Origin of the sequence: Escherichia sp. E1V33, assembly GCF_004211955.1 — a bacterium.
GTDB lineage: Bacteria > Pseudomonadota > Gammaproteobacteria > Enterobacterales > Enterobacteriaceae > Escherichia.
Genome location: NZ_RHJI01000010.1, coordinates 281,567 through 339,237, shown reverse-complemented (window position 1 = coordinate 339,237; position 57,671 = coordinate 281,567). Strand labels below are relative to the sequence as shown.

Below are 57,671 nucleotides of genomic sequence, written 5' to 3'. Positions count from 1 at the left end.
AAACCTTCGTTACCCGCAAAATCACCCGCGCAATCGCCAACATCGCCCAGGGGCTGGAGTCGTGCCTGTACCTCGGCAATATGGATTCCCTGCGTGACTGGGGCCATGCCAAAGACTACGTAAAAATGCAGTGGATGATGCTGCAACAGGAACAGCCAGAAGATTTCGTTATCGCGACCGGCGTTCAGTACTCCGTACGTCAGTTCGTGGAAATGGCGGCAGCACAGCTGGGCATCAAACTGCGCTTTGAAGGCACGGGCGTTGAAGAGAAGGGCATTGTGGTTTCCGTCACCGGGCATGACGCGCCGGGCGTTAAACCGGGTGATGTGATTATTGCTGTTGACCCGCGTTACTTCCGTCCGGCTGAAGTTGAAACGCTGCTCGGCGACCCGACCAAAGCGCACGAAAAACTGGGCTGGAAACCGGAAATCACCCTCAGAGAGATGGTGTCTGAAATGGTGGCTAATGACCTCGAAGCGGCGAAAAAACACTCTCTGCTGAAATCTCACGGCTACGACGTGGCGATCGCGCTGGAGTCATAAGCATGAGTAGACAACGCATTTTTATCGCTGGCCATCGCGGGATGGTCGGTTCTGCCATCAGGCGGCAGCTCGAACAGCGTGGTGATGTGGAACTGGTATTACGCACCCGCGACGAGCTGAACCTGCTGGACAGCCGCGCCGTGCATGATTTCTTTGCCAGCGAACGTATTGACCAGGTCTATCTGGCGGCGGCGAAAGTGGGCGGCATTGTTGCCAACAACACGTATCCGGCGGATTTCATCTATCAGAACATGATGATTGAGAGCAACATCATTCACGCCGCGCATCAGAACGACGTGAACAAACTGCTGTTTCTCGGATCGTCCTGTATCTACCCGAAACTGGCAAAACAGCCGATGGCAGAAAGCGAGTTATTGCAGGGCACGCTGGAGCCGACCAACGAGCCTTACGCCATTGCCAAAATCGCCGGGATCAAACTGTGCGAATCTTACAACCGCCAGTACGGACGCGATTACCGCTCAGTCATGCCGACCAACCTGTACGGGCCACACGACAACTTCCACCCGAGTAATTCGCATGTGATCCCTGCATTGCTGCGTCGCTTCCACGAGGCGACGGCACAGAATGCACCGGACGTGGTGGTATGGGGCAGCGGTACACCGATGCGTGAATTCCTGCACGTCGATGATATGGCGGCGGCGAGCATTCATGTCATGGAGCTGGCGCACGAAGTCTGGCTGGAGAACACCCAGCCGATGCTGTCGCACATTAACGTCGGTACGGGCATTGACTGCACTATCCGCGAGCTGGCGCAAACCATCGCCAAAGTGGTGGGTTACAAAGGTCGGGTGGTTTTTGATGCCAGTAAACCGGATGGTACGCCGCGCAAACTGCTGGATGTGACGCGCCTGCATCAGCTTGGCTGGTATCACGAAATCTCACTGGAAGCGGGGCTTGCCAGCACTTACCAGTGGTTCCTTGAGAATCAAGACCGCTTTCGGGGGTAATGATGTTTTTACGTCAGGAAGACTTTGCCACGGTAGTGCGCTCCACTCCGCTTGTCTCTCTCGACTTTATTGTCGAGAACAGTCGCGGCGAGTTTCTGCTTGGCAAAAGAACCAACCGCCCGGCGCAGGGTTACTGGTTTGTGCCGGGAGGGCGCGTGCAGAAAGACGAAACGCTGGAAGCCGCATTTGAGCGGCTGACGATGGCGGAACTGGGGCTGCGTCTGCCGATAACAGCAGGCCAGTTTTACGGTGTCTGGCAGCACTTTTATGACGATAACTTCTCCGGCACGGATTTCACCACTCACTATGTGGTGCTCGGTTTTCGCTTCAGAGTCGCGGAAGAAGAGCTGTTACTGCCGGATGAGCAGCATGACGATTACCGCTGGCTGACGCCGGACGCGCTGCTCGCCAGTGACAATGTTCACGCTAACAGCCGCGCCTATTTTCTCGCTGAGAAGCGTGCCGGGGTACCCGGATTATGAAAATACTGGTCTACGGCATTAACTACTCGCCGGAGTTAACCGGCATCGGCAAATACACTGGCGAGATGGTGGAATGGCTGGTGGCACAAGGTCATGAGGTGCGGGTCATTACCGCACCGCCTTACTACCCGCAGTGGCAGGTGGGCGAGAACTATTCCGCATGGTGGTACAAACGAGAAGAAGGGGCCGCCACGGTATGGCGCTGCCCGCTGTACGTGCCAAAACAGCCGAGCACCCTGAAACGCTTGTTGCATCTCGGCAGTTTTGCCGTCAGCAGTTTCTTTCCCCTGATGGCGCAACGTCGCTGGAAGCCGGATCGCATTATCGGCGTGGTGCCAACGCTGTTTTGCACGCCGGGAATGCGCCTGCTGGCGAAACTCTCTGGTGCGCGTACCGTGCTGCATATTCAGGATTACGAAGTGGACGCCATGCTGGGGCTGGGCCTTGCCGGAAAAGGCAAAGGCGGCAAAGTGGCACAGCTGGCAACGGCGTTCGAACGTAGCGGACTGCATAACGTCGATAACGTCTCCACGATTTCGCGCTCGATGATGAATAAAGCCATCGAAAAAGGCGTGGCGGCGGAAAGCGTCATCTTCTTCCCCAACTGGTCGGAAATTGCCCGTTTTCAGCATGTCGCAGAGGCCGATGTTGATGCTCTTCGTAACCAGCTTGGCCTGCCGGATAACAAAAAAATCATTCTTTACTCCGGCAATATTGGTGAAAAGCAGGGGCTGGAAAACGTTATTGAAGCTGCCGATCTCCTGCGCGATGAACCGCTGATTTTTGCCATTGTCGGGCAGGGCGGCGGCAAAGCGCGGCTGGAAAAAATGGCGCAGCAGCGTGGACTGCACAACATGCAATTCTTCCCGCTGCAATCGTATGACGCTTTACCCGCACTGCTGAAGATGGGCGATTGCCATCTGGTGGTGCAAAAACGCGGCGCGGCAGATGCCGTATTGCCGTCGAAATTGACCAATATTCTGGCGGTAGGCGGTAACGCGGTGATTACCGCAGAGGCCCACACAGAACTGGGGCAGCTTTGCGAAACCTTTCCGGGCATTGCGGTTTGCGTAGAACCGGAATCGGTCGAGGCGCTGGTGGCGGGGATTCGTCAGGCGCTCCTGCTGCCCAAACACAACACGGTGGCACGTGAATATGCCGAACGCACGCTCGATAAAGAGAACGTGTTACGTCAATTTATAAATGATATTCGGGGATAATTATGGCGCAGTCGAAACTCTATCCAGTCGTGATGGCAGGTGGCTCCGGTAGCCGCTTATGGCCGCTTTCCCGCGTACTTTACCCCAAGCAGTTTTTATGCCTGAAAGGCGATCTCACCATGCTGCAAACCACCATCTGTCGCCTGAACGGCGTGGAGTGCGAAAGCCCGGTGGTGATTTGCAATGAGCAGCACCGCTTTATTGTTGCGGAACAACTGCGTCAACTGAACAAACTCACTGAGAACATTATTCTCGAACCGGCAGGGCGTAACACAGCACCGGCCATTGCGCTGGCGGCGCTGGCGGCAAAACGTCATAGCCCGGAGAACGACCCATTAATGCTGGTGCTGGCGGCGGATCATGTGATTGCCGATGAAGACGCATTCCGCGCCGCCGTGCGTAATGCCATGCCGTATGCCGAAGCGGGCAAGCTGGTGACCTTCGGCATTGTGCCGGATCTACCTGAAACCGGATATGGCTATATTCGTCGCGGTGAAGTGTCGGCGGGTGAGCAGGATACGGTGGCCTTTGAAGTGGCGCAGTTTGTCGAAAAACCAAATCTGGAAACCGCGCAGGCCTATGTGGCAAGCGGCGAATATTACTGGAACAGCGGTATGTTCCTGTTCCGTGCCGGACGCTATCTCGAAGAACTGAAAAAATATCGCCCGGATATTCTCGATGCCTGTGAAAAAGCGATGAGCGCCGTCGATCCGGATCTCGATTTTATTCGCGTGGATGAAGAAGCGTTTCTGGCCTGCCCGGAAGAGTCGGTGGATTACGCGGTCATGGAACGTACGGCAGATGCTGTTGTGGTGCCGATGGATGCGGGCTGGAGCGATGTCGGTTCCTGGTCTTCATTATGGGAGATCAGCGCCCACACCGCCGAGGGCAACGTTTGCCACGGTGACGTGATTAATCACAAAACCGAAAACAGCTACGTGTACGCCGAATCTGGTCTGGTCACCACCGTCGGGGTGAAAGATTTGGTGGTAGTGCAGACCAAAGATGCAGTGCTGATTGCCGACCGCAATGCGGTGCAGGATGTGAAAAAAGTGGTCGAGCAGATCAAAGCCGATGGTCGCCATGAGCATCGGGTGCATCGCGAAGTGTATCGTCCGTGGGGCAAATATGACTCAATCGACGCAGGCGACCGCTACCAGGTGAAACGCATCACCGTGAAACCGGGCGAAGGCTTGTCGGTACAGATGCATCATCACCGCGCGGAACACTGGGTAGTGGTCGCGGGAACGGCAAAAGTCACTATTGACGGTGATATCAAACTGCTTGGTGAAAACGAGTCCATTTATATTCCGCTGGGGGCGACGCACTGCCTGGAAAACCCGGGGAAAATTCCGCTCGATTTAATTGAAGTGCGCTCCGGCTCTTATCTCGAAGAGGATGATGTGGTGCGTTTCGCGGATCGCTACGGACGGGTGTAAACGTCGCATCAGGCGCTGTTTGTCGGATGCGGCGTGAACGCCTTATCCGACCTACGGTTTGGTTTTGTAGGCCTGATAAGACGCGGCAGCGTCGCATCAGGCAATGAATGCCGAACCGCGATGTAAATAACGACAAAAACAAAATTGGCCGCTTCGGTCAGGGCCGACTATTGCCTGAAAAAGGGTAACGACATGAAAAAATTAACCTGCTTTAAAGCCTATGATATTCGTGGAAAATTAGGCGAAGAACTGAATGAAGATATTGCCTGGCGCATTGGTCGCGCCTATGGCGAATTTCTTAAACCGAAAACCATTGTGTTAGGCGGTGATATCCGCCTCACCAGTGAAACCTTAAAACTGGCGCTGGCAAAAGGTTTACAGGATGCGGGCGTCGACGTGCTGGATATTGGCATGTCCGGCACCGAAGAGATCTATTTCGCCACGTTCCATCTCGGCGTGGATGGCGGCATCGAAGTTACCGCCAGCCATAATCCGATGGATTACAATGGCATGAAGCTGGTGCGCGAGGGGGCTCGCCCGATCAGCGGTGATACCGGACTGCGCGACGTCCAGCGTCTGGCAGAAGCCAACGACTTTCCTCCCGTTGATGAAACCAAACGCGGTCGCTATCAGCAAATTACCCTGCGTGACGCTTACGTTGATCACCTGTTCGGTTATATCAACGTCAAAAGCCTCACGCCGCTCAAGCTGGTGATTAACTCCGGGAATGGCGCAGCGGGTCCGGTAGTTGACGCCATCGAAGCCCGCTTTAAAGCCCTCGGCGCACCCGTGGAATTGATCAAAGTGCACAACACGCCCGACGGCAATTTCCCCAACGGTATTCCTAACCCGCTGCTGCCGGAATGTCGCGACGACACCCGCAATGCGGTCATTAAACACGGCGCGGATATGGGCATTGCTTTTGATGGCGATTTTGACCGCTGTTTCCTGTTTGACGAAAAAGGGCAGTTTATCGAGGGCTACTACATTGTCGGCCTGCTGGCAGAAGCGTTCCTCGAAAAAAATCCCGGCGCGAAGATCATCCACGATCCACGTCTCTCCTGGAACACCGTTGATGTGGTGACTGCCGCAGGCGGCACCCCGGTAATGTCGAAAACCGGACACGCCTTTATTAAAGAACGGATGCGCAAGGAAGACGCCATCTACGGTGGCGAAATGAGCGCCCACCATTACTTCCGTGATTTTGCTTACTGCGACAGCGGCATGATCCCGTGGCTGCTGGTCGCCGAACTGGTGTGCCTGAAAGGAAAAACGCTGGGCGAACTGGTGCGCGACCGGATGGCGGCATTCCCGGCAAGCGGTGAGATCAACAGCAAACTGGCGCAACCCGTTGAGGCGATTAACCGCGTGGAACAGCATTTTAGCCGTGAGGCGCTGGCGGTGGATCGCACCGATGGCATCAGCATGACCTTTGCCGACTGGCGCTTTAATCTGCGCTCCTCCAACACCGAACCGGTGGTGCGGTTGAATGTGGAATCGCGCGGTGATGTACCGCTGATGGAAGCGCGAACGCGAACTCTGCTGACGTTGCTGAACGAGTAATGTCGGATCTTCCCTTACCCCACTGCGGGTAAGGGGCTAATAACAGGAACAACGATGACAAATCTAAAAAAGCGCGAGCGAGCGAAAACCAATGCATCGTTAATCTCTATGGTGCAACGCTTTTCAGATATCACCATCATGTTTGCCGGACTATGGCTGGTTTGCGAAGTCAGCGGACTGTCATTCCTCTACATGCACCTGTTGGTGGCGCTGATTACGCTGGTGGTGTTCCAGATGCTGGGCGGCATCACCGATTTTTATCGCTCATGGCGCGGTGTTCGGGCAGCGACAGAATTTGCCCTGTTGCTACAAAACTGGACCTTAAGCGTGATTTTCAGCGCCGGACTGGTGGCGTTCAACAATGATTTCGACACGCAACTGAAAATCTGGCTGGCGTGGTATGGGCTGACCAGCATCGGACTGGTGGTTTGCCGTTCGTGTATTCGCATTGGGGCGGGCTGGTTGCGTAATCATGGCTATAACAAGCGCATGGTCGCAGTGGCGGGGGATTTAGCCGCCGGACAAATGCTGATGGAGAGCTTCCGTAACCAGCCGTGGTTAGGGTTTGAAGTGGTGGGCGTTTACCACGACCCGAAACCGGGCGGCGTTTCTAACGACTGGGCGGGTAACCTGCAACAGCTGGTCGAGGATGCTAAAGCAGGCAAGATTCATAACGTCTATATCGCGATGCAAATGTGCGACGGCGCGCGAGTGAAAAAACTGGTCCATCAATTGGCGGACACCACCTGTTCGGTGCTGCTGATCCCCGATGTCTTTACCTTCAACATTCTCCATTCACGTCTTGAAGAGATGAACGGCGTTCCGGTGGTGCCGCTTTACGACACGCCGCTTTCCGGGGTTAACCGCCTGCTCAAACGTGCGGAAGACATTGTGCTGGCGACGCTTATTCTGCTGCTGATCTCCCCGGTGCTGTGCTGTATTGCGCTCGCGGTGAAACTGAGTTCACCGGGGCCGGTTATTTTCCGCCAGACGCGCTACGGCATGGACGGCAAACCGATCAAAGTGTGGAAGTTCCGTTCCATGAAAGTGATGGAGAACGACAAAGTGGTGACTCAGGCGACGCAGAACGATCCGCGCGTTACTAAAGTGGGGAACTTTCTGCGCCGCACCTCGCTGGATGAATTGCCGCAGTTTATCAATGTGCTGACCGGTGGGATGTCGATTGTCGGTCCACGTCCGCACGCGGTGGCGCATAACGAACAGTATCGCCAGCTCATTGAAGGCTACATGCTGCGCCATAAGGTGAAACCGGGCATTACCGGCTGGGCGCAGATTAACGGCTGGCGCGGCGAAACCGACACGCTGGAGAAAATGGAAAAACGCGTCGAGTTCGACCTTGAGTACATCCGCGAATGGAGCGTCTGGTTCGATATCAAAATCGTTTTCCTGACGGTATTCAAAGGCTTCGTTAACAAAGCGGCATATTGATATGAGCTTACGTGAAAAAACCATCAGCGGCGCGAAGTGGTCGGCGATTGCCACGGTGATCATCATCGGCCTCGGGCTGGTGCAGATGACCGTGCTGGCGCGGATTATCGACAACCACCAGTTCGGTTTGCTTACCGTGTCGCTGGTGATCATCGCGCTGGCAGATACGCTTTCTGACTTTGGTATCGCTAACTCGATTATTCAGCGAAAAGAAATCAGCCACCTTGAACTCACCACGTTGTACTGGCTGAACGTCGGGCTGGGGCTTGTGGTGTGTGTGGCGGTGTTTTTGTTGAGTGATCTCATCGGCGACGTGCTGAACAACCCGGACCTGGCACCGTTGATTAAAACATTGTCGCTGGCGTTTGTGGTGATCCCCCACGGGCAACAGTTCCGCGCGTTGATGCAGAAGGAACTGGAGTTCAACAAAATCGGCATGATCGAAACCAGCGCGGTGCTGGCGGGCTTCACTTTTACGGTGGTTAGCGCCCATTTCTGGCCGCTGGCGATGACCGCGATCCTCGGTTATCTGGTCAATAGTGCGGTGAGAACGCTGCTGTTTGGCTACTTTGGTCGAAAAATTTATCGCCCCGGTCTGCATTTCTCGCTGGCGTCTGTGGCACCAAACTTACGTTTTGGTGCCTGGCTGACGGCGGACAGCATCATCAACTATCTCAATACCAACCTTTCAACGCTGGTGCTGGCGCGTATTCTCGGCGCGGGCGTGGCAGGGGGATACAACCTGGCGTACAACGTGGCCGTTGTGCCGCCGATGAAGCTGAACCCGATCATCACCCGTGTGTTGTTTCCGGCGTTTGCCAAAATTCAGGACGATACCGAAAAGCTGCGCATTAACTTCTACAAGCTGCTTTCGGTGGTGGGGATTATTAACTTTCCGGCGCTGCTGGGGCTGATGGTGGTGTCGAATAATTTTGTACCGCTGGTCTTTGGTGAGAAGTGGAACAGCATTATTCCGGTGCTACAGCTGTTGTGTGTGGTGGGGCTTCTGCGTTCGGTGGGTAACCCCATTGGTTCGCTGCTGATGGCGAAAGCGCGGGTCGATATCAGCTTTAAATTCAACGTATTCAAAACCTTTCTGTTTATTCCGGCAATCATCATTGGTGGGCAGATGGCGGGCGCAATCGGCGTCACGCTTGGCTTCCTGCTGGTGCAGATTATCAACACCATTCTGAGTTACTTCGTGATGATTAAACCGGTGCTCGGTTCCAGTTATCGCCAGTACATCCTGAGTTTGTGGCTACCGTTTTATCTCTCGCTGCCGACGCTGGTGGTCAGTTATGCGCTGGGCATTGTGCTGAAAGGACAACTGGCGCTGGGGACGCTGTTGGCGGTGCAAATAGCCGCGGGCGTGCTGGCGTTTGTGGTGATGATTGTGCTGTCGCGCCATCCGCTGGTGGTGGAAGTGAAACGTCAGTTTTGTCGCAGTGAAAAAATGAAAATGCTTTTACGGGCGGGGTGAGTTGTTGTTTTCGGTTCCGGCAACGGTTGCCGGATGCGGCGTAAACGTCTTATCCGGCCTACGGTTCTGTGCTCGGGACTTGTAGGCCTGATAAGACGCGTCAGCGTCGCATCAGGCAAAAAACGGCAATGAACACAACAAACACAGCCTCACCTGGCATCAAATTTATGAGGAAAAAATGAAATTACTGATTCTGGGCAACCACACTTGCGGCAACCGCGGCGACAGCGCCATCTTGCGCGGCTTACTTGATGCCATCAACATCCTCAATCCACACGCCGAAGTGGACGTCATGAGCCGCTATCCGGTCAGTTCTTCCTGGCTGCTCAACCGCCCGGTAATGGGCGATCCGCTGTTCCTGCAAATGAAACAACACAACAGCGCGGCGGGCGTTGTCGGGCGCGTTAAAAAAGTCCTCCGTCGCCGCTATCAGCACCAGGTATTGCTCTCACGCGTCACCGACACTGGCAAGCTGCGCAATATCGCCATCGCCCAGGGATTCACCGACTTCGTGCGCCTGCTGTCAGGTTACGACGCCATTATTCAGGTCGGCGGATCGTTTTTTGTCGATCTCTATGGCGTGCCGCAGTTTGAACATGCGCTTTGCACATTTATGGCGAAAAAGCCACTGTTTATGATTGGTCACAGCGTCGGCCCCTTCCAGGATGAGCAATTTAACCAACTGGCGAACTACGTTTTCGGTCACTGCGACGCGCTGATCCTGCGCGAATCGGTCAGCCTTGAACTGATGAAACGCAGCAATATCACCACTGCAAAAGTTGAACATGGCGTCGATACCGCGTGGCTGGTCGATCACCACACCGAAGATTTCACCGCCAGCTATGCCGTCCAACACTGGCTGGACGTTGCCGCACAACAGAAAACGGTGGCCATTACCCTGCGCGAACTGGCACCGTTCGACAAACGTCTCGGCACCACTCAACAAGCGTATGAAAAAGCCTTTGCCGGGGTGGTCAATCGCATTCTCGATGAAGGGTATCAGGTGATTGCGCTCTCCACCTGTACGGGCATCGACAGCTATAACAAAGACGACCGCATGGTGGCGCTCAATCTGCGCCAGCACATCAGCGATCCTGCCCGTTACCACGTGGTGATGGATGAACTTAACGATCTGGAAATGGGCAAAATTCTCGGTGCCTGTGAACTCACCGTTGGTACGCGTCTGCACTCCGCTATTATCTCAATGAACTTTGCTACTCCGGCGATTGCCATCAACTATGAACATAAATCCGCCGGGATCATGCAGCAGCTGGGGCTGCCAGAGATGGCAATTGATATCCGTCATTTATTAGACGGCAGCCTGCAAGCGATGGTTGCGGATACCTTAGGCCAACTTCCGGCGCTGAACGCACGACTTAATGAAGCTGTCAGCCGTGAGCGTTATACAGGAATGCAGATGGTGCAATCTGTGCTTGAACGCATTGGGGAGGTAAAATGAAGGTCGGCTTCTTCTTATTGAAATTCCCGCTGTCGTCGGAAACCTTCGTCCTCAATCAAATTACCGCGTTTATTGATATGGGATTTGAGGTGGAGATTGTCGCGCTGCAAAAAGGCGACACACAAAACACCCACGCGGCATGGACGAAATACAACCTTGCTGCCAGAACCCGCTGGTTACAGGATGAACCTACGGGCAAAGTAGCGAAGCTGCGCCACCGCGCCAGCCAGACATTACGCGGCATTCATCGTAAAAATACCCGGCAGGCGCTCAACCTCAAACGCTATGGTGCCGAGTCGCGGAACCTGATTTTGTCTGCTATTTGTGGTCAGGTCGCAACACCGTTTCATGCCGATGTCTTCATCGCTCATTTTGGCCCGGCGGGGGTAATCGCAGCCAAACTACGCGAACTTGGCGTAATACGCGGAAAAATTGCCACTATCTTCCACGGCATTGATATCTCCAGTCGGGAAGTGCTCAACCACTACACTCCCGAATATCAACAACTGTTTCGACGTGGCGACCTGATGTTACCGATAAGCGAACTGTGGGCCGGAAGGCTGCAAAAAATGGGCTGCCCCAGAGAGAAAATTGCCGTATCGCGCATGGGCGTGGACATGACGCGCTTTAGCCCGCGTCCGGTGAAAGCTCCCGCAACACCGCTGGAAATCATTTCCGTCGCTCGTTTAACCGAGAAAAAAGGCCTGCATGTGGCGATCGAAGCCTGCCGTCAGTTGAAAGAGCAGGGCGTGGCATTTCGCTATCGCATCCTTGGCATCGGCCCGTGGGAACGACGGTTGCGAACGCTTATTGAACAATATCAACTGGAAGATGTGGTAAAGATGCCGGGCTTTAAACCGAGCCATGAAGTGAAGGCGATGCTCGACGACGCGGATGTCTTCCTGCTGCCATCGGTAACGGGCGCGGATGGCGATATGGAAGGCATTCCGGTAGCGCTGATGGAAGCGATGGCGGTCGGCATTCCGGTGGTTTCTACTCTGCATAGCGGAATACCGGAATTGGTGGAGGCCGATAAATCCGGCTGGCTGGTGCCTGAGAACGATGCTCGCGCACTGGCGCAACGACTGGCGGCGTTTAGCCAACTGGACACCGACGAATTGGCTCCGGTCATCAAACGCGCGCGCGAAAAAGTTGAACACGATTTTAACCAGCAGGTGATCAATCGAGAACTCGCCAGCTTGCTGCAGGCTTTATAGAGGAGAACGTATGCCATTTAAAAAACTCTCCCGACGCACCTTCCTGACGGCAAGCTCGGCGCTTGCCTTCCTCCATACCCCTTTCGCTCGCGCACTTCCCGCCCGACAAAGCGTTAACATTAACGACTACAACCCTCACGACTGGATCGCCTCATTTAAACAAGCCTTCAGCGAAGGGCAAACGGTCGTCGTGCCTGCTGGATTCGTTTGTGACAATATCAACACCGGCATCTTCATTCCTCCTGGCAAAACGTTACACATCCTTGGAAGCCTGCGCGGCAACGGCAGAGGGCGATTTGTCTTACAGGACAGCAGCCAGGTGACAGGGGAGAAGGGCGGCAGTATGCATAACATCACCCTGGATGTGCGCGGTTCTGACTGCACTATCAAAGGGTTGGCGATGAGCGGCTTTGGCCCGGTAACACAAATCTATATCGGCGGCAAAAACAGACGGGTCATGCGCAACCTGAACATCGATAACCTGACTGTCAGCCACGCTAATTACGCCATTTTGCGCCAGGGATTTCATAACCAGATTATCGGTGCCAACATCACCAACTGTAAGTTCAGCGACTTACAGGGCGACGCCATTGAATGGAACGTGGCAATTAACGACAGTGATATTTTGATATCTGACCATGTCATCGAGCGCATCAACTGTACCAACGGCAAAATCAACTGGGGAATCGGCATAGGCCTTGCGGGAAGTACCTACAATAACAACTACCCGGAAGAGCAGGCAGTGAAAAACTTTGTCGTGGCGAATATCACGGGATCGGATTGTCGGCAATTGATTCATGTTGAGAACGGCAAACACTTCGTCATCCGTAATATCAAGGCTCATAATATTACGCCAGCTTTCAGCAAGAAAGCAGGTATTGATAACGCAACGGTAGCGATATATGGATGTGATAACTTTGTTATTGACAATATAGAAATGACCAATAGTGCCGGAATGTTAATCGGTTACGGAGTCATTAAAGGTAAGTATCTCTCAATACCACAAAACTTCAGATTGAATAATATTCATCTTGATAATACTCATCTTGCCTGGAAATTGCGCGGAATCCAAATTTCCGCAGGGAATGCTGTCTCATTTGTGGCGTTGACCAACATTGAAATGAAGCGTGCTTCGCTGGAGATTCACAACAAACCACAACACATTTTTATGCGTAATATCAACGTAATGCAAGCATCCACTGCGGGTCCGGCATTGACCATGAATTTCGACCTGCGTAAGGACGTTCGTGGTGTCTTTATGGCAAAGAACGAGACACTGCTGTCACTGGTAAATGTTCATGCGGTGAATGAAAAAGGACAAATTTCCGTCGATATCGACAGGATTAATCACCATATCGTTAATGTGGAAAATATTAACTTTACGCTGCCGGAACGGGGTAGGTAGATTTGCGACCATTCCTGGAAAAATGGAGCCATACTTAGGAATAACGCTACTGCAATCTTGAGCGAAGCGGCGTAACATCGGAAGTAAATCAGTAATCAATTCAGGGTAATTGATGCTGGCGAAAAAAATCGAACAAGCTATAATTCAGCAACCATTTTACAGGTGGATGAAATAATGACGAATTTAAAAGCAGTTATTCCTGTAGCGGGTCTTGGGATGCATATGTTGCCTGCAACTAAGGCGATTCCTAAAGAGATGCTACCGATCGTCGACAAGCCAATGATTCAATACATTGTTGACGAGATTGTGGCTGCAGGGATCAAAGAAATCCTCCTGGTAACTCATGCGTCCAAGAACGCGGTCGAAAACCACTTCGACACCTCCTATGAATTAGAATCTCTCCTTGAACTGCGCGTGAAGCGCCAGCTGTTGGCGGAAGTACAATCTATCTGCCCTCCAGGTGTGACTATTATGAACGTGCGTCAGGGTGAACCTTTAGGTTTAGGCCACTCCATTTTGTGCGCCAGACCAGCCATTGGCGACAACCCGTTTGTCGTGGTACTGCCGGATGTCGTTATCGACGACGCCAGTGCCGACCCTCTGCGTTACAACCTGGCCGCAATGATTGCGCGCTTTAACGAAACTGGCCGCAGCCAGGTTCTGGCAAAACGCATGCCGGGCGATCTCTCTGAATATTCCGTCATCCAGACTAAAGAACCGCTTGATCGCGAAGGCAAAGTCAGCCGCATCGTTGAATTTATCGAAAAACCGGATCAGCCGCAGACCCTGGACTCAGATATCATGGCAGTAGGTCGCTATGTGCTTTCTGCAGACATTTGGCCTGAACTGGAGCGTACTCAACCAGGGGCATGGGGACGTATTCAGCTGACTGATGCCATTGCTGAGCTGGCAAAAAAACAAGCCGTTGATGCAATGCTGATGACTGGGGACAGTTACGACTGTGGTAAGAAAATGGGTTATATGCAAGCGTTTGTGAAGTATGGACTGCGTAACCTGAAGGAAGGCGCTAAGTTCCGCAAAGGCATTGAGAAGTTGTTAAGCGAGTAACAAATTCCTGACAGGAAGTGTCGGTCAGTAAGTAATTAAAAACGGCAGTGAAGATTCGTAGCATAAGTTTTGCTCATTGAATCTCACTGCCGTTGTTGTTTTTATAAATTAAATAAAAACAGTATGTTAGCTTGCAATCATAGTTCAAATTTTTCCAGGATTTTCCTTGTTTCTACAGCTGTTTGGTAAGACAATTAGCGTTTGAATTTTTCGGATTTGGCACGAGTGAGTTACGCTCGTCACATCGTGGAAATGTACGCAGTGCTCTGGTAGCTGTTAAGCCAGGGGCGGTAGCGTGCATTAATGCATCTATTAATCAAATCTGGAGCAGTCTATTTCACAGCATGCTCTCTGGTTATATGGAATAAAAAAGTGAAGATACTTGTTACTGGTGGTGCAGGCTTTATTGGTTCTGCTGTTGTTCGTCACATAATAAATAATACGCAAGATAGTGTTGTTAATGTCGATAAATTAACCTACGCCGGAAACCTGGAATCGCTCGCTGAAGTTTCTGATGCTGAACGTTATGCATTTGAGCATGCAGATATCTGCGATGCCGAAGCAATGGCTCGTATTTTTTCACAACACCAGCCAGATGCAGTGATGCACCTTGCGGCTGAGAGCCACGTTGATCGCTCAATAACTGGTCCGGCGGCATTTATTGAAACCAATATCATGGGTACTTATGTGCTTTTAGAAGCTGCTCGCAATTATTGGTCTAGTCTGGATGGCGAAAAGAAAAAAAACTTCCGCTTTCATCATATTTCTACTGATGAAGTGTATGGTGACTTACCCCATCCGGATGAAGTAAATAGCAATGAAACGTTGCCGTTATTTACGGAAACGACAGCATACGCACCAAGTAGTCCGTATTCTGCTTCTAAAGCGTCAAGCGATCATTTGGTTCGCGCATGGAAACGTACTTATGGTTTACCGACAATTGTGACTAATTGCTCGAACAACTATGGTCCTTATCATTTCCCGGAAAAGCTTATTCCACTGGTTATTCTTAATGCACTGGAAGGTAAGGCATTACCTATTTATGGTAAAGGAGATCAGATCCGCGATTGGTTGTATGTAGAGGATCATGCTCGAGCGTTATATACCGTTGTTACTGAAGGTAAAGCGGGGGAAACCTATAACATTGGCGGACACAACGAAAAGAAAAACATCGATGTTGTGCTGACTATTTGTGATTTGTTGGATGAGATAGTCCCGAAAGAGAAATCTTATCGTGAGCAAATTACTTATGTTGCTGATCGCCCTGGGCACGATCGCCGTTATGCGATTGATGCTGAGAAGATTAGCCGCGAATTGGGTTGGAAGCCACAGGAAACGTTTGAAAGCGGGATTCGGAAGACAGTGGAATGGTATCTGGCCAATACAAAATGGGTTGATAATGTGAAAAGTGGTGCCTATCAATCGTGGATTGAACAGAACTATGAGGGCCGCCAGTAATGAATATCCTCCTTTTCGGCAAAACCGGCCAGGTAGGTTGGGAACTACAGCGTGCTCTGGCACCTCTGGGTAATCTGATTGCTCTTGATGTTCACTCCACTGATTATTGTGGTGATTTTAGTAATCCCGAAGGTGTAGCTGAAACCGTAAGAAGCATTCGGCCTGATGTTATAGTCAACGCAGCCGCTCACACCGCAGTAGACAAAGCAGAATCAGAACCGGAGTTTGCACAATTACTTAACGCGACAAGTGTCGAAGCGATCGCAAAAGCAGCTAATGAAGTTGGCGCCTGGGTTATTCACTACTCTACTGATTACGTATTTCCGGGGACCGGTGAAATACCGTGGCAGGAGTCGGATGCAACAGCGCCTTTGAATGTTTATGGTGAAACCAAACTGGCCGGAGAAAAAGCGTTACAGGAACATTGCGCGACGCATCTTATTTTCCGTACCAGCTGGGTATATGCAGGTAAAGGAAATAACTTTGCCAAAACAATGTTACGTCTGGCAAAAGAGCGCGAAGAACTGGCTGTGATTAATGATCAATTTGGCGCGCCAACAGGTGCTGAATTACTGGCTGATTGCACCGCTCACGCCATTCGCGTGGCACTGAATAAACCAGAAGTTGCGGGTTTATATCATCTGGTTGCTGGTGGTACAACAACCTGGCACGATTATGCTGCGCTGGTTTTTGAAGAGGCGCGCAAAGCAGGGATCAACCTTGCACTCAACAAGCTCAACGCCGTACCAACAACGGCTTATCCCACACCAGCCCGTCGCCCCCATAACTCTCGCCTCAATACAGAAAAGTTTCAGCAGAACTTTGCGCTTGTCTTGCCTGACTGGCAGGTTGGCGTGAAACGAATGCTCAACGAATTATTTACGACTACGGCAATTTAACAAAGTTTTGCATCTCGCTTATGATGCCAGAGCGGGATGAATTAAAAGGAATGATGAAATGAAAACGCGTAAAGGTATTATTTTAGCTGGTGGTTCCGGAACTCGTCTTTATCCTGTAACTATGGCTGTCAGTAAACAGCTGTTACCTATTTATGATAAACCGATGATCTATTACCCGCTTTCTACGCTGATGCTGGCGGGTATTCGCGATATTTTGATTATTAGTACGCCACAAGACACACCACGTTTTGAGCAATTACTTGGCGACGGTAGCCAGTGGGGGCTTAATCTTCAGTATAAAGTGCAACCTAGTCCAGATGGCCTGGCACAAGCTTTCATTATTGGAGAAGATTTTATTGGTGGTGATGATTGTGCATTGGTTTTAGGTGATAATATCTTTTACGGTCATGATCTACCAAAATTAATGGATACAGCTGTTAATAGAGAGAGTGGCGCAACGGTATTTGCCTATCACGTTAATGATCCAGAACGTTACGGTGTGGTGGAGTTTGATAAAAATGGTACGGCAATAAGCTTGGAAGAAAAACCGCTTCAACCGAAAAGTAACTATGCAGTTACAGGTCTTTATTTCTATGACAATGACGTAGTAGAAATGGCAAAAAACCTGAAGCCATCTTCCCGTGGTGAACTCGAAATTACTGATATTAACCGCATTTATATGGAACAGGGACGTTTGTCTGTAGCCATGATGGGCCGTGGTTATGCATGGCTGGATACAGGGACGCATCAAAGCCTTATTGAAGCAAGCAACTTCATTGCCACCATTGAAGAACGCCAGGGATTAAAAGTATCTTGCCCGGAAGAGATTGCTTATCGTAAAGGGTTTATTGATGCTGAACAGGTGAAAGTATTAGCCGAACCGCTAAAGAAAAATGCTTATGGTCAGTATCTGCTGAAAATGATTAAAGGTTATTAATAAAATGAACGTAATTAAAACTGAAATTCCTGACGTGCTGATTTTTGAACCAAAAGTTTTTGGTGATGAACGTGGCTTCTTTTTTGAGAGTTTTAACCAGAAGATTTTTGAAGAAGCAGTAGGGCGTAAGATTGAGTTTGTTCAGGATAACCATTCTAAATCCAGCAAAGGCGTATTACGTGGACTTCATTACCAGTTAGAACCTTATGCACAAGGAAAACTGGTACGCTGTGTTGTCGGTGAAGTTTTTGATGTTGCGGTTGATATCCGCAAATCATCACCTACGTTTGGCAAGTGGGTTGGTGTGAATTTATCTGCTGAGAATAAGCGTCAGTTGTGGATCCCTGAGGGGTTTGCGCATGGATTTTTGGTGCTGAGTGAGATTGCGGAGTTTGTTTATAAGACGACAAATTATTATCATCCTGAATCAGAAGGTTGCATAAAATGGGATGATTCTTTTTTGATGATCGATTGGCCAAATAAACCGATATCAATCTCAGAAAAAGATAAAAAAGGATCATCAATTTTGAGGCTAAATGACCATTGATGTTGAAAAAAAAACTTCAAAAAATAAAGGAATATCATTCAGTATTGGAGTTGGCAATAATTCAGGGTGCGAATGCCATATTTCCTGTGTTGGTATTCCCATTTTTTCTTATTACCTTAGGGGAAAATATATTTTCAAGTATTGCTGTTGGTGAAGTACTAGCACTATATGTGCTTATATTTTCGCTATACAGTTTTGATATTATAAGTGTGCAGAAGGTAATTTCAAGTGTAACAAAAAATGATATATTTAAAGTTTACATTCTGACGCTAATCTGTAGATTATGCTTATTTGTTATTTCGGGAATGTGTCTTTTATTTATAACATATTTAATTAATAAAATATTGAGTGTATATCTGGCATTGTTTTTATTATATCCATTAGGGATGATATTACAATCTAACTATTTTTTTCAGGCTACGAATAATAATAGGCCGTTGGCTATTTTTGTACTAATTACTCGTGGTCTGTCATTGTGTCTTATTTATTATTATAAAGGGCCAGCAGGCTATTTGGCGAGTTATTATTATGTCATTTGTGTGTCTGGTTCGTATTTTTTATCTGGTGTGCTGTCGTTAATATATATTCTTAATCAAAACAAGGCAAGCAAAGCTAAAATTCGATGGGCGGAAATTTACGAATATATATGTACAGGCTATCATCTGTTTATTGCCAATGTATTTGTTATTCTATACAGAAATAGTAATATTATTATTCTTGGCGCTCTTGCTTCCCCAATTGCAACGTCTCTTTACGCGACGGCAGAGAAAATTATTAAATGTATTCAGTCTATAGCAACACCATTAAATCAGTATTATTTTACGAGGTTGATAAAGAAACATGAATCGAAATTAGAACCATATAAAGTTGGGGAATATAAAAGCTTGCTATATGCAAGTACTAATATTCAGCTAAAGTTCATGGTTTTTATTGTCCTGAGTTTAGGGATACTAGGTACAATATTAGGATATAAGATTCAAAGTATCGCTGAAATTAAAAGCGCATCCATCCCTTTATTAATAATGTCTTTTGCAATATTTATGGGGATATACAATTTTATGTTTGGTTCAGTTGGATTATCCATAAGAGGGTACAAGAAAGAATTTTCTTATATAGTGGCCATTACGGGTGTTTCAACTATTATTTTATCATTATGCCTTAGTTATTTCTTTGCTGAAATAGGCGCTGCAATTGCTTATGTATTTGCTGAGTTTATCTTACTTATTCTCATACTTAGAATTTATAAAGTGAGACGATTATAATTCCCGGTAAGAACTGATAGTGCAAAATAATCATGGTTATAGACTGAATAAATTGCGGGGAAAGAATGTATTACATCATATTTGTGATGGTTTTAGGTTTGTGGGTTATTGCATTCAACTACGCTAAAGCAAGCAAGCTAAGTAATTTGGTTATTGTACTTATTATTACTACTTTATTTATCATTAATAGGCAGAATCAAGACTACGAAGCGTATGTTGATATATTTAATGTCAATGAACTTTATGCCGAGATTGGTTATCGCTGGTTAATTTATGGAGTTAAGTATTTCGGCGGAACCCATGATGTCATAATTGGCTTGCTGGGTTTATTCCTAGGGATAACATTCCTGCGATTAATACAATACAGCAAGTATACAGCATTGGGTTTGCTACTTTACATGTTGTGTCCAATGCCAATTGATATTGTTCAAATCAGGAATACATTTCTTTTTTTATTTGTCATAAATTCTCTTATCGAGTTAGAAAAAGATCGTAAATTTAACTCTCTTTGTTTTGTCTTTATAGCACCTCTTTTCCATAGTTTAGGTATTGTTTATGTATTGGCATGGGTAATAATCCAATTTCGTACCTGGAGGGGTTATAATAAGTTAATGGTTTTTGGACTGGTGCTGTCTTTTATTGTAGTGCCGCTCTTGATTAAAGTATTAATTTTGTTATTTAGCACCAGGACGTTACATGCATATATAGCAGATGGCATTAAGGTTCATTCTCTTGTTATATGGGCAGGTCCTTATCTTTTTGATCTTTTTTTGTTATATTACTTCAGAAAAAAAATAATAATAACTGATTTACATACTAAACAATGGATTGATATAATATTTTCGCTATTGTTATTTCTTTCCGTGTTTTCACCGCTGCTTTTATATATCGACGAAATAAATAGGATTTTTAGAAATGCGTTATTATTGAAATATCTAGTAATGATGTCTATAGTACAGTATTTAAATAGACCTACCAGATATATACTTTATTCATATCTACTGTTATTCACTTTGGCATTGTCAATATATTATACACTCCAAATCGATTATGATTACATTGTATTTGGGTTACCATACTCATTATGACACTTATGAGGATATATGTTTTATTTTATCTGTGTAAATTATAATAACTCTGATTATACAGAAGCATTAATTAAGAGCGTTATTAATCAAGAAAAGGATAGCTTTGTAATTGTCGTCGATAACTGTTCTAATGAGCAAGAATTAAAAAAGTTAAATGACATTGAGGCCAAATATAAAGAGAAGGTGAGGTTAATTAAAAGTGATGTCAATTTGGGGTATTTTGGTGGATTGAATCTTGGCCTAAAAGGATTACCAAGAGATTACCCAATAGTTGTTGGGAATAATGATTTGGTTTATGAGAGTGATTTTACGAAAATAATATCACAAACTACATATCCTGACGATGCTTTAGTTATTGCTCCGAATGTGATTACAAAGGATGGCTATCACCAGAACCCACACTGCCGTAGACGAGTAAGTAAGTTTAGGAAGTTTTTGTATGATATATATTTTTCAAATTATATTGCTGCTTTAGTTTTAACGTGGGGAAGTAGGTTTTTAAATTATTTGAAAGGTGGAAGAAATAATTCTTTTGATCAGGGAAGAGGTTATATACATATGGGAATTGGAGCCTGCTATGTCCTTATGCCTTCCTTCTTCAAATATTTTGATGAATTAGATGACAAGGTTTTTTTATATGGTGAAGAGGCATATTTGGCAGGGCAATTAATGGGAGTAAATGGAAAAATCTTCTATGAGCCTGATGCCATTGTCTATCATGAAGAAAGTGCAACTTTGGCGAAAGTTGCTTCTAAAACAAAATATGGCTATATGAAAAGTTCATATTACGACTATAAAAAATATCTGTAAAAGGTGAAAATATGTTTAAGAATAAAACACTCGTTATCACTGGTGGCACTGGTTCTTTTGGTAATGCCGTACTTAAGCGTTTTCTAGATACAGATATTGCAGAAATACGAATATTTAGCAGGGATGAAAAAAAACAAGATGATATGCGGAAAAAATATAACAACTCAAAATTAAAGTTTTATATAGGTGATGTGCGAGACTATAATTCCGTTCTGAATGCTACACGTGGTGCCGATTTTCTGTATCATGCAGCAGCTCTTAAACAAGTTCCTTCATGTGAATTTCATCCTATGGAGGCGGTCAAGACAAATGTTCTGGGTACAGAAAATGTGTTAGAGGCTGCTATAGCAAACGGGATTAAACGCGTAGTGTGCTTGAGTACCGATAAAGCCGTTTATCCTATCAATGCAATGGGCATATCTAAAGCAATGATGGAAAAAGTCATTGTTGCAAAATCACGTAATCTTGACAGTTCAAAAACAGTTATCTGCGGAACTCGTTATGGAAATGTAATGGCTTCACGTGGATCGGTCATTCCATTATTTGTTGATCTAATCAAATCTGGAAAACCATTGACCATTACCGATCCCAATATGACTCGTTTCATGATGACGCTTGAGGATGCTGTTGATCTGGTCCTTTATGCCTTCGAGCATGGAAATAACGGTGACATTTTCGTTCAGAAAGCACCTGCGGCAACAATTCAAACATTAGCTATTGCACTTAAGGAATTGCTAAATGTCCATGAGCATCCAGTCAATGTTATTGGAACTCGACACGGGGAAAAACTTTACGAAGCATTATTGAGCCGAGAGGAAATGATAGCAGCGGAAGATATGGGTGATTATTATCGTGTTCCACCAGATCTCCGCGATTTGAACTATGGAAAATATGTGGAACATGGTGACCGTCGTATCTCGGAAGTGGAAGATTATAACTCTCATAATACTGAGAGATTAGATGTTGAGGGAATGAAAAAATTACTGCTAAAACTTCCTTTTATCCGGGCACTTCGTTCTGGTGAAGATTATGAGTTGGATTCATAATATGAAAATTTTAGTTACTGGCGCTGCAGGGTTTATCGGTCGAAATTTGGTTTTCCGCCTTAAGGAAGCTGGATATAACGAACTTATTACGATAGATCGTAACTCTTCTTTGGCGGATTTAGAGCAGGGACTTAAGCAGGCAGATTTCATTTTTCACCTTGCTGGAGTAAATCGTCCTGTGAAGGAGAGTGAATTTGAAGAGGGGAATAGCAATCTAACTCAACAGATTGTTGATATTCTGAAAAAAAATAATAAAGATACTCCTATCATGCTTAGTTCTTCCATCCAGGCTGAATGTGATAACGCTTATGGAAAGAGTAAAGCAGCTGCGGAAAAAATCATTCAGCAGTATGGGGAAATGACAAACGCTAAATATTATATTTATCGCTTGCCGAATGTATTCGGTAAGTGGTGTCGACCAAATTATAACTCCTTTATAGCAACTTTCTGCCATCGCATTGCAAATGATGAAGCTATTACAATTAATGATCCTTCAGCAGTTGTAAATCTGGTGTATATAGATGACTTTTGTTCTGACATATTAAAGCTATTAGAAGGAGCGAACGAAACTGGTTACAGGACATTTGGTCCAATTTATTCTGTTACTGTTGGTGAAGTGGCACAATTAATTTATCGATTTAAAGAAAGTCGCCAAACATTAATCACCGAAGATGTAGGTAATGGATTCACTCGTGCATTGTACTCAACATGGTTAAGTTACCTTTCTCCTGAACAGTTTGCGTATACGGTTCCTTCTTATAGTGATGACAGAGGGGTATTCTGTGAAGTATTGAAAACGAAAAGCGCGGGCCAGTTTTCGTTTTTTACTGCGCATCCAGGAATTACTCGGGGTGGTCATTATCATCATTCCAAAAATGAGAAATTTATTGTCATCCGAGGAAGTGCTTGTTTCAAATTTGAAAATATTGTCACGGGTGAACGATATGAACTTAATGTTTCATCAGATGATTTTAAAATTGTTGAAACAGTTCCGGGATGGACGCATGACATTACTAATAATGGCTCGGATGAGCTAGTTGTTATGCTTTGGGCAAATGAAATATTTAATCGTTCTGAACCAGATACTATAGCGAGAGTTTTATCGTGAAAAAATTGAAAGTCATGTCGGTTGTTGGGACTCGTCCAGAAATTATTCGACTCTCGCGTGTCCTTGCAAAATTAGATGAATATTGTGACCACCTTATTGTTCATACTGGTCAAAACTACGATTATGAATTGAATGAAGTTTTTTTCAAAGATTTGGGTGTTCGCAAACCTGATTATTTTCTTAATGCCGCCGGTAAAAATGCAGCTGAGACAATTGGACAAGTTATCATTAAAGTTGATGAGGTCCTTGAACAGGAAAAACCAGAAGCCATGTTAGTTCTTGGTGATACTAACTCCTGTATTTCAGCAATACCAGCAAAGCGTCGAAGAATTCCGATCTTCCATATGGAGGCTGGGAATCGTTGTTTTGACCAACGCGTACCGGAAGAAACTAACAGAAAAATAGTTGACCATACCGCTGATATCAATATGACATATAGTGATATCGCGCGCGAATATCTTCTGGCTGAAGGTGTACCAGCCGATAGAATTATTAAAACCGGTAGCCCAATGTTTGAAGTGCTCACTCATTATATGCCGCAGATTGATGGTTCCGATGTACTTTCTCGCCTGAATTTAACACCTGGGAATTTCTTTGTGGTAAGTGCCCACAGAGAAGAAAATGTTGATACCCCTAAACAGCTTGCGAAACTGGCGAATATACTTAATACCGTAGCTGAAAAATATGATGTCCCGGTAGTCGTTTCTACTCATCCTCGCACTCGTAACCGCATCAACGAAAATGGTATTCAATTCCATAAAAATATCTTGCTTCTTAAGCCATTAGGATTTCACGATTACAACCATCTGCAAAAAAATGCACGTGCTGTTTTATCGGATAGTGGGACTATTACAGAAGAGTCCTCCATTATGAACTTCCCTGCACTCAATATACGAGAAGCGCACGAACGCCCTGAAGGCTTCGAAGAAGGGGCAGTAATGATGGTCGGTCTTGAATCTGAGCGCGTTTTACAGGCATTAGAAATTATTGCAACACAGCCTCGTGGAGAAGTACGCTTACTTCGTCAGGTCAGTGACTATAGCATGCCAAATGTTTCAGATAAAGTTGTGCGTATTATCCATTCATACACTGACTACGTTAAACGGGTTGTCTGGAAACAATACTAATGAAACTTGCATTAATCATTGATGATTATTTGCCCCATAGCACACGTGTTGGGGCTAAAATGTTTCATGAGTTAGGCCTTGAATTGCTGAGCAGAGGCCATGATGTAACTGTAATTACGCCTGACATCACATTACAAGCAATCTATTCTGTTAGTATGATTGATGGTATAAAGGTTTGGCGTTTCAAAAGTGGACCTTTAAAGGATGTAGGTAAGGCTAAACGTGCCATAAATGAAACTCTTTTGTCTTTTCGTGCATGGCGCGCATTTAAGCACCTCATTCAACATGATACATTTGATGGTGTCGTTTATTATTCCCCCTCTATTTTTTGGGGAGACTTGGTTAAAAAAATAAAACAGCGATGCCAGTGCCCAAGCTACCTGGTCCTAAGGGATATGTTTCCACAGTGGGTTATTGATGCAGGTATGTTGAAAGCCGGTTCGCCAATTGAAAAATATTTCAGGTATTTTGAAAAAAAATCATATCAGCAGGCTAACCGAATAGGGGTAATGTCTGATAAGAATCTTGAGATATTTCGTCAGACCAATAAAGGTTATCCGTGCGAAGTTTTACGTAATTGGGCCTCAATGACTCCTGTGTCTGTCAGCGATGATTATCATTCACTTCGTCAAAAATACGATCTAAAAGATAAAGTTATTTTTTTCTATGGCGGTAATATTGGGCATGCTCAGGATATGGCAAACTTAATGCGCCTTGCGCGTAATATGATGAGTTATCATGATGCTCATTTTCTGTTTATAGGGCAGGGTGATGAAGTTGACCTGATAAAATCTCTTGCTGCAGAATGGAATTTAACTAATTTCACTCATCTACCTTCAGTGAACCAGGAAGAGTTTAAATTAATTTTATCTGAAGTTGATGTTGGCCTATTCTCCCTTTCATCTCGCCATTCTTCGCATAATTTCCCCGGGAAATTACTAGGGTATATGGTTCAATCAATCCCGATCCTTGGGAGTGTGAATGGCGGCAATGATTTAATGGATATAATTAATAAGCACAGGGCCGGTTTTATTCATGTTAATGGTGAAGATGATAAACTGTTTGAATCTGCACAATTGCTTCTTAGTGATTCAGCTTTAAGAAAACAGTTAGGTCAGAACGCTAATGTGTTGTTAAAGTCTCAATTTTCGGTTGAATCGGCGGCACATACTATCGAAGTCCGACTGGAGGCAGGAGAATGCGTTTAGTTGATGACAATATTCTGGATGAACTTTTTCGCACTGCAGCAAATTCTGAACGTTTGCGCGCTCATTATTTATTGCACGCATCTCATCAGGAAAAGGTTCAACGTTTACTTATTGCATTTGTACGCGACAGCTATGTTGAACCCCATTGGCATGAGTTACCGCATCAGTGGGAAATGTTTGTCGTCATGCAAGGGCAACTAGAAGTTTGTTTGTATGAGCAAAATGGTGAGATCCAAAAAAAGTTTGTTGTTGGAGACGGTACGGGAATAAGCGTCGTGGAATTTTCCCCAGGAGATATACATAGTGTCAAATGCCTGTCACCAAAAGCCCTTATGTTAGAGATAAAGGAGGGGCCATTTGACCCACTGAAAGCTAAGGCTTTTTCTAAGTGGTTATAGGGCGATACACCACCGTTTATTCTTCTATCTTATTCTATACATGCTGGGTTACCATCTTAGCTTCTTCAAGCCGCGCAACCCCGCGGTGACCACCCCTGACAGGAGTAAACAATGTCAAAGCAACAGATCGGCGTAGTCGGTATGGCAGTGATGGGACGCAACCTTGCGCTCAACATCGAAAGCCGTGGTTATACCGTCTCTATTTTCAACCGTTCCCGTGAAAAGACGGAAGAAGTGATTGCCGAAAATCCAGGCAAGAAACTGGTTCCTTACTATACGGTGAAAGAGTTCGTTGAATCTCTTGAAACGCCTCGTCGCATCCTGTTAATGGTGAAAGCAGGTGCAGGCACGGATGCTGCTATTGATTCCCTGAAACCATATCTCGATAAAGGCGATATCATCATTGATGGTGGTAATACCTTCTTCCAGGATACCATTCGTCGTAACCGCGAGCTTTCTGCAGAAGGCTTTAACTTCATCGGTACGGGTGTTTCCGGTGGTGAAGAGGGCGCGCTGAAAGGACCTTCCATTATGCCTGGTGGGCAGAAAGAAGCCTATGAACTGGTTGCACCTATCCTGACAAAAATCGCCGCCGTGGCTGAAGATGGCGAACCGTGCGTTACCTATATTGGTGCTGATGGCGCAGGTCACTATGTGAAGATGGTTCACAACGGTATTGAATATGGTGATATGCAACTGATTGCTGAAGCCTATTCTCTGCTGAAAGGTGGTCTGAATCTCTCTAACGAAGAACTGGCACAGACCTTTACCGAGTGGAATAACGGTGAATTGAGCAGCTACCTGATCGACATCACTAAAGACATCTTCACCAAAAAAGATGAAGGCGGTAACTACCTGGTTGATGTGATCCTGGATGAAGCAGCGAACAAAGGTACGGGTAAATGGACCAGTCAGAGCGCGCTGGATCTCGGCGAACCGCTGTCGCTGATTACTGAGTCTGTGTTTGCTCGTTATATCTCTTCTTTGAAAGAGCAACGCGTTGCCGCGTCGAAAGTACTGTCTGGTCCGCAAGCGCAGCCAGCAGGCGATAAAGCAGAGTTTATCGAAAAAGTTCGCCGTGCGCTTTATCTGGGTAAGATTGTTTCTTACGCGCAGGGCTTCTCGCAGTTACGTGCGGCGTCTGAAGAGTACAACTGGGATCTCAATTATGGTGAAATCGCGAAGATCTTCCGTGCCGGTTGTATCATTCGTGCTCAGTTCCTGCAGAAAATCACGGATGCTTACGCCGAAAATCCGCAGATCGCTAACCTGCTGTTAGCCCCATACTTTAAGAAAATTGCCGACGATTACCAGCAAGCTCTGCGTGATGTTGTTGCTTATGCGGTGCAGAACGGCATTCCAGTACCTACCTTCTCTGCAGCGGTTGCTTATTATGACAGCTATCGTGCCGCAGTACTGCCTGCAAACCTGATCCAGGCGCAGCGTGACTATTTCGGTGCGCATACCTATAAGCGTATTGATAAAGAAGGTGTATTCCACACCGAATGGCTGGATTAATCTGATTTAATCAGTAATAAACTAAGGCCCGGCATTTATCGCCGGGCTTTTTTTTGCTATCAATCTTATTGATTTAATTTCATTGCTTAATACTAACTTAATAAATAGCAGCTATTCTTATAAAGAAAATCTGAAATGTTTTTCGTTTCGTTGACCAGACATCATCGTGGCGTTAAAACTTTTAACTCTTATCAGGGTGCTAAAAACATCATGATTCATAGTTAAGTTAATTCTGAGAGCATGAAATGAAAATCACCATTTCCGGAACCGGTTATGTTGGCCTGTCTAATGGGCTCTTAATCGCACAAAATCATAATGTTGTAGCATTAGATATTTTACCATCTCGCGTTGCAATGCTAAATGATCGGATATCTCCTATTGTTGATAAAGAAATTCAACAATTTTTGCAATCAGATAAAATACGTTTTAATGCCACGTTAGATAAAAAAGAAGCCTACCGTAATGCTGATTATGTAATCATCGCAACCCCGACCGACTATGATCCTAAAACCAATTATTTCAATACATCTAGCGTAGAATCTGTAATTAAAGATGTTACAGAAATAAACCCTTATGCAGTAATGATTATTAAGTCCACGGTTCCGGTAGGTTTTACGGCCGCGATGCAAAAAAAATTCAGGACTGAAAACATCATCTTCTCCCCTGAATTCCTCCGAGAAGGCAAAGCCCTTTACGATAACCTTCATCCTTCCCGTATTGTGATAGGTGAACGTTCTGAACGTGCACAGCGTTTTGCCGCGTTATTACAGGAAGGGGCGATTAAGCAAAATATCCCGATTCTGTTTACTGATTCAACAGAAGCAGAGGCCATTAAACTTTTTGCCAATACTTACCTTGCCATGCGCGTGGCGTACTTCAACGAGTTGGATAGTTATGCAGAAAGCCTGGGGTTGAACAGCCGTCAAATCATTGAAGGTGTTTGTCTTGATCCGCGTATCGGCAACCATTACAACAATCCATCATTTGGTTACGGTGGTTACTGTTTGCCGAAAGATACCAAGCAGCTTCTGGCAAATTACCAGTCTGTGCCAAACAACATCATTTCTGCGATCGTTGAAGCTAACCGTACTCGCAAAGACTTTATTGCCGATGCTATCTTGTCGCGTAAACCAAAAGTTGTAGGGATATATCGCCTAATTATGAAGAGCGGTTCAGATAACTTCCGTGCGTCTTCCATTCAGGGGATCATGAAGCGTATCAAAGCTAAGGGGGTAGAAGTGATTATCTATGAACCGGTAATGAAGGAAGAAATGTTTTTCAATTCTCGTCTGGAACGTGATCTCGCGACTTTTAAGCAACAGGCTGATGTCATCATCTCTAATCGAATGTCAGAAGAGCTTAAAGATGCAGCAGACAAGGTCTACACCCGCGATCTTTTCGGTAGTGACTAACTATTTGTAATCATATGATTTTTGGCGGTAGCTGGTATCTATGTTCATGTAACAATTCATTATATTTATTGTTTATCCTATGGCATTCATACGGATTATCGCTAAACTATGGCGACCTGAAATTTTCCGTCTGTTAGGGTAATGATGAAAGTTGAAAATAATAATATTTCTGGGCACAACAATGACCCGGAACAGATTGATTTAATTGATTTACTGGTGCAACTGTGGCGCGGGAAGGTGACCATTATCGCCACAATCATTGTGGCTATCGTGTTGGCTATTGGATACCTGGCAGTAGCGAAAGAGCAATGGACGTCAACAGCCATTGTCACTCAACCTGATGTGGGGCAAATTGCCGGCTATAACAATGCCATGAATGTAATTTATGGCCAGGCTGCGCCAAAAGTAGCTGATTTACAGGAGGCGTTGATTGGGCGCTTCAGTTCTGCTTTCTCTGCATTAGCTGAAACGCTGGATAATCAGGAAGAACGCGAAAAACTGACCATCGAGCCCGCTGTTAAAAACCAGCCGTTACCGTTAGCTGTTTCTTATGTTGGGAAAACTGCGGCGGAGGCACAGAAAAAGCTGGCTGAATACATTCAACAAGTTGATGACCGAGTGAATGAAGAGCTGGAAAAGGACCTGAAGGATAATATTGCACTGGGCATGAAAACCTTGCAGGATTCCCTGAAAACTCAGGAAGTGGTGGCTCAGGAGCAAAAAACGCTGCGTATCCGCCAGATTCAGGAAGCGTTGCAGTATGCGAATCAGGCGCAGGTAACAAAGCCGCAGATTCAGCAAACTGGTGAAAATATTACTCAGGACACGTTGCTTTTGTTAGGTAGTGAAGCACTGGAGTCGATGATTAAGCACGAAGCGACTCGTCCGCTTGTGTTTTCACCGAACTACTACCAGACTCGTCAAAACCTGCTGGATATCGAAAGCCTGAAGGTTGATGATCTTGATATTAACGCTTACCGTTATGTCATGAAACCGTCGTTACCTATTCGTCGCGATAGCCCGAAGAAAGCAATTACCTTGATTCTGGCTGTGTTGCTGGGCGGCATGGTTGGCGCGGGGATTGTGCTGGGACGTAATGCGCTGCGTAATTACAACGCGAAATAATCTTATAGCTTTAAGTAAAAAGGGCAGGGTGGTAACACCTTGCCCTTTTTTGTTACCGGATGCGATGCTGGCGCATCTTATCCAGCCTACGTGTGCAGAGCGAATAGTAGGCCCGATAAGCTTGCGCATCGGGCAATGGCTCCGGATGCGACAACAACATCGCATCCGGTCAGCCCGCAACTCACTGATGCCGTTTGCGCAGGTTTTCAATCACCGCCGTTAAATCCAGATCCTGATCCTGCAACAGCACCAGCAGGTGATACATCAAGTCAGACGCCTCGTTGGTCAGTTCGAAGCGGTCATGTACCGTCGCTGCCAGTGCAGTTTCCACGCCTTCTTCGCCCACTTTCTGCGCAATGCGCTTAGTGCCGCTGGCATACAATTTGGCTGTATAGGAGGTTTCCGGATCGGCAGATTTACGTTCGGCGAGCAGTTGTTCCAGTTGATACAGGAATAGCCACTGGTGAGCGGTGTTGCCGAAGCAGCTGCTGGTGCCTTTATGGCAGGTCGGGCCGATGGGATTCGCTAGTACCAGTAACGTGTCGTTGTCGCAGTCCGGGGCAATACTCACCACATTGAGGAAATTGCCCGACGTTTCGCCTTTGGTCCACAGTCGCTGTTTAGTGCGCGAGAAGAAGGTGACTTTGCCGCTTTCGATGGTTTTGTCTAAGGCTTCCGGGTTCATGTAGCCCAGCATTAACACTTCGCCGGATACCGCATGTTGCACAATCACCGGCATCAGTCCGTCGGTTTTTTCCCAGTCCAGTTCGCGACGTTGTTGTTCTGTTAACATATCCTGATCTCCACGCCCTGTGTTGCCAGGTACGCTTTTAATTCACCAATATTGATTATTTGTTTGTGGAATACGGAAGCCGCCAGCGCGCCGTCAACGTCGGCATCGCGGAAGGCTTCGAGGAAGTGTTCCATGGTGCCTGCGCCACCGGAGGCAATCAGTGGAACGTGGCACACTTCACGCACTTTTTTCAGTTGCTCGAGGTCGTAACCGTTACGCACGCCGTCCTGATTCATCATGTTCAGGACGATTTCTCCGGCACCGCGTTTTTGCACTTCCTCTACCCAGTCGAGCGTTTCCCATTGAGTAACGCGGGTGCGGCTTTCATCGCCGGTATATTGATTCACATGATATTTACCGGTTTCGGCGTCGTACCAGGTATCAATACCGACCACAATACACTGCACGCCAAAGCGATCCGCCAGCCGTGTAATTAACGTCGGGTCCGCCAGCGCAGGAGAGTTGATAGAGATTTTATCCGCGCCAAAGGAAAGAATTTTCGCGGCGTCATCCAGCGATTTAATTCCTCCCGCAACGCAGAACGGAATGTCGATCACTTCTGCCACGCGAGATACCCAGCTTTTATCTACCACACGTCCATCACTGGAGGCGGTAATATCGTAGAACACCAGTTCGTCTGCACCTTCCTCGGCGTAGCGTTTTGCCAGCGGCACGATATCGCCAATGATTTCATGGTTGCGAAACTGTACGCCTTTCACCACCTGACCATCACGAACGTCGAGACACGGAATTATGCGTTTTGCCAGCATGCGATGGCCTCCTTCACGGTGAATTTACCTTCCAGCAATGCACGACCAACTATTACGCCGCGCACGCCAGTACCACGCAGGGTTGCCACATCATCAATGTCGCCAATACCGCCGGAGGACTGAAATGCCACTTGCGGATATTTGGCGCACACTTCTTCATATAAAGAGACGTTAGAACCTGCCAGCGTGCCGTCGCGCGAGATATCGGTACACAGCACATGTTTCAGTCCGACGGGCAGATAGGTTTCCACCAGTTGTTCCAGTGACACGCCCGAGTTCTCTTGCCAGCCGCTGACCGCCACCTGCTTGTTGCCTTGCTCGTCAATGCGAACATCCAGTGCCAGCACCAGCGCGTCGGCACCGAAGCGTTCAAACCAGCCTTTTACTATTTCTGGTGATTTCACTGCGGTGGAGCCGACCACCACACGCGCAACGCCTGCTTCCAGTAACGCCGCTACGTCTTCTTCACTACGCACACCGCCACCGACCTGCACAGGGACGTTAACGCCCGCGACCAAGGTTTTAATCAGCGGGATTTGACGTTTAGCCGGATCTTTTGCCCCAGTCAGATCCACCAGGTGCAGCACTTCAGCACCTTGTGAGGCGTAATCCTGTAAGCGAGGCAGCGGGTCGTTACCATAATCGCGCTGTTTGCCGTAATCGCCCTGATGGAGACGCACCACGGTGCCGTCGATTAAATCTAATGCCGGAATAATCATCACATCTCCAGGAAGTTTTTCAGCAACTTAGCGCCAGCAGCTCCGGAGCGTTCCGGGTGGAACTGAACGCCGTAGAAGTTATCTTTTTGTACCGCAGCGGTAAACGGTTCGCCGTAATTACATTGGGCGATGGTCCACGGATTGACCGGCATTGCGTAGCTGTGAACAAAGTAAAAGTACGCGCCGTCTTCAATCCCCTGAAACAGGCGGTTGCCTGCCTGCGGGTAAACGCGGTTCCAGCCCATATGCGGCAGTGGCAGACCAAAGTCGGTCATTTTCGGCACGTCTTCGTCGATGATGCCCAGCAAATCGACGCCGTTGCTCTCTTCGCTGCGCCGCCCCAGCAGTTGCATCCCTAAGCAGATGCCCAGCACCGGTTGGGTACAAGCTTTGATGAGATCAAACAGCTCGCGCTCACGCACCTGATTCATCGCTGCTTGTGCGGTGCCAACGCCGGGTAAAAATAGTTTATCGGCCAGCAACACTACGTCCGGGTCGCGGCTGACTTTTGGTTCATAACCGTGACGCGCAATTGCCGACTTCACCGAGTTCAGGTTGGCGCAGCCGGTATCAAGGATCACCACGTTCATTACAACACTCCTTTTGACGAGGGCAGGGTGTCGCCTTCCACGCGGATGGCCTGGCGCAGGGTGCGACCAAAGGCTTTGAACAGGCTCTCTACACGGTGGTGATCGTTTTTACCTTTAGTTTTCAGGTGCAACGTCACGCCCATGGTGTAAGAGAGTGAACGGAAGAAGTGCTCGATCATCTCGGTGCTGAGATCGCCCACGCGCTGGTAGGTAAATTCAGCTTTATATTCCAGGTGCGGGCGACCAGAGATATCCAGTGCGCAGCGGGCAAGGCATTCGTCCATCGGCAGCACAAAACCAAAGCGGCAAATACCGCGTTTGTCGCCAAGAGCAATTTTTAACGCTTCGCCCAACGCCAGACCGGTATCTTCGACGGTGTGGTGATCGTCGATATAGAGGTCGCCTTTGACGTTGATTTCCATACGGAAACCGCCGTGGGTAGCGATCTGATCCAGCATGTGATCAAAGAAGCCAACGCCGGTGTTAATCTTGCTGCCACCTTCGCGATCCAGCCACACCTGGACGTCAATTTGCGTCTCTTTGGTGTTGCGCACTACATGGGCGTAACGGTCTCGTTTAGTGAGTTGCTCGCCAATCATCGGCCAGTTCAGGGTTTCGCGGTCGTAGCGTAAACCATTAATGCCCATGTTTTCAGCCAGTTGAATATCGGTCGCGCGATCGCCAATCACATAACTATTGGCGCGATCCATCGCTTGCTCAGCCAGGTAACGCTCCACCAGTTTTACTTTCGGCTTACGGCAGTCGCACTCATCGGCGGGCAGGTGCGGGCAAATCAGCACTTCATCAAACTGCACGCCTTGCGAGGTGAAGATCTGCATCATCAGGTTGTGCGGGCCATCGAAATCCGCCTGCGGGAAACTTTGTGTTCCCAGACCATCCTGATTAGTGATCATCACCAGCTTGTAGCCCGCTTTTTGCAGCTTCAGCAGCTCCGGGATCACACCCGGTTCAAAGGCGAGTTTGTCAAAACGGTCCACCTGAAAATCACTCGGCGGTTCGCTAATCAGGGTTCCATCGCGATCGATAAAAAGATACTTCTGACTCATCAAACTTGCTCCGCACGTAAGGCGTCAATGACGCGCTGGCTTTCTTCACGGGTTCCGACGGTAATTCGCAGGCAGCCGCTTAAAGAGGGTTGTTTATTCTGATCACGTAAGATAATGCCCTGATCCCACAAAGATTTAAACACTGCGCTGGAGGCTTTAAAGCGCGCCAGAATGTAATTGGTTTCAGAGTCAAAAACCTGCTCCACGCAGGAGATTTCTTTCAGTGCGGCAATCAGATATTCGCGTTCTGCAATAATTTGCGCCACCCGCTCACGCATGGCGATAATTCCCTGCGGGCTTAACGCCTGGGCCGCAATGTCGGCAACCGGCGTCGAGAGCGGGTAGGGGGCGATCACTTTCATCAGCAGGTTGATGACTTCTTCGTTTGCCAGCGTAAATCCGCAACGAAGCCCCGCCAGAGCAAAAGCTTTCGACAGTGTGCGCAAAATAGCCAGGTGAGGATATTCCGCCAGCCAGCCAGCCAGCGATGCCTGCGGGCAAAACTCGATATAGGCTTCATCGGCAACCACAATGGCTTTTCCGCGGGTTAACTCCAGCAGAGTGCGAAAATCTTGCGGATTGATCAGTTGCCCGGTGGGGTTATTGGGGCTGCAAACATAAACCACTTTTACGCCGTCCAGCTTGTCGGAAATGCCCTGTAAGTCCAGTTGCCAGTTGTCCAGCGTCGGCACTGTGCGGCACTCGACGCCAATGGTTTCGGCGCTGACGCTGTACATGCCGTACGTTGGCGGGCAGTAGAGGATGGCGTCTTTACCTGGTTCGCAAAAAGCGCGAATCAGCAGTTCAATACCTTCGTCCGCGCCACGGCTGACCAGCACCTGTTCCGGTTTTACGCCTGCATACTGCGCGTAATTTTCAATCACCGCTTTTGGCTGACATTCCGGGTAGCGGTTGAGCGTTTGCTGAGTAAGCTGAAACTCCACGGCTGTGGGATATTCGTTGGCGTTCAGCCAGACGTCGCCATTACCGCCCAGACGACGCGCCGACTGATACGGCGTCAGGTTGCGGACGTTTTCACGCGCTAAATCGGTAATAGTCACGGTGCTCATGCTTGCTCCTTAAGGGCGTTAACACGCAAAGTAACGGCATTTTTATGGGCAGTCAGGCGCTCGGCGGCGGCCAGTGTTTCAATGGTCGAAGCCAGCGCGGAGAAACCTTCTTTCGACAGTTCCTGCACGGTCATGCGCTTCTGAAAATCTGCCAGCCCGAGGCTGGAACAGGTGGCGGTGTAACCGTAAGTGGGCAGCACGTGGTTGGTGCCAGAGGCGTAATCACCTGCCGATTCCGGTGACCAGTCACCAAGAAATACCGAACCGGCGCTGGTGATGCCTTCGACCAGTTCGCGGGCGTTGCGGGTCTGAATAATCAGGTGCTCCGGGCCGTACTGGTTGGAGATCTCTACGCATTGCGCTAAATCTTTAGTCACGATCAGGCGGCTGGCGCTCAGTGCCTGACGTGCGGTTTCAGCTCTCGGCAGTTCCGCCAGCTGGCGTTCGACAGCTTCGGCAACGCGACGCGCCATATCAGCATCGGGCGTCAGTAAAATCACCTGTGAGTCCGGGCCGTGTTCAGCCTGGGAGAGCAAATCAGAAGCCACGAAATCTGGCGTAGCGCCGCTGTCGGCAATGACCAACACTTCCGACGGGCCTGCGGGCATATCGATAGCCGCACCGTCCAGACGCTGGCTCACCTGGCGTTTTGCCTCGGTGACAAAGGCGTTGCCCGGCCCGAAGATTTTGTCCACTTTCGGCACAGATTCAGTACCAAACGCCAGCGCGGCAATGGCCTGTGCGCCGCCGACGTTAAACACGTCCTGCACACCGCACAGCTGCGCCGCGTAAAGGATCTCATCGGCAATCGGCGGCGGTGAGCACAGCACCACTTTATTGCAAGCTGCAATACGCGCCGGAGTCGCCAGCATTAATACCGTTGAGAAGAGCGGGGCGGAGCCGCCAGGAATATACAAACCAACCGAAGCCACCGGGCGCGTTACCTGCTGGCAACGCACGCCTGGCTGAGTTTCTACATCTACCGGCGGCAGTTTTTGCGCAGTGTGGAAGGTTTCAATATTCTTTACTGCTACCGCCATCGCCTGTTTTAGCTCGTCGCTCAGGCGTTCGCTGGCGGCGGCAATTTCCTCAGCAGACACCTTCAGCGCGGTAACCGTGGTTTTATCAAACTTCGCGCTGTATTCACGCAGGGCCTCATCGCCACGCGTTTTCACGTTATCGAGAATATCGTTAACAGTGCGGGTAATGCTTTCAGAAGCGGAGATCGCCGGGCGCATTAACAGCTGGTGTTGTTGCTCCGCAGTACAGCTATTCCAGTCAATGATTGTGTTAAAGCTCATGGCGATCACTCCATCATCTTCTCAATCGGCAGGACCAGAATTGAACTGGCACCCAGCGCTTTCAGTTTTTCCATCGTTTCCCAGAACAGGGTTTCGCTACTGACCATGTGCATCGCTACGCGCTGTTGGTCACCCGCCAGCGGCAGAATAGTTGGGCGTTCGGCACCTGGCAGCAGGGCGATAACTTCATCCAGACGTTCGGTTGGTGCGTGCATCATGATGTATTTTGATTCGCGCGCCTGGATCACGCCCTGAATACGAGTCAGCAGTTTGTCGATCAGTTGCTGTTTGGATTCTTCCATTTTGCCATCGCGCTGGATAAGGCAGGCTTTCGAGCGGTAGATAACTTCGACTTCGCGCAGGCCGTTTGCTTCCAGCGTGGCACCGGTGGAAACCAGATCGCAAATCGCATCCGCCAGTCCGGCGCGCGGGGCGACTTCAACAGAACCGTTCAGTAAGCAGGATTTAAAAGAGATGCCTTTCTGGTCGAGATAACGCTTGAGCAGGTGAGGATAAGAGGTGGCGATACGTTTACCGTTTAAGGAGAGCGGACCGTCCCAGGCTTCATCAACCGGCGTTGCCAGCGAAAGGCGGCAGCCGCCGAAATCCAGACGACGCAGGGTAAAGTAGCGCGGATCTTCACCCTGGGCGCGGCGGTTAAGCAGTTCTTCTTCCAGCACGTTTTCGCCGATAATCCCAAGGTCTACCACGCCGTCCATCACCAGACCGGGAATGTCGTCGTCACGCACGCGCAGAATATCAATCGGCATGTTTTCTGCCATCGCGATCAGGCGCTGGGTGTGAAGATTGATTTTAATGCCACAGCGCGCCAGCAATTCGCGTGAGTCATCACTTAAACGTCCTGATTTCTGCATAGCTATGCGTAAACGAGTGTTGTCTGTCATTTTTTTATTCCTCTTTAAACCTGTCTGAACCGTTATCAACCGCGCAATAAAAAAGCCCCCGGAAGGTGATCTTCCGGGGGCTTTCTCATGCGTTCATGCACCGCTGGAAGATCTGAATGTCTTCCAGCACACATCGCCTGAAAGACTAGTCAGGATGATGGTGATGATGGTGGTGTTTAAATTGAACGCGTGTCATAAAAATCTCTGTGAATGTTTATTCAACTGATGTCTTTTAACCTAAACCACTTTCACGTTAGAAAGCAAGGGCTTTTTTATATATTTTATGGCGATGGATTTGTTTAATGAATGAGCGGGGAAAGGAGGGTGCCTGGAGTGACTACGTTAGAAAAAAAATCGTGAAAATATGTCTTTAAAACCCTCAAGAACATTGTGTTCTGTAACTAAAGTGGGCTTTGTTCATGCCGGATGCGGCGTGAACGCCTTATCTGGTCTACAAATGTTGCCGAAATTCAATATATTGATGTTTTTGTAGGACTGATAAGCGGAGCGCATCAGGCAATGGTATATTTGCTAACAGTTTTGATTCATTCATAGAATGAATTGTCAGTTTTGATACGCTGGCGTAGCCTTATAGATCTAAGGTGTATCAGGAGAAAACGGATGAAAAAGGTCGCAATTGTCGGGTTAGGGTGGTTAGGCATGCCGCTGGCGATGTCACTTTCAGCGCGAGGCTGGCAAGTCACCGGGAGTAAAACTACACAAGATGGCGTAGAAGCGGCCCAAATGAGTGGGATTGATAGCTATCTGCTTCGCATGGAGCCCGAATTAGTTTGCGATTCTGACGATCTGGATGCCCTGATGGATGCTGACGCGCTGGTCATTACGCTTCCGGCACGTCGTAGCGGCCCCGGCGATGAGTTCTATTTACAAGCAGTACAGGAGCTAGTGGATAGTGCACTGGCTTATCACATTCCCCGCATTATTTTTACCAGTTCAACATCTGTTTACGGTGATGCGCAAGGCACAGTGAAAGAAAACACCCCGCGTAATCCGTTGACCAACAGTGGACGAGTATTAAAAGAACTCGAAGACTGGTTGCACAACTTACCTGGTACGTCGGTCGATATTCTGCGTCTTGCGGGTCTGGTCGGGCCAGGGCGTCATCCCGGACGTTTCTTTGCCGGAAAAACCGCGCCAGACGGTGAACATGGTGTGAATTTAGTCCATTTAGAAGATGTTATTGGCGCTATCACTCTGTTGTTACAGGCACCTAAAGGCGGACACATCTATAATATATGTGCGCCAGCTCACCCTGCGCGTAATGTTTTCTATCCGCAGATGGCCCGTTTACAGGGGCTGGAACCTCCGCAATTCAGAAATAGTCTGGACAGCGGCAAAGGTAAAATTATTGATGGGAGTCGGATCTGTAATGAGCTGGGCTTTGAATACCAGTATCCCGATCCGCTGGTAATGCCGCTGGAGTAAACCATCACGCCAGCAGGACGCCGCATACACTGCAAGGGGGCGTGTATGAAACCACTGCTGGATGTGTTGATGATCCTCGATGCCTTAGAAAAAGAGGGCAGTTTTGCGGCGGCGTCGGCCAAACTCTATAAGACGCCGTCCGCTCTGAGTTACACCGTTCACAAGCTGGAAAGCGACCTTAATATTCAATTACTCGATCGCAGCGGTCACCGCGCTAAATTTACCCGTACCGGAAAGATGTTATTAGAGAAAGGGCGGGAAGTTCTCCACACTGTCCATGAACTGGAAAAACAAGCGATCAAACTCCATGAAGGTTGGGAAAACGAACTGGTGATTGGTGTTGATGATACCTTTCCCTTTTCACTGCTTGCGCCACTTATTGAAGCCTTTTATCAACATCACAACGTCACGCGTCTGAAGTTTATCAATGGCGTTCTGGGCGGTTCCTGGGAGGCCCTGACCCAGGGGAGGGCAGATATTATTGTTGGCGCTATGCATGAACCGCCAGCTTCCAGCGAATATGGTTTCTCTCGGTTGGGCGATCTGGAGCAAGTTTTCGCGGTTGCACCTCATCATCCGCTAGCTCTGGAAGAGGAACCGCTAAATCGCCGTATCATTAAACGCTATCGGGCGATTATTGTGGGTGATACTGCGCAGGCAGGCGCATCCACGGCGTCACAACTTCTCGATGAACAAGAGGCCATTACCGTATTTGATTTTAAAACCAAACTGGAATTGCAAATCAGTGGCCTTGGTTGCGGTTATTTACCGCGCTATCTGGCGCAACGCTTTCTCGATAGTGGCGCGTTAATTGAGAAAAAAGTAGTTGCGCAATCCCTCTTTGAACCCGTATGGATTGGATGGAATGAACAAACCGCAGGACTTGCAAGCGCATGGTGGCGTGATGAGATTTTAGCAAATAGTGCTATTGCCGGTGTTTATGCAAAATCTGATGACGGAAAATCAGCCATTTAAAGAAAAAATTATATGACAAGCCTCTCATTCTCTTGTCATTTACCCCCCATTTAGGCACAATGCGCCGCTGTCAAAAAATGACTAAAAACCGACGTTTCATCCGCGTCGGTTATTTTTTGCTTCAAACCAATCATTCATACCAAGAGGCCGGGCTTCGTACCGGATAGATATTTACTAAAAATCGACAGTTGTTGTCGCTGAGGAATCCAAAAAAATGGGGCAATTTTTTGCTTACGCGACGGTTATCACCGTAAAGGAGAATGACCATGTCGCATAACGTTACTCCAAACACCTCTCGCGTGGAATTGCGTAAAACGCTTACGTTAGTTCCGGTTGTAATGATGGGTCTTGCCTATATGCAGCCGATGACGCTGTTTGATACATTTGGTATCGTTTCAGGCCTCACGGATGGTCATGTGCCGACAGCCTATGCGTTCGCATTGATTGCGATCCTGTTTACGGCTCTGAGCTACGGGAAGCTGGTTCGCCGCTATCCTTCTGCTGGCTCTGCATACACTTACGCCCAGAAATCCATTAGCCCGACTGTCGGCTTTATGGTGGGTTGGTCTTCTCTGCTCGACTATTTGTTCGCGCCGATGATCAACATTCTGCTGGCAAAAATTTATTTTGAAGCTCTGGTGCCTTCCATTCCATCGTGGATGTTTGTGGTGGCGCTGGTGGCCTTTATGACCGCCTTTAACCTGCGTAGTCTGAAGTCCGTAGCGAACTTCAACACCGTAATTGTGGTGTTGCAGGTTGTGCTGATCGCGGTGATTCTGGGCATGGTAGTTTACGGCGTATTTGAAGGTGAAGGCGCTGGTACGCTGGCGAGCACTCGTCCGTTCTGGTCTGGTGATGCACATGTCATCCCGATGATCACTGGTGCGACGATTCTGTGCTTCTCCTTTACCGGCTTTGACGGCATCAGCAACTTGTCGGAAGAAACCAAAGATGCAGAGCGCGTGATTCCGCGTGCAATTTTCCTGACCGCGCTTATCGGCGGCATGATCTTCATCTTTGCAACTTACTTCCTGCAGCTGTACTTCCCGGATATCTCTCGCTTTAAAGATCCGGATGCGTCACAGCCTGAAATCATGCTGTATGTTGCGGGTAAAGCGTTCCAGGTCGGCGCGCTGATCTTCTCCACCATTACCGTACTGGCGTCCGGTATGGCGGCGCACGCAGGCGTAGCGCGTCTGATGTACGTAATGGGTCGTGACGGCGTGTTCCCGAAAAGTTTCTTCGGTTATGTACACCCGAAATGGCGTACTCCGGCAATGAACATTATCCTGGTTGGCGCGATTGCTCTGCTGGCAATCAACTTCGACCTGGTAATGGCAACGGCGCTGATTAACTTTGGTGCGCTGGTGGCGTTCACCTTCGTTAACCTGTCGGTTATCTCGCAGTTCTGGATCCGTGAGAAGCGTAACAAGACGCTGAAAGATCACTTCCAGTATCTGTTCCTGCCGATGTGTGGTGCGCTGACTGTTGGTGCGCTGTGGGTTAACCTGGAAGAAAGCTCGATGGTTCTGGGGCTGATCTGGGCGGCTATCGGTCTGATTTACCTGGCTTGCGTGACTAAGAGCTTCCGTAACCCGGTTCCGCAGTACGAAGACGTTGCATAATCTTTAAAGCCGGATGACATAATCATCCGGTAAGTCACTAAAAGCCGGAGTGTAGTCCATAACACTCCGGCTTTTTCGTATCAGACGATCTCTTCGGCGTACTGCCAAAGCGACTTTAACAACGTTACTTTCTCTTTATCATCGGCATACTGTTGGGCCAGCATCTGCAGTTCCTCAGCATAGCTTTGGAGGAACTCTGGAGTGAAGACCTGGCGGCGATGCTCCAGCCAGCGTTGCTGCTCGGCGTAATCCAGCGTCCCCGGGAAGTTACGCGCCCGATAATTGAACAACAGTTTCTCAATACGTTTATCAACAAAGGTGATATCCAGTGCCGGTAAATTACGGGGCTCGGTTTCGAGGACGATTTTCATTGCTGCGCGATCGGCGTCACTGAAAAAGCCATTATAAAGCTGGGCATCGACGTTATCTGAAGGGGTAAATGGTTCGGCTTCAGCAAATATCGCCACCACTTTTTCGCGGACTTGCGGGTTTTCACGCAGAATTTTCAGGTTATCGAGACAATGCTGACGATTAATTCCCAACCTGTCGGCATCTTCCGGGCGCAGCGTATTCGCCTGCGCCAGTACCGGGCATTTATTAATATGCACCAGCTTAACCGGAACTGCGGCGTTATCACCCAAATCGGCTTTTGCGGTATACAGACGCTCGCGCAGCGTGTCGCTGTCCAGCTCCAGGAGTGGCGAGATATCTCCCGCCAGATCCACCATAATCACGGCATTGCGATTTTCAGGATGCCACGCCAGTGGTGCCACCCAGCTGGTATTGCCGCGCCATGCGCCAAACATACCAGAAACATGCACCAGCGGTTTCATCTGCGGCACATCAATCAACGCCGTCAGTTTGTGCTTATTACGATGGGTAAAGAGATAATCAAACAGGCGTGGTTGCCGCGTTTTCACCAACTTCGCCATCGCAATAGTGGCGTACACATCGGCCATCGCATCGTGGGCGTTGCTATGCTCAATACCATTAGCTTTGGTTAAATGTTCAAGTCGAAAGCTTGGTAAACCATCTTCATTTTCAGGCCAGTTGATCCCCTCCGGGCGCAGGGCATAACAGGCACGCATCACGTCCAGCAGATCCCAGCGAGAGTTATCATGCTGCCAGCTCCAGGCATAGGGATCGTAGAAATTACGATAAAAGATATTGCGCGTAACTTCGTCGTCAAAACGCACATTGTTGTAACCAAGAATACAGGTCTTCGGTACGGTAAAAAGCGAGTGAATTCGTGCGGCAAAGGCAGCTTCGTTTTCCCCTTTCGCACGCGCTTCCTGCGGAGTGATGCCGGTAATTAACACCGCCTCTGGCTGGGGTAAATAATCATCCGCAGGCTTACAGTAAAAGACTTCAGGTTCGCCGATAATATTGAATTCGCTGTCAGTGCGAATGGCGGCAAACTGTGCAGGGCGATCTAACGCGGGGTGCGTGCCAAAGGTTTCGTAATCATGAAACAAAAAGGTAGATTGTTGCTTACCGTCATTCATCGTTAGGTTAAATCCGTTATTTCTGTTGTATGCCAGAGTATCAAATATCACCGTGCTAATCAGCTTTAGCGCGATATTTTGGCTGCGAGTGGAAACAGATAATGTCAGATTAAAATGAGATAAATGTCACATTTTCTTGCACTTTATTCCAGCCAGTTCATCAGGATTTCCGTAAAAAGAACAGCTATTGGAAACACCTGAGGATTTGCTGTTGAAACGCCGTCTTATTATTGCTGCTTCTTTGTTCGTTTTTAATTTATCGTCTGGTTTTGCGGCGGAAAATATTCCCTTTTCACCCCAACCTCCGGAGATTCATGCGGGGTCATGGGTATTGATGGATTACACAACCGGACAGATCCTCACGGCGGGTAATGAGCACCAACAACGTAACCCTGCCAGCCTGACTAAGCTAATGACGGGCTATGTCGTCGATCGCGCTATCGATAGCCATCGCATAACACCGGACGATATTGTCACTGTGGGGCGCGATGCGTGGGCGAAAGATAATCCGGTCTTTGTCGGCTCTTCATTGATGTTTTTGAAAGAGGGCGATCGCGTATCGGTACGTGATTTAAGCCGTGGATTAATTGTGGATTCCGGCAATGACGCCTGTGTGGCGCTTGCGGATTATATTGCCGGGGGGCAACGGCAGTTCGTCGCAATGATGAACAATTACGCTGAAAAGTTGCATTTACAGGATACCCATTTTGAAACGGTACACGGTCTGGATGCGCCGGGGCAGCATAGCTCGGCCTATGATTTAGCCGTGCTTTCTCGCGCCATCATCCACGGCGAACCTGAGTTTTACCATATGTACAGCGAAAAAAGCCTTACCTGGAACGGCATTACCCAGCAAAACCGAAACGGGCTATTGTGGGATAAAACCATGAACGTTGACGGCCTGAAAACCGGGCATACATCCGGGGCCGGGTTTAATCTCATTGCTTCGGCTGTGGATGGGCAGCGTCGTCTCATTGCAGTGGTAATGGGGGCTGACAGCGCAAAAGCTCGCGAAGAAGAGGCAAGAAAATTACTGCGTTGGGGGCAACAAAATTTTACCACGGTGCAAATTTTGCACCGTGGTAAAAAGGTTGGTACGGAACGCATCTGGTATGGTGATAAAGAAAACATCGCACTGGGAACGGAACAAGAATTCTGGATGGTGCTGCCGAAAACGGAGATCCCCAATATCAAAGCAAAATATACTCTTGATGGTAAAGAACTAACTGCGCCAATTGCTGCTCACAAGCGGGTAGGGGAAATTGAGCTTTACGACCGCGATAAATTGGTTGCGCACTGGCCACTGGTTACCCTGGAATCTGTCGGTGAAGGCGGTATGTTTTCCAGGTTGGGCGATTATTTCCACCATAAATCCTGACCTTTATTTATCGCAGACTGGCAGGAGTGCGAGTCTGCTCGCATAATCAACACTCATTCCTTGTGGTTTTAATATTGCAAAATACACTGTACAAAAAAACAGTGTATGTGGAGGCGTCATGAACTACGAGATTAAGCAGGAAGATAAACGTACCGTTGCAGGTTTCCATCTTGTTGGCCCGTGGGAACAAACGGTGAAGAAAGGTTTTGAGCAGTTGATGATGTGGGTAGACAACAAAAAAGTTGTACCTAAGGAATGGATCGCCGTCTATTACGATAACCCAGATGAAACACCCGCCGAAAAGTTACGTTGTGACACAGTGGTTTCCCTGGAGAACAATTTCACTCTACCGGAAAACAGTGAAGGTGTGATCCTGACGGAAATCTCCGGTGGACAATATGCGGTTGCCGTTGCCCGCGTAGAAGGCGATGATTTTTCTACGCCATGGTATCAGTTTTTTAATACTCTCTTGCAAGACAGTGCTTATCAGATGTCACCTAAGCCTTGTTTCGAAGTTTATCTTAATAACGGAGCGGAAGACGGCTATTGGGATATTGAAATGTATGTCGCAGTGCAGCCGAAAATGGGTTAATGCTGGTGCAACAGCAGGGTGTTAACCTGATTGCTTCGCTGTTTTTCGTCATGTAAAAGGGTAAAATTGGCCTTCAGATTACTGACAATCCCTTCGGGAATGTTCCTGATTACTGGTTGTAAGTCGGCTGGACAGCTGGTTTAGTGTCTGGCCGTTTATCCTTATTTTACGGAGTTGCAGCGTGCAAGCTGATAAGTGCCTTAGTCCGTTTGAAATTCGTGTGTACCGTCATTACCGTATCGTACATGGTACTCGTGTCGCGCTGGCATTCCTGCTGACTTTTCTCATTATTCGCCTGTTTACTATCCCGGAAAGCACCTGGCCGCTGGTCACTATGGTGGTGATCATGGGGCCTATCTCGTTTTGGGGTAACGTCGTCCCTCGTGCGTTCGAACGTATTGGCGGTACGGTGTTCGGCTCGATTTTAGGTCTTATAGCCCTGCAACTGGAGTTAATTTCGTTACCTCTGATGTTGGTCTGGTGCGCGGCGGCGATGTTCCTTTGCGGCTGGTTGGCGCTGGGCAAGAAACCTTATCAAGGCTTATTGATTGGTGTGACGCTGGCGATTGTTGTTGGTTCCCCGACAGGTGAAATTGATACGGCATTATGGCGAAGCGGCGATGTGATCCTCGGCTCTCTACTGGCAATGGTTTTTACTGGCATCTGGCCGCAGCGGGCCTTCATCCACTGGCGTATTCAACTGGCGAAAAGCCTTACCGAATATAACCGGGTCTATCAATCTGCATTTTCACCGAATCTACTGGAACGCCCGCATCTGGAAAGCCATCTGCAAAAACTCCTGGCTGATGCCGTGAAAATGCGTGGACTGATTGCACCCGCCAGCAAAGAGACCCGTATTCCAAAATCGATATATGAAGGTATCCAGACGATTAACCGTAATCTGGTTTGTATGCTGGAGCTGCAAATCAATGCTTACTGGGCAACGAGGCCCAGTCATTTCGTGCTATTGAATGCACAAAAACTGCGCGACACACAGCAAATGATGCAGCAAATAGTGCTGACTCTTGTTCATGCCCTGTACGAAGGCAATCCACAGCCGGTTTTTGCTAATACAGAAAAACTGAACGATGCTGTGGAAGAGTTGCGCCAGTTGCTCGCTGATCACCACGATCTGAAAGTCGTTGAGACGCCGATTTATGGCTATGTGTGGCTAAACATGGAAACGGCGCATCAACTGGAGTTGCTGTCAAATCTGATTTGTCGGGCTTTGCGCAAATAAAACCCGACCTTCATAATCAAATTGCTGCTGCTTCGATTCAGCAAGGATAAAGGGTATGATAGTGAATAGGGATAAAAGCATTGTCATCTGCGGCTGCTATGAGTAATGTTGGCCCTAATAAATAGCGGTTGCTTAAACGAATCCGACTCTCACATTATCAGGGGTATAAAAATGGAAACTACCAAGCCTTCATTCCAGGACGTGCTGGAATTTGTTCGTCTGTTCCGCCGTAAGAACAAGCTGCAACGTGAAATCCAGGACGTTGAGAAAAAGATCCGTGACAACCAGAAACGCGTCCTGCTGCTCGACAACCTGAGCGACTACATCAAACCTGGTATGAGCGTTGAAGCAATTCAGGGCATCATCGCCAGCATGAAAGGCGACTACGAAGATCGTGTTGATGACTACATCATCAAAAATGCTGAACTCTCCAAAGAGCGCCGCGATATCTCTAAAAAGCTGAAAGCCATGGGCGAAATGAAAAACGGCGAAGCGAAGTAATTTCTACTTTATTCAGTGAGGATTGCAAGGCAATCCTCACTGTTCATTGATTCTTTTCTTAGCGTCATAAGCCATCATTCCCATCTCATAACAGATTGAAATTTCTGACTTAACGACTGCCTTCTTCTGTATGCAATAAGGCAAGAAATTCTGCAACCCCGATGTTATTTACCGTGCTGGCCACTAACACCTTTCGTGCTCCGGCTTCCCGTAGCCCACATTCAGCGCCAGTGTGAGGGCGCTATCAAAATTGAAGTGGTCAACAAAAACTGATACCGGCGATTATTACTATCGCTGTGGAACATCACCCCGCCAGGCTTACCACGGGTTTCCCATGCCATTTCCAGCGCTTTCATGGTGAGCCTGCTGTCCGGCGAGAACGACATGGCCCAGCCCACTGGTTTTCTTGCGAACACGCAGTTGTTTGACCCATCTTGTCATTGTGGAAAGGCAGACATTCATAGCTTTGGCGGCATCTGCCACCGTGTAGTTCTGGTCAACAACCAGTTGAGCGGATTCGCGTTTAAACTCTGCGCTGAAATTTCTTTTTTTCATTGGAGCGCCTGTGTTGTTCTGAGGTGAGCGTATCACCTCTGTTCAGGTGGCCAAATTCAGTCAACCATTTCAGGTACGGCTGGTGAGGCTGTAGCGTTAATCCATTATCTGAATGAAATGTGTCAATTCAGAGAAACCGTTGCTAATGACACATTTTGTCGGTCGTTATCGCAGGGAAGTCGGGCTATTTCACAATTCCTTACGCATTCGTAATCGATTGAGAATGCTGGATTTTTATTTTTAATACGCGCAGTATTAATCGAAGAAATGTTATTACGGTCAGTAACAATGGAACATCCATTGTTCTGGTTAATGAATACCATCATACAATTGAATCGGGAGTCCGTATGATGATTTTGGTGACGGGGGGCGCACGGAGCGGGAAGAGCCGCCACGCAGAGGCGCTTATTGGGGATACACCACAGGTCCTGTATATCGCCACTTCGCAAGTCTTTGATGATGAGATGGCGGCACGGATTGAACATCATCGGCAAGGCCGCCCGGCGCACTGGCACACGGTGGAACGCTGGCAAAATCTTGATGAGTTAATTAACGCAGACATTAATCCGCAGTCTGCCGTATTGCTGGAATGCATTACGACAATGGTGACTAATCTTTTGTTTGAATATGGCGGCGATAAAGATCCTGAAAAATGGGATTATAACGCGATGGAGCAGGCGATTAATGGTGAGATTCAGTCGTTGATTGCCGCCTGTCAATGTAGTACTGCAAAGGTCGTATTAGTGACCAATGAAGTGGGCATGGGGATTGTGCCAGAGAATCGTCTGGCGCGACATTTTCGTGATATTGCCGGGCGGGTAAATCAGCAGTTGGCCGCTGCGGCAGATGAAGTATGGCTGGTGGTTTCGGGTATTGGAGTAAAAATCAAATGAGTAAATTATTTTGGGCGATGCTCTCTTTCATTACGCGTCTGCCTGTGCCGCGTCGTTGGTCTCAGGGGCTGGATTTTGAGCATTATTCTCGCGGTATCATTACTTTTCCTTTAATTGGTTTATTGCTTGGCGCGATTAGCGGACTGGTCTTCATGGTGTTGCAGGCATGGTGTGGCATACCGCTGGCGGCACTGTTTAGCGTACTTGTGCTGGCGCTGATGACCGGGGGATTCCACCTGGACGGCCTCGCCGATACCTGTGATGGCGTATTTTCTGCACGTAGCCGCGATCGCATGTTGGAAATCATGCGTGATAGCCGTTTAGGTACCCACGGCGGTCTGGCGCTGATTTTTGTGGTTGTGGCAAAGATTCTGGTGTTAAGCGAGTTGGCACTGCGTGGCGAACCGATCCTTACATCGCTGGCGGCGGCATGTGCGGTTAGCCGTGGGACAGCTGCATTGTTGATGTATCGTCATCGTTATGCCCGGGATGAAGGGCTTGGTAATGTGTTCATTGGCAAAATTGACGGGCGACAAACCTGCGTCACCGTCGGTTTAGCCGCTATTTTTGCTGCCGTATTATTACCAGGTATGCATGGTGTTGCTGCTATGGTGGTGACGATGGTGGCGATTTTCATCCTCGGTCAGCTTCTCAAACGGACTCTGGGCGGGCAAACCGGCGATACGCTGGGAGCAGCCATAGAGCTTGGTGAACTAGTCTTCCTGCTGGCACTGCTATAAAGAGACGTGACATGCAAACACTTGCCGATTTACTGAATACGATTCCTGCCATCGTTCCTGCCGCTATGTCGCGTGCACAACGGCATATTGACGGGTTACTCAAACCTGTTGGTAGCCTTGGAAGGCTGGAGGCGCTTGCCATACAACTGGCAGGAATGCCGGGGTTGAATGGCATACCGCATGTGGGCAAAAAAGCGGTACTGGTTATGTGTGCCGATCACGGCGTCTGGGAGGAAGGGGTCGCTATTTCCCCAAAAGAAGTGACAGCCATTCAGGCTGAAAATATGACCCGCGGAACAACTGGTGTGTGCGTGCTGGCTGCACAGGCGGGGGCTAAAGTTCACGTGATTGATGTTGGGATTGATACCGTTGAGCCTATCCCAGGGCTTATTAACATGCGTGTCGCAAGAGGCAGCGGTAGTATTGCCTCGGGCCCGGCAATGAGCCACTGTCAGGCTGAAGAGTTGCTTCTGGACGTCATACAATATACGCGCGAGTTAGCGAGAAATGGTGTCACTCTGTTTGGCGTGGGTGAACTGGGGATGGCAAATACCACACCGGCAGCAGCGATAGTTAGTACGATTACTGGTCGCGATCCTGAAGAAGTAGTCGGTATTGGCGCAAACCTGCCGGCAGATAAACTGGCTAATAAAGTTGATGTTGTTCGTCGGGCAATAACATTGAATCAACCGAATCCACTGGATGGTATTGATGTACTGGCCAAAGTAGGCGGGTTTGATTTGGTCGGAATGGCTGGCGTAATGTTAGGTGCCGCTTCCTGCGGTTTACCCGTGTTGCTGGATGGATTTCTTTCTTATGCCGCTGCACTTGCCGCCTGCCAGATGTCTCCTGCAATCAAACCGTATCTCATTCCTTCTCACCTGTCGGCAGAAAAAGGGGCGCGTATAGCGCTGTCGCATTTGGGGCTGGAGCCTTATCTCAATATGGAAATGCGTTTAGGTGAAGGGAGTGGCGCAGCGCTGGCGATGCCCATCATCGAAGCTGCCTGCGCGATATACAGCAACATGGGTGAACTTGCCGCCAGTAATATTGTTCTACCGCGGAAGATGACTTCTGAATTGAACAGTTAAAAACGAAAAGTCAGATAAAAGCTATACTTATCGGATAGCTTTCGCGACTTAGGAAAGGGACATGATGCGTCGTGTAAATATTCTTTGTTCATTTGTTCTGCTTTTTGCCAGCCATAATAGTCTGGCGGTAACTTATCCACTCCCTCCAGAAGGTAGCCGTTTAGTAGGACAACCATTGACAATAACGGTTCCTGATCACAATACCCAGCCACTGGAAACCTTTGCTGCACAGTACGGGCAAGGTCTGAGTAATATGCTGGAAGCGAATCCTGGTGCTGACGTTTTCTTACCAAAGTCTGGTTCGCAACTCACCATTCCGCAGCAACTGATTTTACCCGCTACTGTACGCAAGGGGATTGTGGTTAACGTCGCCGAGATGCGTCTTTATTACTACCCGCCGGACACAAATACTGTGGAAGTGTTTCCTATCGGCATCGGCCAGGCCGGGCGTGAAACGCCCCGCAACTGGGTAACTACTGTTGAACGTAAACAAGAAGCGCCAACCTGGACGCCAACGCCTAACACTCGGCGTGAATATGCGAAACGAGGGGAGAGCCTGCCAGCATTTGTCCCTGCGGGGCCCGATAATCCTATGGGGCTTTATGCTATTTATATTGGTCGGCTTTATGCCATCCACGGTACTAATGCCAATTTTGGTATTGGCTTACGGGTGAGTCAGGGCTGTATTCGTCTGCGCAATGATGACATAAAGTATTTGTTCGATAATGTTCCTGTCGGGACGCGCGTGCAAATCATCGATCAGCCGGTGAAATACACAACGGAACTTGATGGCCCAAAGTGGCTGGAAGTTCATGAACCGTTGTCGCGCAATCGGGCGGAATATGAGTCTGACAGAAAAGTGCCATTGCCGGTAACACCGTCATTGCAGGCGTTTATCAACGGACAAGAAGTTGATGTAAATCGCGCAAATGCAGCATTGCAACGTCGATCGGGAATGCCTGTGCAAGTTAATTCTGGGGCGAGGCAGATGTTTTAAAACAGTTGTTACGTAGAAAGCAAAAAGCCTGCTCGAAAGCAGGCTTTTTTGAATTTGGCTCCTCTGACTGGACTCGAACCAGTGACATACGGATTAACAGTCCGCCGTTCTACCGACTGAACTACAGAGGAATCGTGTGAACGGGGCGAATATTAATGGCAGCGTTCCGCGATGTCAAAGGGGGAAATGCATTTTTTTGTTCGTTTGCTGGCAATTTCGACAAAGCGATGAACATTCAATCTTTTTTGTAATGTTCCATTGTAGTGCATGCCATCCTTTTATGGGGCAATGAACGCTTGATCTGCGACCAGGACGAAGGGTCAAAACAATCATAATCTCTTATTTGACAGGCGATTAGCTTTCGCGTTAGCGCCAAGCTTAAACTGGCAAGCATCTTGCAATCTGGTTGTGAGTAATACCGGCACTTGGGCCGATTCTTAAAAACCGGAGGCAACATGAACTTCAGACGCCTGAAATACTTCGTAAAAATTGTAGACATTGGTAGCCTGACCCAGGCTGCTGAAGTGTTGCATATCGCGCAGCCTGCGCTCAGTCAGCAGGTCGCCACTCTGGAGGGCGAGCTGGACCAACAACTTTTGATTCGCACTAAACGTGGCGTTACCCCAACAGATGCTGGAAAAATTCTCTATACCCATGCGCGGGCAATTTTACGTCAGTGTGAACAGGCCCAACTGGCGGTACATAACGTAGGTCAGACATTATCGGGTCAAGTCTCAATTGGCTTTGCGCCAGGAACTGCGGCGTCGTCTATTACCATGCCCTTATTACAGGCGGTACGTGCCGAATTTCCGGAAGTGGTTATCTATCTACATGAAAACAGCGGCGCTGTTCTTAACGATAAACTTATAAACTGCCAGCTTGATATGGCCGTAATTTACGAGCATTCCCCTGTGGCAGGCGTATCCAGCCAGGCGTTGTTAAAAGAAGATCTCTTTCTTGTCGGAACTCAGGATTGCCCAGGGCAAAGCGTTGATGTTAATGCAATAGCGCAAATGAACCTCTTTCTTCCCTGCGATTACAGTGCCGTAAGACTCCGTGTTGATGAGGCTTTTTCTCTACGGCGACTCACGGCAAAAGTCATTGGTGAAATTGAGTCGATCGCCACGCTTACCGCAGCGATTGCCAGCGGCATGGGGGTTGCAGTGTTACCCGAATCAGCCGCGCGTTCGTTATGTGGCGCAGTTAACGGATGGATGTCACGTATTACCACACCGTCAATGAGCCTATCCTTGTCATTAAATTTACCTGCCAGAACAACCCTGTCGCCACAGGCGCAAGCAGTGAAAGAGCTGTTATTGTCAGTGGTCAGTTCTCCAGTCATGGATAAAAGACAATGGCAATTGGTTAGCTAAACGTTATATCTGGATGGAATAAGATGCTGGTTTTTATTATTTGTTATGCCGGGCGTTAGACTTTAACAATAGCGGAATGTCTGATCTGCCCGGAGTTTACGGTGAATTTCCAACAACTAAAGATAATCCGCGAGGCTGCACGTCAGGATTACAACCTGACAGAGGTTGCGAATATGCTTTTTACCTCACAGTCAGGCGTCAGCCGTCATATTCGAGAGCTGGAGGATGAGCTTGGTATAGAAATATTCGTTCGTCGGGGCAAACGACTGCTTGGTATGACTGAACCGGGCAAAGCATTACTGGTAATTGCAGAACGCATTCTGAATGAAGCCAGTAATGTTCGTCGACTTGCCGATCTCTTTACCAACAATACATCTGGCGTTCTCACTATCGCAACGACGCATACTCAGGCACGCTACAGCTTGCCGAAGGTCATTAAAGCCTTTCGCGAACTTTTCCCGGAAGTGCGGCTTGAGCTTATCCAGGGGACGCCACAGGAAATTGCGACGTTGTTGCAAAATGGTGAAGCTGATATTGGTATCGCCAGCGAGCGTTTGAGTAATGACCCGCAGCTCGTCGCCTTCCCGTGGTTTCGTTGGCACCATAGTTTGCTTGTTCCACTCGATCATCCCTTGACGCAAATTACACCATTGACGCTGGAATCAATAGCGAAGTGGCCGTTAATCACTTACCGACAGGGGATTACGGGGCGCTCACGTATTGATGACGCATTTGCCCGCAAAGGTTTGCTGGCAGATATTGTATTGAGTGCGCAGGATTCTGATGTCATCAAAACCTACGTGGCCCTTGGCCTGGGGATTGGATTAGTAGCCGAACAATCCAGCGGCGAACAAGAGGAAGAGAATTTAATCCGTCTGGAAACGCGCCATCTTTTCGATGCTAATACCGTCTGGTTGGGGCTAAAACGAGGACAATTACAGCGTAACTATGTCTGGCGTTTTCTGGAACTGTGCAATGCAGGGCTGTCGGTTGAGGATATTAAGCGACAGGTGATGGAAAATAGTGAAGAGGAAATTGATTATCAGATATAGCAAAGAGCCCGCTATAAAAGCGGGCTCTTCAGGAATTTGGCTCCTCTGACTGGACTCGAACCAGTGACATACGGATTAACAGTCCGCCGTTCTACCGACTGAACTACAGAGGAATCGCTGTTGAGGCACATCTTAACGGCGAAAAATCTTTTGTCAAACCTGATTTTTAAATTTCTCAACTGTTTGCCGTTTCTATCAACAGTTTGTTGCATTTGCAGACAATTTACTGGCGAAAATCTTTGCAGCTTTGCTGATTCTCCCTCATTATTTGAAATGTGGTTTCACTTTCTGCAATTAAGGTCAGTTTTGAATATCTCCTCAGCTTTACGCCAGGTTGTTCACGGCACCCGCTGGCACGCAAAACGTAAGAGCTACAAGGTGTTGTTCTGGCGTGAGATAACCCCACTTGCTGTTCCTATCTTTATGGAGAATGCCTGTGTCCTGTTGATGGGCGTACTGAGCACGTTTCTGGTGAGTTGGCTGGGAAAAGATGCGATGGCAGGCGTTGGCTTGGCGGACAGTTTTAATATGGTCATTATGGCTTTTTTTGCAGCTATCGACCTTGGTACTACAGTCGTTGTAGCATTTAGTCTCGGTAAGCGTGATCGACGGCGGGCGAGGGTAGCGACGCGGCAGTCATTAGTGATCATGACATTGTTTGCTGTACTGTTGGCAGCGTTTATTCATCATTTTGGTGAGCAGATTATCGATTTTGTTGCAGGTGAGGCCACGCCGGAGGTAAAAGCACTGGCGCTGACTTATCTGGAGCTAACAGTCATCAGTTACCCTGCGGCGGCTATCACCTTGATTGGTAGCGGAGCACTTCGCGGCGCAGGGAATACGAAAATACCGCTTCTTATAAATGGTAGTCTGAATATTCTTAATATTATCATTAGCGGCATATTGATTTATGGTCTTTTCTCCTGGCAGGGTTTGGGGTTTGTCGGGGCAGGGCTGGGATTGACTATTTCCCGTTATATTGGCGCAGTCGCCATTTTGTGGGTTCTGGCGATTGGTTTTAATCCTGCGTTACGGATCTCGTTAAAAAGCTATTTTAAGCCATTGAATTTCAGCATTATCTGGGAAGTCATGGGGATTGGTATTCCAGCAAGTGTGGAATCCGTATTGTTTACCAGTGGCCGGTTATTAACACAAATGTTCGTTGCCGGGATGGGGACGAGTGTTATTGCCGGGAATTTTATCGCTTTTTCGATTGCGGCTCTTATTAATTTACCAGGAAGTGCACTTGGATCTGCTTCTACAATCATTACGGGTCGAAGGTTGGGGGTAGGGCAGAGAGCGCAAGCAGAAATTCAATTGAGGCATGTGTTCTGGCTGTCCACTATTGGATTAACGGCAATAGCCTGGTTAACCGCCCCCTTTGCCGGGATTATGGCGTCGTTTTATACCCAGGATCCGCAGGTTAAACATGTCGTTGTGATTCTGATTTGGTTGAATGCTTTATTTATGCCGATTTGGTCTGCCTCCTGGGTACTACCTGCTGGTTTTAAAGGTGCTCGAGATGCACGCTACGCCATGTGGGTTTCTATGCTGAGCATGTGGGGATGCCGGGTGGTAGTCGGTTATATGTTGGGAATCATGCTTGGCTGGGGTGTGGTTGGCGTCTGGATGGGGATGTTTGCCGACTGGGCCGTGCGGGCTGTGCTATTTTACTGTCGAATGGTTACAGGGCGATGGCTATGGAAATACCCTCGTCCTGAGCATAAACAGTATGAAAAAAAGCCAGATGTGTCGGAATAAACGACAAAGCGCAGATTATTTCAGCAAACGAATTCAAAATTAAAAAACAGGCTTTGACATTGTGGATGGGCATCGTTAATATTCGCCCCGTTCTCACGATTCCTCTGTAGTTCAGTCGGTAGAACGGCGGACTGTTAATCCGTATGTCACTGGTTCGAGTCCAGTCAGAGGAGCCAAATTTCTGAAGAGCCCGCTTTTATAGCGGGCTTTTTGCTTTGTTACTTAATCAAATCCTTCACATCTTTTACTGACGCAAAGGATTTTAACTCATTATCGGAACGGTGGTTCATTAAAGGTTCGCAATTTACGCGAATGCAGCCGGTCGCCTTCTGCGCGCAGCAAATCTATCGCCCGAATGCCAATTTGCAGGTGCTCGGAAATTGCGCCTTCATAAAAACGGTTAGCCTGGCCGGGAAGTTTAATCTCACCATGCAACGGTTTATCTGAAACACACAGTAGCGTCCCGTATGGTACGCGGAAACGATATCCTTGTGCTGCAATGGTGGCACTTTCCATATCAATCGCCACGGCCCGACTTAAATTAAAACGAAGTGCAGAAGCCGAGTAGCGTAACTCCCAGTTCCTGTCATCAGTGGTTACTACAGTTCCAGTACGTAGCCGCTGTTTAACTTCCTCACCCGGCCTGCCGCTGACGAGTTTGGTGGCGTCATAAAGTGCGCGTTGCACTTCAGCAATACTCGGAATAGGAATATCGGGGGGCAGAACCGCATCAAGAACGTGGTCATCGCGTAAATAAGCGTGCGCAAGTACGTAATCTCCAATAGCCTGGCTTTCACGTAATCCTCCGCAGTGACCAATCATCAACCAGACATCCGGGCGTAGCACCGCCAGATGATCGCAGATAGTTTTGGCATTTGATGGCCCCACGCCAATATTCACCAGAGTAATACCCTGACCATCGGCAGTGATTAAATGCCATGCGGGCATCTGGTGTTTTTTCCATGCAAGGTCGGAAATTGCTTCTTCAGGTGCTTCGGTTTCGGCGGTGATCCAGTTCCCACCAGCACAAGAAAGGGCAATGTAGGGGCTATCAGGATCGAGGATCTGACTACATCCCCAACGTACGAATTCATCCACATAACGTGTGTAGTTGGTAAACAAGACGAACGGCTGAAAATGTTCGACTGGCGTGCCTGTATAATGGCGTAACCGTGCGAGTGAAAAATCTACCCGGCGTGCATCAAAATGCGATAGCGGGGAGAATTCCGTTGGATGATAAATGCCATCTGCCGTTTCATCGCCAATTTGCGCCAGCTCGGTTGTCGGGAAATAGCGAGTTAATCCGGCGCTCATTGAGCGATCAAGCGTCAGCTCTGAGCCGTCGATGACATAGGGATATGGAATTTCATGCTCTGAGGGTTGCACTGAAATATGTGCACCATAATCCTGGTACAGCAGAGTTAATTGTTCATTAAGATATGAACGAAAGAGAGCAGGGCGGGTGATGGTGGTGGTGTAGCTGCCAGCGTGAGTAAAACGACCAAACGCGCGTGTTTTGGGAGGGTTTGTTGCGCTGCCGTCCCAGGTTACGGTCAATGATGGATAGACAAAAAGACCGTGTTTTCGGGCATTTTCATCAGGCAATTCGCCACTTTTAATATATTTGCCAATGGCGTTGCGTAAAGCGACTACTGATTGCTCGTACAGCGCTTCAAGTTCATCCAGTGCCTGAGTTGGGGTCAGACCGGAGCCCTTATTATTCATATGTCTCTCCTGTTCCATACAATTACCGCACTTCCGATAGTATGTCACAGGAATGTGAAACAAAAGTGTAAGGCGAAGATCGGACGATCTTCGCCAAGCTATCAAGCACGCTGATTGTCTTTCATCAACAGAGCGGTTATTGCGGAAATCAGGCATCCAGCCAGCAAATAAATGGCGACACTATGCCAGTCTCCAGCAAAATAAGTAATGAGAGCGGCGGCAATAAAAGGTGTAAATCCACCGCCTACCACGCTGGCAACCTGATATCCGACGCCAGCGCCGCTGTAGCGATAACTTGCACCAAACATCTCGGTGAACATCGGTTGTTGCACACAAACCACCATATCATGTGCAATATTCGCCAGCATAATGGAGAAGAAAACTATCCAGAAAATGGACTCTGCTTCAAGCGCCATGAAGAAAGGAAATGCGCTTAATGTCCCGATTAATGCCCCTGTAATATAAACCTTGCGGCGGCCAAAGTGGTCTGCAAGCCAGGCAAAACAGGGAATTGTCAGGCAGCTTAATCCACCCACCAGTAAACCAATATTGAGGAACAATTCGCGCGGCAGCCCCATATTCTGGGTCGAATAGTTCAGTGCAAAGGCGGTAACGATATACATCGTCAGCAACTCGCACAGTCGTAGCGCAATAATCTTAAGGAAAGCACCGGGATGTCGTAACAGGGCTTCGATAACCGGGATGCGTTTTTGCACTGCCGCTTGATTATGCTGCTGTTGTTCAAATTCAGCGGATTCCTCCATGCCATTAC

54 protein-coding genes, 3 tRNA genes, 4 pseudogenes and 1 other annotated feature (2 of these 62 running past the window's edge) are annotated in these 57,671 nt (G+C 48.2%); of the genes and pseudogenes, 44 read left to right on the top strand and 17 right to left on the bottom strand.

The window, feature by feature from the left end; translation table 11 throughout:
* The 27 genes from gmd to wzzB form a co-directional block, all read left to right on the top strand.
* Positions 1-542, top strand: partial view of a GDP-mannose 4,6-dehydratase gene (gene gmd, locus D9742_RS09830; RefSeq protein WP_000048190.1) — the 3' end only. It extends 580 nt beyond the left edge of the window; 542 of the gene's 1,122 nt are visible here — the last part of the coding sequence; its start codon lies off the left edge, out of view; its stop codon occupies positions 540-542.
* Between the two features lie 2 nt (positions 543-544).
* Positions 545-1,510 (top strand): GDP-L-fucose synthase, encoded by a 966-nt coding sequence (gene fcl / locus D9742_RS09825; RefSeq protein ID WP_130236779.1) that lies wholly within the window; start codon positions 545-547, stop codon positions 1,508-1,510.
* 2 nt (positions 1,511-1,512) lie between these two features.
* Positions 1,513-1,992: a GDP-mannose mannosyl hydrolase gene (gene gmm, locus D9742_RS09820; protein ID WP_000479836.1), complete on the top strand. Its 480-nt coding sequence runs from the start codon at positions 1,513-1,515 to the stop codon at positions 1,990-1,992.
* Positions 1,989-3,212 (top strand): colanic acid biosynthesis fucosyltransferase WcaI, encoded by a 1,224-nt coding sequence (wcaI, locus tag D9742_RS09815; protein ID WP_130236778.1) that lies wholly within the window; start codon positions 1,989-1,991, stop codon positions 3,210-3,212. Before gmm ends, wcaI begins: the two co-directional genes overlap by 4 nt.
* 2 nt (positions 3,213-3,214) lie before the next feature.
* Positions 3,215-4,651 (top strand): mannose-1-phosphate guanyltransferase, encoded by a 1,437-nt coding sequence (gene cpsB / locus D9742_RS09810; protein ID WP_000079263.1) that lies wholly within the window; start codon positions 3,215-3,217, stop codon positions 4,649-4,651.
* 192 nt (positions 4,652-4,843) lie between these two features.
* On the top strand, positions 4,844-6,214 hold the full coding sequence (gene cpsG, locus D9742_RS09805; RefSeq protein ID WP_130236777.1) for a colanic acid biosynthesis phosphomannomutase CpsG: 1,371 nt from the start codon (positions 4,844-4,846) through the stop codon (positions 6,212-6,214).
* 54 nt (positions 6,215-6,268) lie between these two features.
* Positions 6,269-7,663: an undecaprenyl-phosphate glucose phosphotransferase gene (gene wcaJ, locus D9742_RS09800; protein ID WP_000183130.1), complete on the top strand. Its 1,395-nt coding sequence runs from the start codon at positions 6,269-6,271 to the stop codon at positions 7,661-7,663.
* Position 7,664: 1 nt separating this feature from the next.
* Positions 7,665-9,143 carry a colanic acid undecaprenyl disphosphate flippase WzxC gene (gene wzxC / locus D9742_RS09795; protein ID WP_130236776.1) on the top strand — a complete coding sequence of 493 codons (1,479 nt, stop codon included), beginning with the start codon at positions 7,665-7,667 and terminating at the stop codon, positions 9,141-9,143.
* Positions 9,144-9,321: 178 nt separating this feature from the next.
* Positions 9,322-10,602: a colanic acid biosynthesis pyruvyl transferase WcaK gene (gene wcaK / locus D9742_RS09790; protein ID WP_000770822.1), complete on the top strand. Its 1,281-nt coding sequence runs from the start codon at positions 9,322-9,324 to the stop codon at positions 10,600-10,602.
* Positions 10,599-11,819: a colanic acid biosynthesis glycosyltransferase WcaL gene (wcaL, locus tag D9742_RS09785; RefSeq protein WP_130236775.1), complete on the top strand. Its 1,221-nt coding sequence runs from the start codon at positions 10,599-10,601 to the stop codon at positions 11,817-11,819. Before wcaK ends, wcaL begins: the two co-directional genes overlap by 4 nt.
* Before the next feature lie 10 nt (positions 11,820-11,829).
* Positions 11,830-13,224, top strand: coding sequence for a colanic acid biosynthesis protein WcaM (wcaM, locus tag D9742_RS09780; RefSeq protein WP_130236774.1), 1,395 nt, complete (start codon positions 11,830-11,832; stop codon positions 13,222-13,224).
* Positions 13,225-13,398: 174 nt separating this feature from the next.
* Positions 13,399-14,292, top strand: coding sequence for a UTP--glucose-1-phosphate uridylyltransferase GalF (gene galF, locus D9742_RS09775; protein ID WP_016248888.1), 894 nt, complete (start codon positions 13,399-13,401; stop codon positions 14,290-14,292).
* A gap of 372 nt (positions 14,293-14,664) precedes the next feature.
* Positions 14,665-15,750, top strand: a complete 1,086-nt coding sequence (gene rfbB, locus D9742_RS09770; RefSeq protein WP_130236773.1) for a dTDP-glucose 4,6-dehydratase — start codon at positions 14,665-14,667, stop codon at positions 15,748-15,750.
* The gene (gene rfbD, locus D9742_RS09765; protein WP_130236772.1) at positions 15,750-16,649 is read left to right on the top strand and encodes a dTDP-4-dehydrorhamnose reductase; all 900 of its coding nucleotides are present in this window, start codon (positions 15,750-15,752) and stop codon (positions 16,647-16,649) included. Before rfbB ends, rfbD begins: the two co-directional genes overlap by 1 nt.
* 58 nt (positions 16,650-16,707) lie before the next feature.
* Complete coding sequence (gene rfbA / locus D9742_RS09760) at positions 16,708-17,586, top strand: glucose-1-phosphate thymidylyltransferase RfbA (RefSeq protein ID WP_130236771.1); 879 nt, start codon at positions 16,708-16,710, stop codon at positions 17,584-17,586.
* Between the two features lie 4 nt (positions 17,587-17,590).
* Positions 17,591-18,133: a dTDP-4-dehydrorhamnose 3,5-epimerase gene (rfbC, locus tag D9742_RS09755; RefSeq protein ID WP_130236770.1), complete on the top strand. Its 543-nt coding sequence runs from the start codon at positions 17,591-17,593 to the stop codon at positions 18,131-18,133.
* Complete coding sequence (locus D9742_RS09750) at positions 18,133-19,395, top strand: oligosaccharide flippase family protein (RefSeq protein ID WP_130236769.1); 1,263 nt, start codon at positions 18,133-18,135, stop codon at positions 19,393-19,395. The genes rfbC and D9742_RS09750 overlap by 1 nt, the downstream gene beginning before the upstream one ends.
* Before the next feature lie 65 nt (positions 19,396-19,460).
* Positions 19,461-20,483, top strand: coding sequence for an O26 family O-antigen polymerase (wzy, locus tag D9742_RS09745; RefSeq protein ID WP_130236768.1), 1,023 nt, complete (start codon positions 19,461-19,463; stop codon positions 20,481-20,483).
* Between the two features lie 15 nt (positions 20,484-20,498).
* Positions 20,499-21,293, top strand: a complete 795-nt coding sequence (locus D9742_RS09740) for a glycosyltransferase (protein WP_130236767.1) — start codon at positions 20,499-20,501, stop codon at positions 21,291-21,293.
* 11 nt (positions 21,294-21,304) lie between these two features.
* Positions 21,305-22,339, top strand: coding sequence for a UDP-N-acetylglucosamine 4,6-dehydratase/5-epimerase (gene fnlA / locus D9742_RS09735; protein ID WP_130236766.1), 1,035 nt, complete (start codon positions 21,305-21,307; stop codon positions 22,337-22,339).
* 1 nt (position 22,340) lies between these two features.
* Entirely contained in the window at positions 22,341-23,447 is a 1,107-nt protein-coding gene (locus D9742_RS09730; RefSeq protein ID WP_130236990.1) for a capsular polysaccharide biosynthesis protein CapF, read from the top strand.
* A complete protein-coding gene (gene wecB, locus D9742_RS09725) occupies positions 23,444-24,574 on the top strand; it encodes a UDP-N-acetylglucosamine 2-epimerase (non-hydrolyzing) (RefSeq protein WP_040091434.1) in 1,131 nt (376 codons plus the stop codon). Before D9742_RS09730 ends, wecB begins: the two co-directional genes overlap by 4 nt.
* Entirely contained in the window at positions 24,574-25,782 is a 1,209-nt protein-coding gene (locus D9742_RS09720; protein WP_130236765.1) for a glycosyltransferase family 4 protein, read from the top strand. The genes wecB and D9742_RS09720 overlap by 1 nt, the downstream gene beginning before the upstream one ends.
* On the top strand, positions 25,773-26,180 hold the full coding sequence (locus tag D9742_RS09715) for a WbuC family cupin fold metalloprotein (protein ID WP_024226100.1): 408 nt from the start codon (positions 25,773-25,775) through the stop codon (positions 26,178-26,180). The genes D9742_RS09720 and D9742_RS09715 overlap by 10 nt, the downstream gene beginning before the upstream one ends.
* A gap of 111 nt (positions 26,181-26,291) precedes the next feature.
* Positions 26,292-27,698, top strand: coding sequence for an NADP-dependent phosphogluconate dehydrogenase (gene gndA / locus D9742_RS09710; RefSeq protein WP_130236764.1), 1,407 nt, complete (start codon positions 26,292-26,294; stop codon positions 27,696-27,698).
* Between the two features lie 245 nt (positions 27,699-27,943).
* On the top strand, positions 27,944-29,110 hold the full coding sequence (gene ugd, locus D9742_RS09705; protein ID WP_130236763.1) for a UDP-glucose 6-dehydrogenase: 1,167 nt from the start codon (positions 27,944-27,946) through the stop codon (positions 29,108-29,110).
* Positions 29,111-29,254: 144 nt separating this feature from the next.
* Positions 29,255-30,235, top strand: coding sequence for an LPS O-antigen chain length determinant protein WzzB (gene wzzB / locus D9742_RS09700; protein ID WP_130236989.1), 981 nt, complete (start codon positions 29,255-29,257; stop codon positions 30,233-30,235).
* Positions 30,236-30,416: 181 nt separating this feature from the next.
* Here wzzB and hisIE read toward each other — a convergent pair whose 3' ends face one another.
* The 9 genes from hisIE to hisL form a co-directional block, all read right to left on the bottom strand.
* On the bottom strand, positions 30,417-31,028 hold the full coding sequence (gene hisIE, locus D9742_RS09695; protein ID WP_130236762.1) for a bifunctional phosphoribosyl-AMP cyclohydrolase/phosphoribosyl-ATP diphosphatase HisIE: 612 nt from the start codon (positions 31,026-31,028) through the stop codon (positions 30,417-30,419).
* A complete protein-coding gene (gene hisF / locus D9742_RS09690) occupies positions 31,022-31,798 on the bottom strand; it encodes an imidazole glycerol phosphate synthase subunit HisF (protein ID WP_042093324.1) in 777 nt (258 codons plus the stop codon). Before hisF ends, hisIE begins: the two co-directional genes overlap by 7 nt.
* Positions 31,780-32,517: a 1-(5-phosphoribosyl)-5-[(5-phosphoribosylamino)methylideneamino]imidazole-4-carboxamide isomerase gene (gene hisA, locus D9742_RS09685; protein WP_130236761.1), complete on the bottom strand. Its 738-nt coding sequence runs from the start codon at positions 32,515-32,517 to the stop codon at positions 31,780-31,782. Before hisA ends, hisF begins: the two co-directional genes overlap by 19 nt.
* Entirely contained in the window at positions 32,517-33,107 is a 591-nt protein-coding gene (hisH, locus tag D9742_RS09680; RefSeq protein ID WP_100734037.1) for an imidazole glycerol phosphate synthase subunit HisH, read from the bottom strand. The genes hisA and hisH overlap by 1 nt, the downstream gene beginning before the upstream one ends.
* The gene (hisB, locus tag D9742_RS09675) at positions 33,107-34,174 is read right to left on the bottom strand and encodes a bifunctional histidinol-phosphatase/imidazoleglycerol-phosphate dehydratase HisB (RefSeq protein ID WP_000080093.1); all 1,068 of its coding nucleotides are present in this window, start codon (positions 34,172-34,174) and stop codon (positions 33,107-33,109) included. The genes hisH and hisB overlap by 1 nt, the downstream gene beginning before the upstream one ends.
* Positions 34,174-35,244, bottom strand: a complete 1,071-nt coding sequence (gene hisC / locus D9742_RS09670) for a histidinol-phosphate transaminase (protein ID WP_130236760.1) — start codon at positions 35,242-35,244, stop codon at positions 34,174-34,176. Before hisC ends, hisB begins: the two co-directional genes overlap by 1 nt.
* Entirely contained in the window at positions 35,241-36,545 is a 1,305-nt protein-coding gene (gene hisD / locus D9742_RS09665) for a histidinol dehydrogenase (RefSeq protein ID WP_130236759.1), read from the bottom strand. Before hisD ends, hisC begins: the two co-directional genes overlap by 4 nt.
* A 5-nt stretch (positions 36,546-36,550) precedes the next feature.
* Entirely contained in the window at positions 36,551-37,450 is a 900-nt protein-coding gene (gene hisG, locus D9742_RS09660) for an ATP phosphoribosyltransferase (RefSeq protein ID WP_000131792.1), read from the bottom strand.
* A gap of 46 nt (positions 37,451-37,496) precedes the next feature.
* Positions 37,497-37,620, bottom strand: a sequence feature (His leader region).
* On the bottom strand, positions 37,596-37,646 hold the full coding sequence (gene hisL, locus D9742_RS09655) for a his operon leader peptide (protein WP_001364200.1): 51 nt from the start codon (positions 37,644-37,646) through the stop codon (positions 37,596-37,598). (Overlaps the previous feature by 25 nt.)
* Positions 37,647-38,071: 425 nt before the next feature.
* Between hisL and D9742_RS09650 the strand changes: the two genes are divergently transcribed.
* The 4 genes from D9742_RS09650 to plaP all read left to right on the top strand — a co-directional run bounded on the left by D9742_RS09650 (position 38,072) and on the right by plaP (position 41,496).
* The gene (locus D9742_RS09650; RefSeq protein ID WP_130236758.1) at positions 38,072-38,896 is read left to right on the top strand and encodes an SDR family oxidoreductase; all 825 of its coding nucleotides are present in this window, start codon (positions 38,072-38,074) and stop codon (positions 38,894-38,896) included.
* 45 nt (positions 38,897-38,941) lie between these two features.
* Positions 38,942-39,871, top strand: coding sequence for a LysR substrate-binding domain-containing protein (locus D9742_RS09645; RefSeq protein ID WP_130236757.1), 930 nt, complete (start codon positions 38,942-38,944; stop codon positions 39,869-39,871).
* 214 nt (positions 39,872-40,085) lie between these two features.
* On the top strand, positions 40,086-40,148 hold the full coding sequence (gene yoeI, locus D9742_RS09640) for a membrane protein YoeI (protein ID WP_010723108.1): 63 nt from the start codon (positions 40,086-40,088) through the stop codon (positions 40,146-40,148).
* Positions 40,138-41,496 carry a putrescine/proton symporter PlaP gene (plaP, locus tag D9742_RS09635; protein ID WP_000019197.1) on the top strand — a complete coding sequence of 453 codons (1,359 nt, stop codon included), beginning with the start codon at positions 40,138-40,140 and terminating at the stop codon, positions 41,494-41,496. The genes yoeI and plaP overlap by 11 nt, the downstream gene beginning before the upstream one ends.
* Positions 41,497-41,576: 80 nt before the next feature.
* Here the strand turns inward: plaP and sbcB are convergent, their stop codons facing one another.
* Positions 41,577-43,001, bottom strand: a complete 1,425-nt coding sequence (gene sbcB, locus D9742_RS09630; protein WP_130236756.1) for an exodeoxyribonuclease I — start codon at positions 42,999-43,001, stop codon at positions 41,577-41,579.
* Between the two features lie 211 nt (positions 43,002-43,212).
* Here sbcB and dacD point away from each other — a divergent pair, with 211 nt between their 5' ends.
* The 4 genes from dacD (at position 43,213) to D9742_RS09610 (ending at position 46,712) form a co-directional block, all read left to right on the top strand.
* Positions 43,213-44,379, top strand: coding sequence for a serine-type D-Ala-D-Ala carboxypeptidase DacD (dacD, locus tag D9742_RS09625; RefSeq protein ID WP_130236755.1), 1,167 nt, complete (start codon positions 43,213-43,215; stop codon positions 44,377-44,379).
* Positions 44,380-44,497: 118 nt separating this feature from the next.
* The gene (gene sbmC / locus D9742_RS09620) at positions 44,498-44,971 is read left to right on the top strand and encodes a DNA gyrase inhibitor SbmC (protein ID WP_130216383.1); all 474 of its coding nucleotides are present in this window, start codon (positions 44,498-44,500) and stop codon (positions 44,969-44,971) included.
* A 181-nt stretch (positions 44,972-45,152) separates the two neighbouring features.
* On the top strand, positions 45,153-46,211 hold the full coding sequence (locus D9742_RS09615; protein ID WP_130236754.1) for an FUSC family protein: 1,059 nt from the start codon (positions 45,153-45,155) through the stop codon (positions 46,209-46,211).
* 171 nt (positions 46,212-46,382) lie between these two features.
* A complete protein-coding gene (locus tag D9742_RS09610) occupies positions 46,383-46,712 on the top strand; it encodes a DUF496 family protein (RefSeq protein ID WP_000450409.1) in 330 nt (109 codons plus the stop codon).
* 109 nt (positions 46,713-46,821) lie between these two features.
* Here D9742_RS09610 and D9742_RS23785 read toward each other — a convergent pair.
* The 3 pseudogenes from D9742_RS23785 to D9742_RS23420 form a co-directional block, all read right to left on the bottom strand.
* Positions 46,822-46,935, bottom strand: a pseudogene (locus D9742_RS23785) (propanediol utilization protein); the annotation flags it as partial.
* A 67-nt stretch (positions 46,936-47,002) separates the two neighbouring features.
* Positions 47,003-47,128, bottom strand: a pseudogene (locus D9742_RS23425) (IS3 family transposase); the annotation flags it as partial.
* Positions 47,115-47,267, bottom strand: a pseudogene (locus D9742_RS23420) (transposase); the annotation flags it as partial. The pseudogenes D9742_RS23425 and D9742_RS23420, both read right to left, overlap by 14 nt.
* 66 nt (positions 47,268-47,333) lie before the next feature.
* Between D9742_RS23420 and D9742_RS23415 the strand changes: the two are divergent.
* From D9742_RS23415 to ldtA, 5 genes and pseudogenes are all read left to right on the top strand, one after another.
* Positions 47,334-47,480: pseudogene (locus tag D9742_RS23415) on the top strand (cobalamin biosynthesis protein); the annotation flags it as partial.
* Positions 47,481-47,614: 134 nt separating this feature from the next.
* Positions 47,615-48,160 (top strand): bifunctional adenosylcobinamide kinase/adenosylcobinamide-phosphate guanylyltransferase, encoded by a 546-nt coding sequence (gene cobU / locus D9742_RS09600; RefSeq protein WP_130236753.1) that lies wholly within the window; start codon positions 47,615-47,617, stop codon positions 48,158-48,160.
* Positions 48,157-48,900, top strand: a complete 744-nt coding sequence (gene cobS, locus D9742_RS09595) for an adenosylcobinamide-GDP ribazoletransferase (protein ID WP_130236752.1) — start codon at positions 48,157-48,159, stop codon at positions 48,898-48,900. The genes cobU and cobS overlap by 4 nt, the downstream gene beginning before the upstream one ends.
* 11 nt (positions 48,901-48,911) lie before the next feature.
* On the top strand, positions 48,912-49,991 hold the full coding sequence (gene cobT / locus D9742_RS09590; protein WP_130236751.1) for a nicotinate-nucleotide--dimethylbenzimidazole phosphoribosyltransferase: 1,080 nt from the start codon (positions 48,912-48,914) through the stop codon (positions 49,989-49,991).
* Between the two features lie 61 nt (positions 49,992-50,052).
* Complete coding sequence (ldtA, locus tag D9742_RS09585; RefSeq protein ID WP_130236750.1) at positions 50,053-50,988, top strand: L,D-transpeptidase; 936 nt, start codon at positions 50,053-50,055, stop codon at positions 50,986-50,988.
* Positions 50,989-51,043: 55 nt separating this feature from the next.
* Here ldtA and D9742_RS09580 read toward each other — a convergent pair.
* Positions 51,044-51,119 (bottom strand) — tRNA-Asn (locus tag D9742_RS09580).
* A 324-nt stretch (positions 51,120-51,443) separates the two neighbouring features.
* On the opposite strand from D9742_RS09580, the gene nac reads away from it, so the two are divergent.
* Positions 51,444-52,361 (top strand): nitrogen assimilation transcriptional regulator NAC, encoded by a 918-nt coding sequence (gene nac / locus D9742_RS09575; RefSeq protein ID WP_130236749.1) that lies wholly within the window; start codon positions 51,444-51,446, stop codon positions 52,359-52,361.
* Between the two features lie 101 nt (positions 52,362-52,462).
* Positions 52,463-53,413 carry an HTH-type transcriptional regulator Cbl gene (cbl, locus tag D9742_RS09570; RefSeq protein WP_130236748.1) on the top strand — a complete coding sequence of 317 codons (951 nt, stop codon included), beginning with the start codon at positions 52,463-52,465 and terminating at the stop codon, positions 53,411-53,413.
* Positions 53,414-53,450: 37 nt separating this feature from the next.
* On the opposite strand, the gene D9742_RS09565 is transcribed toward cbl, so the two are convergent.
* A tRNA-Asn gene (locus D9742_RS09565) sits at positions 53,451-53,526 on the bottom strand.
* A 160-nt stretch (positions 53,527-53,686) separates the two neighbouring features.
* On the opposite strand from D9742_RS09565, the gene yeeO reads away from it, so the two are divergent.
* Both yeeO and D9742_RS09555 read left to right on the top strand, forming a co-directional pair.
* The gene (yeeO, locus tag D9742_RS09560; protein ID WP_346477237.1) at positions 53,687-55,174 is read left to right on the top strand and encodes a toxic metabolite efflux MATE transporter YeeO; all 1,488 of its coding nucleotides are present in this window, start codon (positions 53,687-53,689) and stop codon (positions 55,172-55,174) included.
* A gap of 100 nt (positions 55,175-55,274) precedes the next feature.
* Positions 55,275-55,350 (top strand) — tRNA-Asn (locus tag D9742_RS09555).
* Between the two features lie 94 nt (positions 55,351-55,444).
* Here D9742_RS09555 and amn read toward each other — a convergent pair.
* Positions 55,445-56,899, bottom strand: coding sequence for an AMP nucleosidase (gene amn / locus D9742_RS09550; protein WP_130236746.1), 1,455 nt, complete (start codon positions 56,897-56,899; stop codon positions 55,445-55,447).
* A gap of 101 nt (positions 56,900-57,000) precedes the next feature.
* Positions 57,001-57,671 carry the 3' portion of a shikimate transporter gene (gene shiA / locus D9742_RS09545; RefSeq protein WP_130236745.1) on the bottom strand. It continues 646 nt past the right edge of the window, so the window shows 671 of its 1,317 coding nt (coding positions 647-1,317); the start codon falls outside the window, past its right edge; the stop codon is at positions 57,001-57,003.

Bases quoted from the DNA above. Each gene is read 5' to 3' on its own strand.
- gmm (WP_000479836.1), top strand. From the start codon at position 1,513: ATGTTTTTACGTCAGGAAGACTTTGCCACGGTAGTGCGCTCCACTCCG.
- galF (WP_016248888.1), top strand. From the start codon at position 13,399: ATGACGAATTTAAAAGCAGTTATTCCTGTAGCGGGTCTTGGGATGCAT.
- ldtA (WP_130236750.1), top strand. From the start codon at position 50,053: ATGATGCGTCGTGTAAATATTCTTTGTTCATTTGTTCTGCTTTTTGCC.
- sbcB (WP_130236756.1), bottom strand. From the start codon at position 43,001: ATGAATGACGGTAAGCAACAATCTACCTTTTTGTTTCATGATTACGAA.
- nac (WP_130236749.1), top strand. From the start codon at position 51,444: ATGAACTTCAGACGCCTGAAATACTTCGTAAAAATTGTAGACATTGGT.
- fcl (WP_130236779.1), top strand. From the start codon at position 545: ATGAGTAGACAACGCATTTTTATCGCTGGCCATCGCGGGATGGTCGGT.
- fnlA (WP_130236766.1), top strand. From the start codon at position 21,305: ATGTTTAAGAATAAAACACTCGTTATCACTGGTGGCACTGGTTCTTTT.
- yeeO (WP_346477237.1), top strand. From the start codon at position 53,687: ATGTGGTTTCACTTTCTGCAATTAAGGTCAGTTTTGAATATCTCCTCA.
- hisF (WP_042093324.1), bottom strand. From the start codon at position 31,798: ATGCTGGCAAAACGCATAATTCCGTGTCTCGACGTTCGTGATGGTCAG.
- ugd (WP_130236763.1), top strand. From the start codon at position 27,944: ATGAAAATCACCATTTCCGGAACCGGTTATGTTGGCCTGTCTAATGGG.
- D9742_RS09650 (WP_130236758.1), top strand. From the start codon at position 38,072: ATGAAAAAGGTCGCAATTGTCGGGTTAGGGTGGTTAGGCATGCCGCTG.
- rfbC (WP_130236770.1), top strand. From the start codon at position 17,591: ATGAACGTAATTAAAACTGAAATTCCTGACGTGCTGATTTTTGAACCA.
- hisB (WP_000080093.1), bottom strand. From the start codon at position 34,174: ATGAGTCAGAAGTATCTTTTTATCGATCGCGATGGAACCCTGATTAGC.
- hisG (WP_000131792.1), bottom strand. From the start codon at position 37,450: ATGACAGACAACACTCGTTTACGCATAGCTATGCAGAAATCAGGACGT.
- D9742_RS09750 (WP_130236769.1), top strand. From the start codon at position 18,133: ATGTTGAAAAAAAAACTTCAAAAAATAAAGGAATATCATTCAGTATTG.
- hisH (WP_100734037.1), bottom strand. From the start codon at position 33,107: ATGAACGTGGTGATCCTTGATACCGGCTGCGCCAACCTGAACTCGGTG.
- rfbD (WP_130236772.1), top strand. From the start codon at position 15,750: ATGAATATCCTCCTTTTCGGCAAAACCGGCCAGGTAGGTTGGGAACTA.
- cpsG (WP_130236777.1), top strand. From the start codon at position 4,844: ATGAAAAAATTAACCTGCTTTAAAGCCTATGATATTCGTGGAAAATTA.
- hisC (WP_130236760.1), bottom strand. From the start codon at position 35,244: ATGAGCACCGTGACTATTACCGATTTAGCGCGTGAAAACGTCCGCAAC.
- gndA (WP_130236764.1), top strand. From the start codon at position 26,292: ATGTCAAAGCAACAGATCGGCGTAGTCGGTATGGCAGTGATGGGACGC.
- amn (WP_130236746.1), bottom strand. From the start codon at position 56,899: ATGAATAATAAGGGCTCCGGTCTGACCCCAACTCAGGCACTGGATGAA.
- cobT (WP_130236751.1), top strand. From the start codon at position 48,912: ATGCAAACACTTGCCGATTTACTGAATACGATTCCTGCCATCGTTCCT.
- plaP (WP_000019197.1), top strand. From the start codon at position 40,138: ATGTCGCATAACGTTACTCCAAACACCTCTCGCGTGGAATTGCGTAAA.
- D9742_RS09720 (WP_130236765.1), top strand. From the start codon at position 24,574: ATGAAACTTGCATTAATCATTGATGATTATTTGCCCCATAGCACACGT.
- wcaL (WP_130236775.1), top strand. From the start codon at position 10,599: ATGAAGGTCGGCTTCTTCTTATTGAAATTCCCGCTGTCGTCGGAAACC.
- hisD (WP_130236759.1), bottom strand. From the start codon at position 36,545: ATGAGCTTTAACACAATCATTGACTGGAATAGCTGTACTGCGGAGCAA.
- wcaK (WP_000770822.1), top strand. From the start codon at position 9,322: ATGAAATTACTGATTCTGGGCAACCACACTTGCGGCAACCGCGGCGAC.
- wcaJ (WP_000183130.1), top strand. From the start codon at position 6,269: ATGACAAATCTAAAAAAGCGCGAGCGAGCGAAAACCAATGCATCGTTA.
- wcaM (WP_130236774.1), top strand. From the start codon at position 11,830: ATGCCATTTAAAAAACTCTCCCGACGCACCTTCCTGACGGCAAGCTCG.
- D9742_RS09715 (WP_024226100.1), top strand. From the start codon at position 25,773: ATGCGTTTAGTTGATGACAATATTCTGGATGAACTTTTTCGCACTGCA.
- wcaI (WP_130236778.1), top strand. From the start codon at position 1,989: ATGAAAATACTGGTCTACGGCATTAACTACTCGCCGGAGTTAACCGGC.
- D9742_RS09610 (WP_000450409.1), top strand. From the start codon at position 46,383: ATGGAAACTACCAAGCCTTCATTCCAGGACGTGCTGGAATTTGTTCGT.
- D9742_RS09730 (WP_130236990.1), top strand. From the start codon at position 22,341: ATGAAAATTTTAGTTACTGGCGCTGCAGGGTTTATCGGTCGAAATTTG.
- D9742_RS09645 (WP_130236757.1), top strand. From the start codon at position 38,942: ATGAAACCACTGCTGGATGTGTTGATGATCCTCGATGCCTTAGAAAAA.
- hisIE (WP_130236762.1), bottom strand. From the start codon at position 31,028: ATGTTAACAGAACAACAACGTCGCGAACTGGACTGGGAAAAAACCGAC.
- sbmC (WP_130216383.1), top strand. From the start codon at position 44,498: ATGAACTACGAGATTAAGCAGGAAGATAAACGTACCGTTGCAGGTTTC.
- cobU (WP_130236753.1), top strand. From the start codon at position 47,615: ATGATGATTTTGGTGACGGGGGGCGCACGGAGCGGGAAGAGCCGCCAC.
- wzxC (WP_130236776.1), top strand. From the start codon at position 7,665: ATGAGCTTACGTGAAAAAACCATCAGCGGCGCGAAGTGGTCGGCGATT.
- D9742_RS09740 (WP_130236767.1), top strand. From the start codon at position 20,499: ATGTTTTATTTTATCTGTGTAAATTATAATAACTCTGATTATACAGAA.
- cobS (WP_130236752.1), top strand. From the start codon at position 48,157: ATGAGTAAATTATTTTGGGCGATGCTCTCTTTCATTACGCGTCTGCCT.
- wzzB (WP_130236989.1), top strand. From the start codon at position 29,255: ATGAAAGTTGAAAATAATAATATTTCTGGGCACAACAATGACCCGGAA.
- cpsB (WP_000079263.1), top strand. From the start codon at position 3,215: ATGGCGCAGTCGAAACTCTATCCAGTCGTGATGGCAGGTGGCTCCGGT.
- hisA (WP_130236761.1), bottom strand. From the start codon at position 32,517: ATGATTATTCCGGCATTAGATTTAATCGACGGCACCGTGGTGCGTCTC.
- wzy (WP_130236768.1), top strand. From the start codon at position 19,461: ATGTATTACATCATATTTGTGATGGTTTTAGGTTTGTGGGTTATTGCA.
- rfbA (WP_130236771.1), top strand. From the start codon at position 16,708: ATGAAAACGCGTAAAGGTATTATTTTAGCTGGTGGTTCCGGAACTCGT.